The 57,671-nt window shown below is 61.1% G+C and carries 47 protein-coding genes (1 of these 47 running past the window's edge); 14 read left to right on the top strand and 33 right to left on the bottom strand.

Annotated elements, in window-relative coordinates:
- Positions 1-425 precede the first annotated feature (425 nt).
- From SFU85_05480 to SFU85_05525, 10 genes are all read right to left on the bottom strand, one after another.
- Entirely contained in the window at positions 426-1,097 is a 672-nt protein-coding gene (locus SFU85_05480; GenBank protein ID MDX6766221.1) for an HAD-IB family phosphatase, read from the bottom strand.
- Between the two features lie 66 nt (positions 1,098-1,163).
- The gene (locus SFU85_05485; protein ID MDX6766222.1) at positions 1,164-2,081 is read right to left on the bottom strand and encodes a HAMP domain-containing sensor histidine kinase; all 918 of its coding nucleotides are present in this window, start codon (positions 2,079-2,081) and stop codon (positions 1,164-1,166) included.
- An 83-nt stretch (positions 2,082-2,164) separates the two neighbouring features.
- Positions 2,165-2,884 (bottom strand): haloacid dehalogenase-like hydrolase, encoded by a 720-nt coding sequence (locus tag SFU85_05490; protein MDX6766223.1) that lies wholly within the window; start codon positions 2,882-2,884, stop codon positions 2,165-2,167.
- Between the two features lie 64 nt (positions 2,885-2,948).
- On the bottom strand, positions 2,949-4,436 hold the full coding sequence (locus SFU85_05495; GenBank protein MDX6766224.1) for a carboxypeptidase M32: 1,488 nt from the start codon (positions 4,434-4,436) through the stop codon (positions 2,949-2,951).
- A gap of 48 nt (positions 4,437-4,484) precedes the next feature.
- A complete protein-coding gene (locus SFU85_05500) occupies positions 4,485-5,792 on the bottom strand; it encodes an MFS transporter (protein MDX6766225.1) in 1,308 nt (435 codons plus the stop codon).
- Positions 5,793-5,796: 4 nt separating this feature from the next.
- Positions 5,797-6,186, bottom strand: a complete 390-nt coding sequence (locus tag SFU85_05505) for a four helix bundle protein (protein ID MDX6766226.1) — start codon at positions 6,184-6,186, stop codon at positions 5,797-5,799.
- A gap of 71 nt (positions 6,187-6,257) precedes the next feature.
- Positions 6,258-7,235, bottom strand: coding sequence for an OmpA family protein (locus SFU85_05510; protein MDX6766227.1), 978 nt, complete (start codon positions 7,233-7,235; stop codon positions 6,258-6,260).
- Positions 7,236-7,305: 70 nt separating this feature from the next.
- The gene (locus SFU85_05515; GenBank protein MDX6766228.1) at positions 7,306-7,962 is read right to left on the bottom strand and encodes a TonB family protein; all 657 of its coding nucleotides are present in this window, start codon (positions 7,960-7,962) and stop codon (positions 7,306-7,308) included.
- Between the two features lie 5 nt (positions 7,963-7,967).
- Positions 7,968-8,384, bottom strand: a complete 417-nt coding sequence (locus tag SFU85_05520) for a biopolymer transporter ExbD (protein ID MDX6766229.1) — start codon at positions 8,382-8,384, stop codon at positions 7,968-7,970.
- A gap of 81 nt (positions 8,385-8,465) precedes the next feature.
- Positions 8,466-9,044, bottom strand: a complete 579-nt coding sequence (locus SFU85_05525; GenBank protein ID MDX6766230.1) for a MotA/TolQ/ExbB proton channel family protein — start codon at positions 9,042-9,044, stop codon at positions 8,466-8,468.
- Between the two features lie 106 nt (positions 9,045-9,150).
- Here SFU85_05525 and SFU85_05530 point away from each other — a divergent pair, with 106 nt between their 5' ends.
- Complete coding sequence (locus SFU85_05530) at positions 9,151-11,376, top strand: TonB-dependent receptor (protein ID MDX6766231.1); 2,226 nt, start codon at positions 9,151-9,153, stop codon at positions 11,374-11,376.
- A gap of 346 nt (positions 11,377-11,722) precedes the next feature.
- On the opposite strand, the gene SFU85_05535 is transcribed toward SFU85_05530, so the two are convergent.
- A complete protein-coding gene (locus tag SFU85_05535) occupies positions 11,723-14,131 on the bottom strand; it encodes a tetratricopeptide repeat protein (GenBank protein MDX6766232.1) in 2,409 nt (802 codons plus the stop codon).
- A 193-nt stretch (positions 14,132-14,324) separates the two neighbouring features.
- Between SFU85_05535 and SFU85_05540 the strand changes: the two genes are divergently transcribed.
- The 6 genes from SFU85_05540 (at position 14,325) to SFU85_05565 (ending at position 25,080) form a co-directional block, all read left to right on the top strand.
- Positions 14,325-15,065, top strand: coding sequence for a type II secretion system protein (locus SFU85_05540; GenBank protein MDX6766233.1), 741 nt, complete (start codon positions 14,325-14,327; stop codon positions 15,063-15,065).
- On the top strand, positions 15,062-15,730 hold the full coding sequence (locus tag SFU85_05545; protein ID MDX6766234.1) for a type II secretion system protein: 669 nt from the start codon (positions 15,062-15,064) through the stop codon (positions 15,728-15,730). Before SFU85_05540 ends, SFU85_05545 begins: the two co-directional genes overlap by 4 nt.
- A 23-nt stretch (positions 15,731-15,753) precedes the next feature.
- Positions 15,754-16,626, top strand: a complete 873-nt coding sequence (locus SFU85_05550; protein ID MDX6766235.1) for a prepilin-type N-terminal cleavage/methylation domain-containing protein — start codon at positions 15,754-15,756, stop codon at positions 16,624-16,626.
- Positions 16,623-19,583: a hypothetical protein gene (locus SFU85_05555; protein MDX6766236.1), complete on the top strand. Its 2,961-nt coding sequence runs from the start codon at positions 16,623-16,625 to the stop codon at positions 19,581-19,583. The genes SFU85_05550 and SFU85_05555 overlap by 4 nt, the downstream gene beginning before the upstream one ends.
- A 31-nt stretch (positions 19,584-19,614) precedes the next feature.
- Positions 19,615-20,430: a hypothetical protein gene (locus tag SFU85_05560; GenBank protein MDX6766237.1), complete on the top strand. Its 816-nt coding sequence runs from the start codon at positions 19,615-19,617 to the stop codon at positions 20,428-20,430.
- A 282-nt stretch (positions 20,431-20,712) separates the two neighbouring features.
- A complete protein-coding gene (locus SFU85_05565; GenBank protein ID MDX6766238.1) occupies positions 20,713-25,080 on the top strand; it encodes a choice-of-anchor D domain-containing protein in 4,368 nt (1,455 codons plus the stop codon).
- A gap of 710 nt (positions 25,081-25,790) precedes the next feature.
- Here SFU85_05565 and SFU85_05570 read toward each other — a convergent pair.
- The 5 genes from SFU85_05570 to SFU85_05590 form a co-directional block, all read right to left on the bottom strand.
- On the bottom strand, positions 25,791-26,048 hold the full coding sequence (locus SFU85_05570) for a hypothetical protein (GenBank protein ID MDX6766239.1): 258 nt from the start codon (positions 26,046-26,048) through the stop codon (positions 25,791-25,793).
- A 115-nt stretch (positions 26,049-26,163) separates the two neighbouring features.
- Positions 26,164-27,669, bottom strand: coding sequence for a hypothetical protein (locus SFU85_05575; GenBank protein ID MDX6766240.1), 1,506 nt, complete (start codon positions 27,667-27,669; stop codon positions 26,164-26,166).
- A complete protein-coding gene (locus SFU85_05580) occupies positions 27,669-28,277 on the bottom strand; it encodes a hypothetical protein (GenBank protein MDX6766241.1) in 609 nt (202 codons plus the stop codon). The genes SFU85_05575 and SFU85_05580 overlap by 1 nt, the downstream gene beginning before the upstream one ends.
- Positions 28,274-29,056 (bottom strand): sulfite exporter TauE/SafE family protein, encoded by a 783-nt coding sequence (locus tag SFU85_05585; protein MDX6766242.1) that lies wholly within the window; start codon positions 29,054-29,056, stop codon positions 28,274-28,276. The genes SFU85_05580 and SFU85_05585 overlap by 4 nt, the downstream gene beginning before the upstream one ends.
- 115 nt (positions 29,057-29,171) lie before the next feature.
- On the bottom strand, positions 29,172-29,960 hold the full coding sequence (locus SFU85_05590) for an OmpA family protein (protein ID MDX6766243.1): 789 nt from the start codon (positions 29,958-29,960) through the stop codon (positions 29,172-29,174).
- Positions 29,961-30,077: 117 nt separating this feature from the next.
- On the opposite strand from SFU85_05590, the gene SFU85_05595 reads away from it, so the two are divergent.
- Entirely contained in the window at positions 30,078-31,394 is a 1,317-nt protein-coding gene (locus tag SFU85_05595; GenBank protein MDX6766244.1) for a hypothetical protein, read from the top strand.
- 13 nt (positions 31,395-31,407) lie between these two features.
- Here SFU85_05595 and purL read toward each other — a convergent pair whose 3' ends face one another.
- The 5 genes from purL to lpxK all read right to left on the bottom strand — a co-directional run bounded on the left by purL (position 31,408) and on the right by lpxK (position 37,138).
- Positions 31,408-33,675 carry a phosphoribosylformylglycinamidine synthase subunit PurL gene (gene purL, locus SFU85_05600; GenBank protein MDX6766245.1) on the bottom strand — a complete coding sequence of 756 codons (2,268 nt, stop codon included), beginning with the start codon at positions 33,673-33,675 and terminating at the stop codon, positions 31,408-31,410.
- A 126-nt stretch (positions 33,676-33,801) separates the two neighbouring features.
- The gene (gene purQ / locus SFU85_05605; protein MDX6766246.1) at positions 33,802-34,458 is read right to left on the bottom strand and encodes a phosphoribosylformylglycinamidine synthase subunit PurQ; all 657 of its coding nucleotides are present in this window, start codon (positions 34,456-34,458) and stop codon (positions 33,802-33,804) included.
- A 124-nt stretch (positions 34,459-34,582) separates the two neighbouring features.
- A complete protein-coding gene (gene purS, locus SFU85_05610) occupies positions 34,583-34,822 on the bottom strand; it encodes a phosphoribosylformylglycinamidine synthase subunit PurS (protein MDX6766247.1) in 240 nt (79 codons plus the stop codon).
- Between the two features lie 62 nt (positions 34,823-34,884).
- The gene (locus SFU85_05615; protein MDX6766248.1) at positions 34,885-35,937 is read right to left on the bottom strand and encodes a hypothetical protein; all 1,053 of its coding nucleotides are present in this window, start codon (positions 35,935-35,937) and stop codon (positions 34,885-34,887) included.
- Positions 35,938-35,974: 37 nt separating this feature from the next.
- Positions 35,975-37,138, bottom strand: a complete 1,164-nt coding sequence (lpxK, locus tag SFU85_05620) for a tetraacyldisaccharide 4'-kinase (GenBank protein MDX6766249.1) — start codon at positions 37,136-37,138, stop codon at positions 35,975-35,977.
- A 282-nt stretch (positions 37,139-37,420) separates the two neighbouring features.
- Here lpxK and SFU85_05625 point away from each other — a divergent pair, with 282 nt between their 5' ends.
- From SFU85_05625 to SFU85_05635, 3 genes are all read left to right on the top strand, one after another.
- The gene (locus SFU85_05625; protein MDX6766250.1) at positions 37,421-37,873 is read left to right on the top strand and encodes a hypothetical protein; all 453 of its coding nucleotides are present in this window, start codon (positions 37,421-37,423) and stop codon (positions 37,871-37,873) included.
- A gap of 80 nt (positions 37,874-37,953) precedes the next feature.
- Positions 37,954-38,598, top strand: coding sequence for an adenylate/guanylate cyclase domain-containing protein (locus SFU85_05630; GenBank protein MDX6766251.1), 645 nt, complete (start codon positions 37,954-37,956; stop codon positions 38,596-38,598).
- 90 nt (positions 38,599-38,688) lie between these two features.
- Positions 38,689-39,072, top strand: a complete 384-nt coding sequence (locus SFU85_05635; protein ID MDX6766252.1) for a metallopeptidase family protein — start codon at positions 38,689-38,691, stop codon at positions 39,070-39,072.
- Between the two features lie 11 nt (positions 39,073-39,083).
- Here the strand turns inward: SFU85_05635 and SFU85_05640 are convergent, their stop codons facing one another.
- From SFU85_05640 to SFU85_05650, 3 genes are all read right to left on the bottom strand, one after another.
- A complete protein-coding gene (locus tag SFU85_05640; protein ID MDX6766253.1) occupies positions 39,084-39,842 on the bottom strand; it encodes a Nif3-like dinuclear metal center hexameric protein in 759 nt (252 codons plus the stop codon).
- 17 nt (positions 39,843-39,859) lie between these two features.
- Positions 39,860-41,419, bottom strand: coding sequence for an exosortase/archaeosortase family protein (locus SFU85_05645; protein ID MDX6766254.1), 1,560 nt, complete (start codon positions 41,417-41,419; stop codon positions 39,860-39,862).
- 61 nt (positions 41,420-41,480) lie between these two features.
- On the bottom strand, positions 41,481-42,734 hold the full coding sequence (locus SFU85_05650) for a hypothetical protein (GenBank protein ID MDX6766255.1): 1,254 nt from the start codon (positions 42,732-42,734) through the stop codon (positions 41,481-41,483).
- Positions 42,735-43,143: 409 nt separating this feature from the next.
- On the opposite strand from SFU85_05650, the gene SFU85_05655 reads away from it, so the two are divergent.
- From SFU85_05655 to SFU85_05665, 3 genes are all read left to right on the top strand, one after another.
- Positions 43,144-44,418 carry a hypothetical protein gene (locus SFU85_05655; protein ID MDX6766256.1) on the top strand — a complete coding sequence of 425 codons (1,275 nt, stop codon included), beginning with the start codon at positions 43,144-43,146 and terminating at the stop codon, positions 44,416-44,418.
- A 73-nt stretch (positions 44,419-44,491) separates the two neighbouring features.
- Positions 44,492-45,220: an SLBB domain-containing protein gene (locus SFU85_05660; GenBank protein MDX6766257.1), complete on the top strand. Its 729-nt coding sequence runs from the start codon at positions 44,492-44,494 to the stop codon at positions 45,218-45,220.
- A 10-nt stretch (positions 45,221-45,230) separates the two neighbouring features.
- Positions 45,231-47,357, top strand: a complete 2,127-nt coding sequence (locus SFU85_05665) for a polysaccharide biosynthesis tyrosine autokinase (protein ID MDX6766258.1) — start codon at positions 45,231-45,233, stop codon at positions 47,355-47,357.
- Positions 47,358-47,363: 6 nt separating this feature from the next.
- Here the strand turns inward: SFU85_05665 and SFU85_05670 are convergent, their stop codons facing one another.
- The 9 genes from SFU85_05670 to SFU85_05710 all read right to left on the bottom strand — a co-directional run.
- Positions 47,364-48,119, bottom strand: coding sequence for a glycosyltransferase family 2 protein (locus tag SFU85_05670; protein ID MDX6766259.1), 756 nt, complete (start codon positions 48,117-48,119; stop codon positions 47,364-47,366).
- A complete protein-coding gene (locus SFU85_05675) occupies positions 48,106-49,233 on the bottom strand; it encodes a glycosyltransferase family 4 protein (GenBank protein MDX6766260.1) in 1,128 nt (375 codons plus the stop codon). The genes SFU85_05670 and SFU85_05675 overlap by 14 nt, the downstream gene beginning before the upstream one ends.
- Positions 49,234-49,313: 80 nt before the next feature.
- Positions 49,314-50,522 (bottom strand): glycosyltransferase, encoded by a 1,209-nt coding sequence (locus SFU85_05680; GenBank protein ID MDX6766261.1) that lies wholly within the window; start codon positions 50,520-50,522, stop codon positions 49,314-49,316.
- Positions 50,519-52,300, bottom strand: coding sequence for an asparagine synthase (glutamine-hydrolyzing) (gene asnB, locus SFU85_05685; protein ID MDX6766262.1), 1,782 nt, complete (start codon positions 52,298-52,300; stop codon positions 50,519-50,521). The genes SFU85_05680 and asnB overlap by 4 nt, the downstream gene beginning before the upstream one ends.
- Positions 52,288-53,385, bottom strand: coding sequence for a glycosyltransferase family 4 protein (locus SFU85_05690; GenBank protein ID MDX6766263.1), 1,098 nt, complete (start codon positions 53,383-53,385; stop codon positions 52,288-52,290). The genes asnB and SFU85_05690 overlap by 13 nt, the downstream gene beginning before the upstream one ends.
- On the bottom strand, positions 53,382-54,542 hold the full coding sequence (locus SFU85_05695; protein ID MDX6766264.1) for a glycosyltransferase family 4 protein: 1,161 nt from the start codon (positions 54,540-54,542) through the stop codon (positions 53,382-53,384). Before SFU85_05695 ends, SFU85_05690 begins: the two co-directional genes overlap by 4 nt.
- Positions 54,539-56,077 (bottom strand): hypothetical protein, encoded by a 1,539-nt coding sequence (locus SFU85_05700; GenBank protein ID MDX6766265.1) that lies wholly within the window; start codon positions 56,075-56,077, stop codon positions 54,539-54,541. Before SFU85_05700 ends, SFU85_05695 begins: the two co-directional genes overlap by 4 nt.
- Positions 56,074-57,396, bottom strand: a complete 1,323-nt coding sequence (locus SFU85_05705; GenBank protein MDX6766266.1) for a hypothetical protein — start codon at positions 57,394-57,396, stop codon at positions 56,074-56,076. Before SFU85_05705 ends, SFU85_05700 begins: the two co-directional genes overlap by 4 nt.
- Positions 57,393-57,671: the end of a class I SAM-dependent methyltransferase gene (locus tag SFU85_05710; protein ID MDX6766267.1), read on the bottom strand. Its footprint extends 342 nt past the window's final position; only the last 279 of its 621 coding nucleotides appear in the window; the start codon falls outside the window, past its right edge; it ends in the stop codon at positions 57,393-57,395. Before SFU85_05710 ends, SFU85_05705 begins: the two co-directional genes overlap by 4 nt.

A 57,671-nucleotide genomic window follows, 5' to 3' on the forward strand; every position in this document is an offset into this window, starting at 1 on the left:
CGACGATACGGTGGCCTTTTTTACGCGCTGCAATGATCCGCTTCCTTAAATCTGCACTCAATGGGTTCATCCCCAGTTTGGTACGGCATCGGACAGGGATTGTACAGTCTATTGTGCCTATCTAATCCGGAATTGCTCTAATCCAAATGTCATGCCGTAGGATTACTTCATCATGTATTCCCAATCATGGGTTTCTGCTTCGCGTTCTTCGCCGCGTGAGGTCCCGTTCGGCGTGACCAACGCGGTCACGGGACGTCCTTCGTGGTGAACTGAATGGTTCCGGCTCGGCCCCGAACGCTTACGGGGGAGCCGGGAGCCTCGCCCTCCCGGTGATTTTGTCGTTCTCTCGGGGGAATGGAGAGAACGTGCGCGAGTGGGCGTAAGAGAAACGAATGGAGGCCAGTGCCAATTAAAGGCAAAGTGCTCTACAAGCGGGCGAGGAGTTGGGGGAGTCCGGCCAACTCCATGAGGAACGCCCCGGCGCCGGCCCGCACGGCCGGACGGTCGGCGTAGCGACCGAACCCAACGAAGAGGTCCACCACCGGTTTGGTCTCGAGATCGCTGGCCCCGTCCCCGACCATCACCACCTTGCCGGCTCCGAGCCTGGCCCGGAGTTGCTGGATGACCAGCGGCTTGCCGCCACTGCGGGCGGCGGGGAATTCGGCGTCGAAGCCCAGATAGTTTCCTGCCTCATCGAAGTAAAGGGGGACGGCATGCACTTCGGTGATGCCCAAGTGTGCGGCCAGGGGTTGAACGGCCGGGGCCAGGCCCCCGCTGAGGATGGCCGGGGTCCAGCCCGCGCCGCGCAGCTCGGCCAGGACGCGCCCGGCATCGGGCTCGATGGTCTGGAGATACTTTTGCGCGATCGCGGCACAGGCAGCGGCCCCCGGGCGGATCAGTTCGAGGCGGCGACGGAAGACATCCTCCAGCGGGATGGCGCCTTCCATGGCGAGGCGGGTCATGGATTCCACCTCGCGGAAAATCTCCGGTCCGGCGTCGCGGGCCAATTCGTCTATTCCCTCGATGGAAGAAAGGGTGCTGTCGCAGTCAAAGACAACCACCTTGACCGGGGTGTGGATGGGATCGGTGACGGGCATGGGGCAATCTACGTGCGCGTTTCCCGGGGGGAAATGCAAAAGCCACGCCCCGGGCCGGCCGGAACGTCAGACGGTGGGCGTGGCCAGAGGCAATTGGATACGGAACCCGGCTCCGCCGAGTTCCGACTTTTTCTGGCTGATCCGGCCGTGGTGGAGGACGACGGCGGCCCGGACCGAGGTCAGGCCGAGTCCGGTGCCGTTGGACTTGGTGGTGTAGAATGGTTCGAAGACCCGGGCCGCGACCTTCTCGGGGATGCCGGGACCGTTGTCTTCCACCATCAGGAGGGCGTGGCCGTTCTCCCTGGAAAGGCGGACGCGGATGGCGACGTCATCCCCGGTCTCCGCGGCATTGAGCAGGAGATTGACCACCAATTGTTGCAGCAGGGTTTTCTCACAGGGTCCGGTCAACCCGGAAGTCAGATCGGTTTCGATGCGGGCCTTTTTGAGTGCGGGGTGTTTGCGGGTGATCGTGACCGCTTCCTGCACCACCTCGGCCAGGTCCTGCTGCACCAACTGCACCGCGAGCTGGTCCTTGCCAAAATCCCGCAGACCGCGGACGAGTCGGGCGATCTCCTGCAGGCTTTTCTTGATGTTTCCCGCCGCCTCCGGGCGGGCCATGCCGCCCTCGAGCATCTCCGCCTCCAACAGGGCGGAGGTGAGCATGTTGTTGATGTCGTGGGCCACGGAGGAAGCCATCACGCCGGCCAGGGATCGCCGGTCGGTCGAAAGCAGCAACTGCTGGTGTCGTGTCCTCCGGTAGTGGCCGATCCCCTCGACCAACCCGACACAGAGCGACGCGACCGCCATGAATCCCAGTCCCTTGACCGTTTGGTAAAACGCCGCCTCTTCCTGGGAGCGGGCCAGCGTTTCCACCAAGCGGTCACCCAGGATGATGTAGCCCGCTGTGATGATGAAAAAAATCAGGCCGTAGATCAAACCCCGCCGGGCCGAATGCCACCAAGTGATGCGCGCCAGCGAGAACACCTTTGGATCTTATAGCGAAAACAAACGCTAGGAAAGCAGAAAGAGGCAGGGATTTATTGCAACTTAATGGATTCAACCAACCCTCACAAACGGTCGATCAAATGGAAAAACGCCTCCGGATGGGAGAAGTCCTCGAAGACCGCGGAAGGCCCACAATCCCGGAGTTCATCGGCGGTGAATCCACCCGTGGCGACGGCAATCGTTTTGGCGCCAATGACCTTGCCGCAGGCCACATCGTGCGGGGTGTCGCCGATGACAAAGACGCGCCCGGGCGTGATGTCGAGCTTCTGTTCTTCCAGGGCGCGTTGCAGGGCGACCGGCCCGAGTTGGTTGCGGTCGTGGGAGTCGTCGGCAAAGGCCCCGAATTCGAAGTAATGCCAGACGTTGTAGTGGGCGAGCTTGAGTTCGGCACCGCGTCGCATGTTGCCGGTGAGGAGGGCGTTGACCAGGTCGGGGCGGCGGTGGGCTTCCTCCAGGATGTCGAGGACGCCCCGGTAGACCCAGCCGGTTTTTTCCGGCAAGAGACGGGCCAGGTGCTTGAGGTAGCATTCGACAAAATCGTGGAGGGACTCATCCGTGAGGGAAATGTGGTGCTTTTCCATCAACATCATGCCGATGCGGCGGTCGGTGCGGCCCTTGTAATCGACGTCCTGGAGGCTGGTCTCGATGCCGTGCAGTTCCTTCATGGCGGCCAGGAGGGCGTCTTCCCCGGCCCGGCCCGACCAGATGAGGGTGCCGTCGATGTCCCAGAGCAGGAGCTTGGTGGCCGTGGCAGTGTTGGGGCTGGAGTTGGGAGGTGTCATCTGCGGAGAACGATGGGACTTGGAGGCTGCCAGTCGCAGGAGCGGGGTGTCACGCGGGAAATGTTCAAGCACTGACTTTGGCCGCCAGATGGGCCAGATGGGCTTCGGGGGTGACTTCCTGTCCGGTGGCGGCGCGCATCAGTTCCAACGGACGCAAGTGCATGCCCGGCTGGTGGATCTTTTCCCGCAACCAACCGAGCAGGCTGCCATACTGGCCGGCGGCCAGTTCCGCCGGCAACCGGGGAAGGTCGCGCGTGGCGGCGTTCATGAGCAGGGCGGCATTGAGATTGCCGAGCGTGTAGGTGGGAAAGTAGCCGAAGCCGCCCATGCTCCAGTGGATGTCCTGCAGGCAGCCCCGGCGGTCGTCGGGCACCGTCAATCCAAAGAGCTGATGGAAGGATTCGTTCCAGAACGCGGGCACGTCCGCTGCCTCCAGATCCCCCTCGATCAATCGCCTTTCGATGCGGAAACGCAGGATGATGTGGAGGTCGTAGGTGACCTCGTCGGCCTCGACGCGGATGAACGACCGCTCGATGCGGTTGACGTGTCGCCAGAGCGCTTCGGGGGAAGAGGCCTTCAACTGGGGGAAGTGGTGGACAGCGCGCGCGAACCAGTGCTCCCAGAACGCCCGGCTGCGGCCGATGTGGTTTTCCCACAGGCGGGACTGGGATTCGTGGATGCCGAGCGAGACCGCCGTCCCGCAGGGGGTGCCGTAATGTTCCCCGGGCAGGCCCTGGTCGTAAAGGCCGTGGCCGGTCTCGTGCATGATGCCGTAGAGGGACGAGGTGAAATCATCGGTATCATAGCGGGTGGTGAGGCGGCAGTCGTTCGGCCCCAGCTCGGTGCAGAAGGGGTGGGCGGTGGTGTCGATCCGGCCGGCCTCAAAGTCGAAACCGAGCGCGGCGGCCACTTCCCGGTTGAGGGCCTGTTGGGCTTCCACCGGATAGGTTCCGGCGGGAAGTGGGGGAGCCGGGCGCGCATCCTGGGCGGCGGCGCCCTCCGCGACGAGCCGGCTCAGCCTCGGGGCCAGGCCTTCGAAAAGGGATTCAATGGTCGAGGCCGTGGTTCCGGGTTCGTAGGCGTCCAGCAGGGCGTCGTAGCGGGACTCGGTATAGCCCCAGAGGTCGGCCTTGCGACGGGCCAGTTCGACGAGTTGGGTCAGAAGGGGCTGGAAGGCGGGGAAGTCATTCCGGGCGCGGGCTCCGACCCAAGCCTGGTGGGCCAGGGCCTCGGTCTTGGAGCATTCTTCGACCAGGGCGGAGGGCAATTGGGTGGCGCGGTCGTAGGAACGGCGCCACTCGCGCACATTGACCGCGGCATCGGAACCGGCGGACAGGCCGGACGCTTCGCAATCGGCGATCCATCCGCCCACTTCATCGGCGGTCCAGAGGCGGTGGGAAAGACCGGCGAAGTGGGCCAATTGTTCGGCACGCCAGGCATTGGCTTTTTCCGGCATGTAGGTTTCCTGGTCCCAGTGGAGGAGGGAAGAGGTGGAGCCGAGCAGGGCCAGTTCACGAGTGCGCTTGAGGAGGGATGCGTAGGCGGGGGACATGGAAGAAGTTTGAAGTGGATTGCCGGAGTGACAATGGAAATACCGGGATCAAACAGGACGGTCCCGCTTTTTTTGTTGGGCCCAACACGCCAGCGCCAGAACGGCCATCAGCGCGGCAAAGGCCCAGGGCAGCCAGCGCAGGGAATCCACGAAATCCGCCTGGGCGCCCTGGGACTGGTGGGCCGCGCCATAAGCCAGACCAATCAGGCCGTAGCCGAGGTTGAAACTGAGGCCCTTGAAGCTCAGGACCGTGGCGCGTTGGGCCGAGTCCACCCGGGCGTTGATGGCCTGGGATAGGAAATAGGCCACCAGACCGAAGGTGGTTTGGAGCAGCAGGACAAACCCCAAGCTCCAGCGGTTGGTCAACCACACCATCCCGGCCAAACCCATCGTGGTGAGGAAGGTGGTGAGGGCAAACTTCCAGACCAGGCCCGGACGGCGGTCCATCAGGGAGGCCAGCGGAGAAACCGCCAGACCGAGGGCGCCGGAGGCCGCGGCGATGATCCCGAGCCAGGCCACCGGCCAGCCGGTGACCCGGAGGTATTCGCTCTCCAGGGTCAGGATCAAACGGATGAAGCTGTCGTGCAGCAGGCCGGCGAGCAGGACGGCGACGATGAGGGGCTGGCCGAGAATCCAGCGTCCGGCGGCGAGGATCTGCAACCAGACCGCGCGCACCGAAGGGGCCTGGGCCGGGGCTCCGGGCGGCTCGATCATGCGTGCCGTGACCAGGCAGGCCACAAGGGCTGATCCCAGGGTCAATGCCACAGGCAGGCGCAGGGTGTGGGCCTTGGTCCAACCCGGATCCAGTCCGAACCATCCGGCCGCACGGTTGCCAAGATCCGGATCGTAAACGGCCGCCCCCAACAACATGGCGAAGACAAAAGCCACGGACTGCCAGCGCATCAGGTTTCTCAGAACCGCCGGCCATTCGGCCTCGCGCCCCTCCGCTTTGAGGGAATCGTAGGCCAGCGCCTCGTCGGCCCCACTGGCGCAGGCCTCGGCCGCCCCGCTGAGGATGCGGTTGAGGGCGAAGGCGGCGAAGACGATCCAGGGATTGCCGAGCGGGACAAAGACCAACACACCCATCTCCAGAACCATCAGCCAACTGGCCAGGCAGACCATGCGCTTGCGGCCCCACCGGTCGGCCAGGGCGCCGGAGGGCACTTCAAAAGCAACAATGGCCGCCGCCCAAAGGGTGTTCAGGATGGCGAACTGTTCGAGGGTCAGGCCGTAGTCGAGGAAGAGAATGGCCAGGACGGGGTAGTAGAAGCGCGCGCTGAAGAGAAGGCGGAACATCACGAAGAGCGTGATGTTCCGATCAGTGGACGGTGGACGGAAGTCGGTGAACGGTGGCACTGTGTCAGGCCTTGATGGTATGGCAAAAAAGTGCCGACTGGGCCATCATGGCGCCCAGCTGGCGTCCAATTCCTTCCAGCACGATCACCAGCTTGCGACACTCCAATGTGGGAACATACTCACAGGCTTCAGCTGAGAGTAGCCAATGCAAACTTTCTTGGAGTTCACCGTCGGCATCGGTCAGCTTGCTTATGAAATGGGCTTCGTATCTTCGCTTTGCCCAGGCTTCGGCAATGTTCGCTCCAATGGCACGGGAGGAACGACGGATTTGGCCGGTCAACGAATACGTTTCCTCTTTCGGCCATTTATTTGAAATTCGAAAAACGTCCTGCTGGAAAGCAAACGCCTGTTTATATACCTCAAGGTCTCGGAATGATTGAATGGGTTTTTTCATAAACCGCCCGCCGTCTACTGACCACTGTCTACTGTCTTCTGCCCACTGCCCACCGCCCACCGCCCGGCGGGCTAACGTTCCGCTTCAATGCGGATTTCCACGCGGCGGTTGAGCTTTTCCTTCTCGGCATCGCCGCTCTGCGGGACGATGGGCCGGGATTTGCCAAACCCCTTCGTGGCCAGCCCGGCGGCGGGAACCCCCCGGGCGATGAGGGCGTCGGCCACGGAACGGGCCCGCTGTTCGCTCAACTTCAAATTGTAGGCCTCGTCCCCGATCGAGTCGGTGTGTCCCTCGACGGTGATTTTCATTTTGACCGCCCCGCGCAGGGCGTCGGCCAACCGCTGCACGGTCCCGGAGGCCGAGGGCAGGAGCACGGCGGAGTCGAAGGAGAACAACACGTCGTTGGAGAGACGGATCAGGATGGGCTGGATGCCCGGGCGGGCGACCGCCCCCGGGGGACGGAGGTTGACCAGTTCGGAGATATCGGCCGCGGAGGGCAGCCGGGCGCCGGAATTGGCGGCATCGGGGCCGCCTGACAAGCCGGAAGTGGACAAGACTTTGGTTGTTTCCGCCAGCGCGGCCGTGGTGGCGTCCTCGACCAGGGCCTGCGAGACACTGGGGATTTTCCCCTCGGGGGCGGCGGGCAGGGCGGTGAGGGCGTCGACGGGCGTGACGGCGAGGCCCGCGCTCAGGGGCATGGACGGTTCTCCGGTGAGCGAGGGTAGCGGGATGCGGGGGGCCTGCAGGGGGCCGCTGAAGGCCTCGATCTCGCCCGGGGCGAGGCTGGCCGGGCCGGACGGGCGCTGGGTGGTGAGTGCGGTCGGCTGGGGGATCTCCGGCTCGAGTCGGCGGGGGTCGATGGTGGCGCGTTCGAGGTTGAAGCGGGCCGGCTCAATCGGGTCGACCAAGGGAGGGCCGAAGTCCAGCAGGAGGCCGCGCGACCAGAGGACGATGCCGAGATGAAAAACAAGCGAGGCCAGAAGGGCCAGGAGCAACCACGACAGCGCGGGGTTGCGCGATTGGGGGGCGCGGGCCGTGGCGGCGGACATAGGACCAGTTAAGCCGCAAACAGCCCCGGCAACAAGGCCGCTTTCCTTGCCTGAATGAATGCGGGTGCGGTCAGTTCGCTTGTCGCAGGTCGAAACGGATGGGTTGGAGGGTGGTGGAAGGAACGGGAAGCCCGCCCAGTGTGGCCGGTTGGAAGCGGTAACGTTGGGCGGCCTTCATCGCCGCCCGGTCGAGCAGGGGATGGCCGGAGCTGCGCTGGACGCTGACCTCTTGGACGCTTCCGTCCGCGGTGATGGAAAGGCGCAGCAGGACCACGCCTTCCTGCCGCTGGCGCCGGGCTTGTTCGGGATAGGGTGGGGGCGTGTTGAGGTGGAACTGCGGACGGGGGACGGTGCGGACCCCTCCCGCGCCGCGGGTGGCCTCTTCCCCCGTGGCTGGGGTGGACTGGGCCGGGCGCTTTTCTGGTCTGGGTGTGGCCACAGGGGGCGGTTCCGGATCCGGCACGATGACGGTGTTTTCTTCTTCGGGAACCACCGAACGGGAAACGGTGTCGGGCGGGGCGGGGGATTCCAACCAAACTTCCGCGCTCAAGGGAACCGGCCGGGCCGGACCGGCGGCGCCGCCGCTGCCCGGGTTCAGGGACAGCACCGGAGCTTGGATCAGCAGGGGCGATGCACCAAAAAAAAGAGCCAGATGGAGCAGGATCGAACCAGCTGCCGCGCACCAGGGCCGGGCTTGAAGCCCCTGCAGGCATTCCCGCATCGACATCGCCCTCAGTCTGCTTTCTCCGTCCGGATGATCAATTTGACCAGGCCAAGACGGCGTGCTTCATCGAAGACCTCGACCACCCGACCGAACTCACACCCGTAGTCCGCCTCGACGATGAGGGTGGAATCGGGGGCGGTCTCCTTGAGTCCGGCCAAGCGCGCACTCAGGACGGTGCGGTCGACGGGCTCCCGGTTCCAGTGAAGGACCCCACGGGCATCGACCGAAACGGTCACCGTCACCGGTTGGTCCGGCAGGGCGGCCGCCGAGCGGGCCTTCGGCAGGAGCAATTCGATGCCTTCCCCTTTCACCATGCTGAGCGATACCATCATGAAGGTGGCCAGGAGGAAAAACATGATGTCGATGAAAGGAATGATTTCCAGGCGGGGCCGACGGCCGTGGCGGGGGGATGGAATGGCGGGCATCGGGATGGCGGAGTTTTTGGGGGTTGATTTCGGAGCCTATGAAGAAGAAACAAGAAACAAGAAAAACAAAAAGGCCCGGGCCTAGCCACCGCTGCGCGCTTTGACCACGAGCAATTCCAGATGGTTGGTGGCATCCTCCAGCCGGCGGCGGATGGTTTCCATGCGTGCGGTGAGGATATTGAGGGGGATGATGGCCACGATGGCCACACCCAGGCCGAAGGTCACCGCGATCAGGGATTCGGCGATGCCGCCCGTGATGGCGGACGTTTTCCCGGCCAGATCGGCGCCGCCGACGATGCCAAAGGCCCGGATCATGCCGATGACCGTGCCCAATAGGCCCAAGAGGGGGCCGAGGGTGACCGCCGTGTCGAGGACGACCAGACCACGATTGTACCGGTCGAGCTCGCGGCCGGCCGCTTGGAGGAGGGCATTGGATAAAGAGACATCACGGTGTTCCAAGCCGTAGGCCAGCACCCTCGCCAAGGGGTCGGAGGTGGTTTGGGCCTGGGTCGCAGCCTCGTCGAGGCGGCCTTTTTCGACCAAACCGAGGAGGGCCTCCACCGTCCCGGGTTGGCGCCGGCTGTGCTCCAAAAGAAGAAAAGCCAGCCGTTCCAGGACCACCGCCCCGGTGACCAGAGAGAGCAGCAGAATGGGCCACATGATCGGCCCGCCTTTTAAAAACAATTCCATAGTCATGATGTTTAAATGAGATTCTATCTCAAATAGTACTTGATTTATCGTTCTTGAGACGCAATCTCGCAAACGTATGAAGATCCTTCCCCATTTCTTGATATGCGTCAAGGGCACTTTCGCCGTTTTTCTGATCACTGTTTTCTCCCTCGATGTGGGACGGATTTCCGCCGAGGTGACCGCCGCCGAAGGAAATTCGGGCCAGGCAGCCCTCCGCGAGCCTGTTTTGTTGGAGGGGGCGCAGATGCAGGAGGAAATCATCGTTCAGGCAGAATCGGAATACGACGCCCGGGTGCAGGATCGTTTTCTGCCTCCGGTGCAGGGGACCAAGATCTACTCTGGCAAGAAAGCGTCGGTCTTGGATCTGGATGCCCTGCCCCAAGTGGTGGCCAACGATTACCGCCAGGCCTTGTCGTCGACCCCCGGCCTGCTCTACAGCGAGGAAAGCACCCCCCTGGTGAGTATCGGCTACCGGGGCATCGGCGACCCCCACCGGACCCAGTTCATGCAGGTTCTGAAAGACGGCGTGCCCATCCATGCCGACCCCTACGGCTATCCGGAAGCGTATTACACACCGCCCCTGGATGTGGTTGACCGTTTGGAATTCGTGCGTGGCGGCGGCGGACTGATGTATGGCCCGCAGCCGGGGGGAGCCTTGAATTACGTCACCGCCATGCCGCGCACCGACCGGCCGTTTTCCGCCCGTAGCAGCCAGATCTTCGGCTCCGACGGATTGTACTCCACGTACAATTCGGTCGACGGCACCGTGGGACGGGTGGGTTACCTGGCCTACTACAACCACCGGGAAAGTGAGGGGTTCCGCTCGGCCAACAGCGACTATGTCCTGGATGGAGCGGCGGTGAAGTTCGTCATCGACGGGCAAACCGACACCCGATGGATATTCAACATGGACGCCTACGAGGAAGCACACGGCGAACCCGGAGGGCTGACCCTGGCGACCGGCCCGGGAACGGTGAACTACAATGCCGACCGTAACCAGGCCAGCCGTGAGTTCGACCGCTTCCACCTGCGCCGCTATGTGCCATCCCTGGCCTTCGAGAAAGATTTCAGCGAAGAAACCCGCCTGGAAGTGCGGACCTGGGGCGGCTATTACGAACGCGGCAGCCGCCGCCAACGTGGCGGAGGATTCGGCACGGTCCCCACCGGTGCCGCGGCGCTGACCAACGACATCGAACTGCAGGAATTCTTCACCTGGGGCTTGGATGGAAGGGTGGCCCACGACTGGCAGGCCTGGGGCGGGAATCACACATTCTCCGGGGGCTTCACCACCTACTTTTCCCATTCACCCCGCACCGACCGCCGGGGCGGCAGTCCGGATGCCACCGAAGGCTTCCTCCGCCGCGATGCCCACCGGGGGACGGCCAGTGGCGCCGTCTTTGTGGAAAACCGTTTTGTCTTCGGTTCGCTGTCCCTGACACCCGGCATCCGGGTCGAGCAATTGCACCAGCGCGTGCTCTCCCGGCAGGTTGTGGCCCCCGTGTCCTCCCGCGAGGAACACCAGGACGAGACCGTTCCCCTGCTGGCCCTGGGCCTGGCCTATGACACCGGTAGAGACACAGAAGTTTACGCCAACGTTTCCCAAAGCTACCGTCCGGTGATCTTCACCGAGGCCCTGAGTCCCGATCCGACCACCGTGGTGGCGGGCGACATCGAGTCGGGGAACAGCTGGACCTACGAGGTCGGTTGGCGGGGCACACCGGTGTCCTGGGCGCAGTGGGACACCAGCCTTTTCCTGATCGACCTCGACAACAAATACGGCACGGTCACCGTGGGTGGCGTGAACACGATCACCAGTGTGGGCCGGGCGATCAATTACGGTTGGGATGCCGCGGTGGAAATCGATCTGATCGGGCTCTACGACCAATGGCAACAGGATGATCTGGGTGCGCGGGCCGGCAAAATCAGCCTCTATGCCAACAGCACGCTCATGAGTTCGGAAATCCACGGGGGGGTTTCCGACGGGAAAGACCCGCAATACGCCCCGGACGCTTCCTTGCGCGGCGGGGTCATCTATCGGTGGCAGGACCGGGCCAAGGTGGCCTTCCTCGGAACCTGGGTCGGTGAACACTTTGCCAACGATTCGGAAACCGCCAACCGGCACATTCCCGCCTACATGGTCTGGGATCTGACCGCGGAAGTGAATGTCTACCGGGACCACGTCTCACTCCTTGGAGGCGTCAAAAATCTGCTGGACGAGGACTACTACGCGCGCATCCGTGGCGACGGGATCGACCCGGCCTATGGGCGCAATTTCTACGTCGGCTTGAAGCTGCAATACTGAGGAAGGGAAAGGCCTTTTTCACCACAAAGGCGCGAAGAGCACGAAGAGAAGGCTGCTTTATTGTAGACGGGGATTCCCATCCCCGTGGCTCGTTCAGATCTCGTTGCTCTTACTCGATCTCGTGCTCGTTCTCTCCAATTCAGAGAGCACGAGAATGAGAACGAGTGCGAGAACAGTGGCAGATTAAATGCAAAATTCTCTAACAACCACGGCCTACGGCATGACAGTTGGATTCAGCATCACCGAATAGTGAACAAAAGAAATAGCCGCCCAACCCCTTTCTTTCTCCGTGTCCTCTGTGCCCTCTGTGGTTAGCCAACTGCATACTCACGGCTAAAAGCGGTCCTCACTCGCGATAATCCGGGAAGCGCTTCCGCAATTCGAGCAACTTGGCATCGGCCTCGGTGGTCATGCCGGCCAGACGCTGGGCTTTCTCCGCCCGCCAGAGGGCGCGTGGCGTCAGAAGCGGGTCATCCATCAGCAGGGCCAGCGTGGCGTAGTATTTCGCCGCGTCCACGTAGTTCCGCCGGCCCATGGCGATGTCGCCCAGGAGCAGGCGACCGCGGGCGTTGAATTCGCCCTCGGGATTCTGGCGCAGGATTTGTTCGGCCAGGGTCTGGGCGTCATCGAAGCGGGCCGCCCCGATCAGGGCCTGGGCCAGGGGTTCGAGGACGGTGCTGCGGTTGGCTTCCTCGGGGAAGTCGAGCCGGAACTGGTTCCATTCCTTGATGGCGGCACCATGGTTCTGGATTTTGGACATGAGCAGGGCCAGTCCGAGTTGCGAACGCTTGCGCTGGGCCGGATCCTTGCTGGCGGCCAGGACGATGCGGTAATAAACAGCCCCCGAACCCGGGTCATCGCCCTTGGCCAGTTCCTGGCCCAACCATTCGTAAACCGACAAAGCCACCGCCGGTGCCTTGGGGTTTTTCTGTCGCCAGGCATCGTAGGCCTCCACTTCCGTGCGCAGGCCGGGCAGGTCGGCCCGCAGCAAGGCCAGCCGGATCAACTGTTGGGTGGCCGGCCCGAAGTAACGCGCCGCATCCAGTTTGCGTGCCGCCTCCCAATTCGGCCGCGAAGCCTGGTCATCACCCAGTTGCTGGATGGCCCCGGCCAGCAGGTAATGGGCCTCCGGGGTGTTGGCGCTGTTGGGGAATTCCTTCAAATGGGCCTGGAGCAGGGAACGCATGGGGGCGAGCTTGCCCAGGCTTCCGGCCAGCAGGGCCGTCTGCCAGAGCGTGTTTTCGCGGTCTGCATCCTTGGGGAAATCCTGCACTCGGGCCGTCCAGGATGTGAAGGCGGCCTCGGGGTCCTTGTCACGCAGGGCGGCCTGTCCCTGCATCCAGAGCGCACTGCTGCGCAGGGAGGTCTTGGGAAAATCAGCCAGAAGCCGGTCGAAGGCCTTGCGGGCCTGGGGCCAGTCGCCCAGTCCGAGTGCGGCACGCCCCCACCGGAAGAGAACACCCTCGCGAACGACGGATTGCAGGGCGGCAAAGGCCTCCGTTTGCCCGGCCAGGTCGGCCAACATCGGGGTGCAGGTTTTGAAGTCGCCACGGTCGAAAAAGGCCTCGGCCCGCAAAAGCTGGACGGTGGGCCGCCGGGTGGAATTGGGGAAGCCGCCGAGAAAGCGCGCGGTTTCCGGGACCAGGTCGGGGTTGTTTTGCCCGCGCAGGATGAGGATGCGGGCCCAGACCGCCGATTCCGCCATTGGATCGTTGGGAAATTCCTTGAGGAAGAAGTCGTATGCCTCCAACGCGGCCTGATCCTGTTTGGTGAGACGGGTGGACTCCGCCACCAGGAACAGGACCTGCGCGCGGGAAGCCTCGGGAAAGGCCGGTCGCACTTCGCGGTAGATTTCCAGCAGGCGGGCATGGTCGCCGGCGGCGAAGGCCGACTGGAGCAGGCCCAGGTGCGCCAGTTGTCTCCAGAAGTCGGGGGCGTTGGTTTTGCGGACGACTTCAAAGTTGGCCGCGGCCTCGCGCCAGGCGCCCGAGGCGTAGGCCAGATTGCCCGCACGGACGCCGGCCTCGGCCCGGAGGGCCGGGTCGCCGGTCCGGGCCAGGACCTCCTTGAAGGCCTGGCTGGCGATGGAGCTTTTCCCTTCGCTGGCCGCGAGCGTCCCCTGCTTCAAGCGTGCGTAATCGGCGTAGGGGTGTTCTTTCTTCTCCCGCACCAGGGCCTCGATGTTGGGACGGGCGAGGGCCAGGTCCTTGAGATTGTCGGCGGCCAGGACGGCCAGATAATGCGCGCGGAGTTGGAGTTCGCGCTCCGAGGCCGTCGCTCCGTCCTGCAGGGCGGGCAGCGCTTCCTTCCAACGGGCCTCGGCGGCCAGCATTTCGCCTTCAAGCAGGCGGGAAGGCGGTCGCCAGGGGGAGCCGGAGGCGGGGTATTGCTTCTGGCGCAGGGCCAGGGTGTTTCGGGCCTCCTCGAAGCGGCCCAGTTGGCGGTAACAGGAGGCGATTCGGAACAGGGCCTCCTCGGCACGATCACCCTGGCCGTGATAGCGCAGGACGTCTTCGTAGAGGAGGAGGGCGCGGCCCGGGTCCTTGGACTTCTCGAAGGAAAGCCCCTGCCCGATCAACTGGTCGGCGGCGGGCTGGAGATCCTCCAGGTTCAGAATCTGGGGGGTGGGCTCTGGGGCTGGGCGGGCTGCCTGGGCGTAGGTGGAAGGGGGGCAAAGGCAGATGGAAACGGGCGGTGAAAGGACCCCGACGAGAACCAAGGCCGAAGCTGCCGATCGCTTCTGGGTGCCGCGCATGGGGGTCAGACTACCATAGACACCCGGCCCGGGTCATATGAAAAGCCATGCATCAATCAACCTAATGGCCTTGCCCGCCCTGTTCGATTGAATTACGCTCCCCCCATAGCTCCGCAAGAATGTCACACAAATGCAACATTCGGGCTTTAATGCATCGCAAAATTGACTTTGTGCATACACGGTTCAACCGCTTATGAAGAGCGAACGTGGAATAGCGAATAGCGGAAGTTCAGGCATAACGTCCGGCCCTCGGTGCCCTTGCCGGACGTCCTTTCCGCCATCTGCCATCCGCCGTCCGTCATCTGCCTTCACTCTGATCGAGTTGTTGGTGGTGGTCGGGATCATCGCCATCCTGCTGGCCCTCACCATCCCCTCGATCACCGGACTGGCGGGATCGGCGGGCCGTAAGGGGGCGGTCAACGTTTTGCTGAACACCTTCGAACAGGCCCGGGCCTATGCCCTGGAGGGCAGCGTCAACACCTACGTCGGATTTGCCGACAAGAACTTTCCCGAGGAAGCCATGCGCTACCGGGCGTTCATCGTGTTTCGGGAGAAGACGGATGACGACCCGGCCGGCACGGGCGAGTATGTGCCTTTGACGAAATGGGAAACGCTTCCCAAAACCATCAGCTTCAAGAGCGAGAACCAGTCCCTGCTGGCGGACTATTATCTGGCTTTGACCGACACATCCGTTCCTCGCCTGTCCTCGGGTGCGCAACTCCCCGTTCTGGCCTTCAATCCCAGCGGGGCCATCCAATCATTGCACACCACTGCGAGGCTGCGGGTGTTTCTTTACGAGGGCTATTTTCTCAACAATCAGGACAACTTCGTCCGGCAAGCGGCTTTCCAGCGCTCCTCGAGCGGCTTGTTTGAATGCATCACCTTTTCCCGGTTCACCGGCCGCGCCCAAGTGGATGTGACGACGACACAATGACTACAAGTTTTCCGTTTTCAGTTCCCGGTTTTCAGTTCGCCGGAACAGGGCGTCGCGTCGTTTTCCAAAACGGGAAACAAAGCAGTCGCGCCGCCTTCACACTGATCGAAATCGCCGTTTCGATGGCCATCATGTCCTTTGCCTTGGTGGGCATACTGGGCTTGTTTCCCGTGGCCTTGGATACCGCACGGGACAGCAAGGCGGAGACACAGATCGGATTATTGGCCCGCAGGATTGAGTCCGACCTTCGCACAAGCCAGCACTGGCAGATCAGTTCCGGGAACGGCAGCCAGACCCTCGATTGGTCAGGTGAAGTATTCAACTCCCCCAATCTGGATGACGTGGACGATCCACAAAAATACACGCGCATCACGTTCAGTTGCAGTTTGAATGGCACCGCATCACAAAAAGCTCCCGATGCTTATCTGGCCTACAGTCTGAATGACGATCTGGATTTGCAACCAAAAGGCACCCCGGTCAGCGCAACTGATTACTCAAACGGCCAGGCCGGGGCCGGTTATCTGGCCCGAGTCCGCACCGAGTACAATCCCGCAGCCTTCCCGGGCATGGTCTGTGTCCTGGTCGACTTGTCCGTGCCTGGTTCGGTCAAGGAATCGGATCGGCGAACCTACACCTTTTTCACCCTCCTTGGACGACGCCAATGATACCCATTCAAAGCAGAACAAGGATGTCGATCCAGCGGGGATTCTCCCTGGTGGAAATGCTGGTTGCCGTCACCGTGCTCAGCTTGCTCATGGTCATGTTGTTTGGATTTTTCGACCAAGCCACCAAAGCGTGGCAAAACAGCGAAAAAAAAATCGATGCCTTTCGTGAAGTGCGCGCGGCCCTGTTTTTTATACAACGCGACATTCAGCAAATCTTTGTCAGCACTAAAGTGCCTTGGTATCTGTACGGAGATCCCCGGTCGGGTGAAGCAGTCAATTTGGTCACGGACACCGGCAATTCCCCTCCCGCATCCTATGGGGACGTGATTTTCTTTTTTTCGAGCCAGTCGCCCGAATATCAAGAGGTGGGTAAAAACAAAAGCAATCTCTGCGCCGTGGGCTACTACCTCTCCTACCGCCCCGACTTGGGATCGGGTGGTCGGCGTTCCTACAAGCTTTACCGCTACTTCAAAAGCAGTGACGATGCTTGGAGTAGTGCCGGCCGCGGCCTCCTGCCCTTCCTGACTTCCGGCAGTTCCCTCTTTGTTTCCGCTACCACCAATGACGAAGTCATCGCCCGCAATGTCATCGGGCTGGAAATCCGTCCCCTCGTTTACACCCGTGACAGTGCCGGGCAGTTGGCCATTGACGGTCCGGGCACCGGCACAGACTGGAATGATTACAGCTACACGGAACCCGTCTCGGGGCGCGCACGCGGCGGACGGAACGACCTGCCAGACCTCATGGAAATCAGTCTCAATGCCTTCAATTATGACACCGCAGCGAAGCTGTCCGATCAGGATGCGTGGCACCGTGAAAGCAATCCGGATACGTGGTCGCCCCTTGGATCGCAGAATATTCAGACCTTCCGCACCCGGGTATCTCTAGCAAGATGAAAATCGTAGTTTTCCAACGCATGGTGAACAGGGAACGGAACCACGGTGCTGCCATCATCAGCGTTCTCTTGGTTCTGACGGTTCTCACCGTCATGGTGGTGGCCTTTTTACAATCCATGCGGATCGACCGTTTGACCGCGCGTTCCTATTTGAATAAAACCCGGGCGGAGATGGTGGCGCGGGCTGGAACCCAACAAGCCATTCAAAGGCTGCGCGAGGCCGTGGCAGCGCGGGCCAATTTTGCCGTGGGCTATGAAGAACTGTCCGGTGGCCGTTTCGTGCCCATCGTTCGTTCCCATTCCAGCTACAACATCCCCACCAACCCCACATTTGAAAAGGTTTACCTGCTCTCGACTTCAACCAACAGCACGGCTCCGCCGGCTCCTCCTTCCTCTACTCTGGTGGACATCAACAAAAGCAGCCCGGCCGAGCCCGGTGGCTGGATCGGCTCTCCCGTCAGCAACGGCACCCTTTCCTACCGCACTCACCATGCCCCGTGGGTTTACATCCTCCAGGATCCCAATCTGACCCACCAACCCGACCCGGCACAGGCTGGCTACAACCCCTACATCGCCCGGTATGCCTACTGGATCGAGGATGAAAGCAGCCGGATTGACCTTGGAATCGTCGGCAACAAGGATGGCTCGGTCGGCGAGTTCGAGCGCAGTGCGAATTCCCGCCTGCCACAGGACATCGACTTCGGGGCGTTGCCGTTGAGCAACGGAAGTCCGTTGGCTACGGGGAACTCCGCCGCCAATAGCAACCAAGAAATTTATAATTTCTTCCGGGGTGCCGGGGCGGGCGTTCCGGACCTCTCACTGATCAATCGCGCTTCCACCGTCCTGGGATCAAACCTCTACGAAACCATGAAATTCTATGGCACCATGCGTTCGCTTTCCAACGAACTTAGCAGCTTCGGAACGCGTCGCACCAATCTGAACGCCGTGGTCACCAATGTTGGGCCGGGGGACGCACTGGCCGCTCGTAAAATCACTGCGGATCTCGATGACATCATTTTTGCCATCACAGGTGCCCACAGCTTTGCCGGTGTGGCGCCGACGGACAGCGCTATCTTCGCCACTACGGGCAACCAAACATCCAGCAACGCGCCCTTACCTAATTTTGGCACACGCTTCTACTCAGGTGTTGTCACCTCGGCGCGTCGCGCGATCTACCTGCGCAAACTGGCCGCCAACATCCGGGACTATATTGACACCGATAGCCAGCCGACATTCGTCAATGCGGGAGGGGTTGTCTCCTACGGAACCAAACCGACCTTGAGTTGGAAATCGGGAACGGAACCGCAAGCCCTGGGCAAGGAGGCCATTCCTTACCTGCAGGAGCACATGTGGCGCGGCAAAGAAACAGCTTGGAGCCGGGTCAGTGCCAGCACCATCCAATACACGCTCGAATTTAGCCATTACTTCGAATTCTTCAACTGCAGCACCAAGGACTGGACCGCACCGACAGGCACGTTCCTGCGGATCTACAACCAGCCTACCTGGATTGCGGGCACTTTCGCGTCGATCCGACCTGCGGACATCGAATTGGACTTGGGCGGCGAAGTTTTCCCCGCGGGAAAAGTAACCGTGGTGACCACTGATCCCTCCCCGCCGCCGGGTATGATCAGTTCGGTGGGCAAGACTATCATCAAAACTCCTCCCGCTTCCGCTTACCGTTTCTCCGGCCGTTCCGATCAGTCCGCCATAATCAATGGGGCCAACGTCAGGGGTGTGGTGCGCTTGGACGGGCGCAATTCGCCATACACCGATTACCAGAGCGAAATGGTCTTCGGTGTGCCTACGGGTTACTTGGATGCCTTTGCCTATCTGACCATATCCGCGAGTACGCAAGTGTGGGCCCACTCGGGCATTTATCCCAATTCGAATACATCGATTTTTTTTAGCTCTTCTATGCAGGGAAATAGCGCGGCTGACAGATCTGGGGACGCACGCACGCTTAGCGAGCATCTCGCGATGCGCGGAGGTTCAAGCTCTTTGGATAGCTCCAGTGGCACACAGACTCGATTTTATGGGGGAGTTGAAAGGGATCTTGTTCCTGCAGACCATAGTTTCGGCCTCGCTGCAATCGGATGGACAAAGCCGCCTGGTGGAAATGACCCTTTGGGTCGGGCTACCATTCCTTGGCCAGATTATAACATACTATTTGATGACACACCGAATTCTTCTATTGCGGTCGTTCGCGACGCACCAATGCAATCTATTGGTGAACTTGGAAACATATTTGATCCCATGCGAGTCGCTTCAACTCTGGGTGTTGACTACTCGCGGGGTGGTGGCCGCACGCTCCGCGTCGGGCAGTATGATGACGTCGGAGGTTCCGCCCGATATTCCACTGCCTGGAACAACGGGGCCTGGCGCCTTTGCGATCTCTTTTCCGCCGATGCCGATACCACCAAGTCTTTGTCGGACGCCACCGTGGCCGGAAAAATCAACATCAATGGGGTGCTCCGCGATAACGGACTCGCCCTCCGGGCCGCTTTGCGCAATTTGAAATTCAATGCCAGTCCGAACAGTGACCCCGGCACCAACGGGCAGTCTTTGACTAACTCCGAGATCGATCTCATCATCGACTCCATCAAATCCTACCTGACCAGCAACGGGCTGATGATGGAGCGGGGCGAACTCGGGCTTATTTCTTATTTCAACCCTTCAAGCGCCTCCCAGCCCAAATTTGCCGGTAAGAACATTGCGCAACTCAATGACCGGGCCCGCGAAGAGGTGTTCCGGCGGATGATCGAATTGATCACCACCCGCAGCGCGTCCTTCAGTGTCTATGTTTTGGCGGATGCGGTGCGCGAAAGCGCCACCGGCGTCATCACCCGCACCGCCCGTCACCGCATCCGCACCGGCGTGGAAGTAAAGCCCGTCATCGGCAGCAACCCGCTCGACAAAGCCACGGGATATGAAACGGAAGTCACTTATGAAAGTCCTTAAACAACTACAGCAACCACTCAAACCTCAAGCGGTGATTGTTTTGTTCAGTCTCGTTTTCGGAGGGTTTTTGGGTGCCTACACGGAAGACCAGGCGGAAAACGACATGCGGGACAAGGAATTTGAAAGCGGTCGTGCCGCGGTCAAAGAAGAAGAATCCAAGACACGGGACGGCTTTGGTTATGTGCGCCTGTGGAATTTCTCCGCCTGGGATGCCGCACCAGTGGCGGTTTGTGCCAGGGTCAAAGGCGCGGATGCCGAGCAACCCCCCACGCCGCTGACCTTCGAAATGGCGGCGGGCGAGACCAAGCGCTACCGGCGACTACCGGCTGGAACGTATGAGATCACGCTCCATCCCGCAGTGCGCCCGGATCTTTCCTCCCCCGATAGCGCGGGCAAGCCCCCGGATTGGAAGGCAATGAAAAAGCTGGCGGTGATTGATACGGTGAAAATCGAGAAAGACCAGTGCATCACCCTTCTAGTCCAAGGCACAGGAAAGCCCCAAATCGAAGTCCTGGAAGAACCGCCCTCAGAACAAGCCGGGATTCACATCCGCCAGATGATCCCCGGGATCGAAGTGGGCTTCGGCTATTCCCAGGGAGGGACGGATAAAATCCTCGCGGACAAAATGGGGCAGGGAACCCGGTTTCTGCCCTGGCCCGGACCGGCGGAACGACGTCCCTTCTTTGTCAGCTTCCCGACGGAATTCGACACCATCGGACGGAATGACTTCGAGTTGGATTTGCGTTTCTGTCCCGTGCACACGGTCATCATCCACAAAGACCGTTACGGACGCGTCAGCGCAACGGCCACGGAAGATGGCCTCAAGGCGGCGCTGGCCTCCCAGTAAATAATTCCTTTTTTGTCTGATCTGTCTGGCCTGCCAGACACGACTTCGCGCACGGTGGGTGGTGCCCAATTGGATTCGCCTCCCTTTTCGGGCAGGCAACTATCGCCCCCACACTTGCATTTTGCACGGTGGCGAATGTCAACCAATTGTAACCCGCCCGTCGTTGCGAAAAGGATTTCTACTCTTAAATTTTCCGGGGCTTATGAGAACGGTTCCTGCTCTCATTTCTGCCCGTCTTCCTTTTATAGAAAAACGCACCCTTGACCTAACCAACATACGATAATGAAAAACTGGCTCCATTCACTCCCACTCGCACTTCTGGCCCTCGGCTTCGGTTTTGGAACCGCCCAAGCCCAGACTTCATTCACCCCGGGTAACCTGATCGTCAACCGGGTCGGTAATGGAACGGCGCTTACTTCAAGTGCCACACCGGTTGCCCTTCTGGAGTACACACCCTCGGGCACGCTCCAGCAGACAGTGACCATTCCCTCTACTGGGAGCAATCAACAGACTGAAGCCGGAACTTCCACCGCCAACGGGTACCTAAACACCAACGGAACGCTCCTTGCCGTCCCCGGTTACAATCAAACTGAGGGAACGACAGCCATTCCCAACACCAACACGAAGGTTGTTCAGATCTTCGGCAGCAATGCCAGCGTGGCATCCCGAGTGGTGTTTCCCACTTCAGGCACGATTCCGTTTTCAGGCGCAGCGATCCGCAGTGCGGTCCCGGTGACTAGCAACACGTTTTACGCTACAGGTGGCGGCTCCGGGGTTTGGTACTACGATGGCACCAATTTCGTCAATACCAGTACCACAGCTACCAATCTCCGTGTTGTGAAAATTTTTAACGGAAATTTGTATTTTTCCACAGGGGCCGGAACACGCGGCATTTATAAGGTCGGAAGCGGACTCCCCACTGGATCCGGTGTCACTTCGGCTACCGTTTTTGAAACGGGTGCTACTTCTAGCCCCTACGGCTTTTCAGTGAGTGCCGATGGAAATACGATCTACGTCGCCGACGACTCTACCATAGCTAGCGGGGGAGGAATTCAAAAATGGACTTTTAACGGCTCCGTTTGGTCGAAAACCTACACCCTAGGAACTGGAACGGGCAGCACGGTCGGTGTCCGCGGCTTAACAGTCGACTACTCCGGCGCCAATCCCATCATCTACGCAACCACCACGGACACCGCCAGTCGCCTTATCAAAATCACCGATACCGGGGCGTCGTCCACCGCCACCACCCTGGCCACTGCCCCCACCAACTACGCCTTCCGTGGCGTCGATTTCGCCCCCACCTCCACCCCGGAAATCGTCGTCGAATCCCCGGTCAACACCGCCATCGCCTCCGGCGGCACACGCGCCCTTGGCAATAACACTGTCGGCGTGACGGTCAACGCCACCTTCACCGTCCGCAACACCGGAACGGCCGACCTCGTTCTCTCCAACATCGCCGTCTCCGGAGATGCCGACTTCACCCTGGCCAGCTCCAACAACGCTACCATCGGCTCAGGCAGCAGCCAAAACGTCACCGTCAACTTCACCCCCGCCTCCGGAAGTCGCGCCGCGATTCTGACCCTGACCAATAACGATGCGGACGAAAATCCCTACACTATCAACCTAATAGGAACCGGCGTCGTCGGAGCCGTGGCCCCCACCGTGACCACGCTAGCCGTCTCCTCGGTTGGCACCGGAAACGCCACCTTGAACGGCTCCATCTCCGCCGACGGCGGTGCCGCCCTGACCGACCGCGGCTTTGTCTTCAGTGACACCGTCACCACACCCACGATCGGCAACGGCACCCAAGTCCAGGCCAATCCGGCCACGCTGGGTAACTTCTCCGTCACCCAATCTGCGGGGCTGGTGGCCAACACGCTCTACTACCAACAGGCCTACGCCACGAACAACGCCTCCCTCACCGGCTATGGTGGGGTCCTGACCTTCACCACCCTCCCGAACGCCCCTACCATCGCCGCTGCCACCAGCGTCTCGACCACCTCCTTCACCGCCAACTGGTCCGCCCCAACTGGTGGGAACGCCTCCTACACCTACACCCTCGAATTTGATGACAACAACGACTTCTCTTCGACCGTGGTCTCAGTCAACCTCGCGTCCAATACCACCAGTTACCAAGTCACCGGGCTGACCGGCCTGACCACCTATTACTACCGGATCAAAGCCGTCAACGTCACCGGTTCCTCGGACTGGTCCGGCACCGCATCGGCGACGACGACTGACAACGTGGTCAGCCTGACCGCCCTCGATGGAAACTACACGGAAAGCTTCGACACCCTTTCCAACAATGGCACCTCCAGCGTAACGCCCACGGGTTGGTTCTTCTCGGAAAATGGAACAGGCAGTCCCAACAACACCTACGGCGCTGGTAATGGTTCGAGCAATACGGCCAACACCTACAGCCTCGGAGCCGACGGATCGACCGAGCGGGCCTTCGGCGGTCTCCAATCCGGCAGCCTCAACCCGACCGTCGGCACCAAGCTGACCAACAACACCGGGGTGAGCGTCAACGCCTTGGAAGTCGCCTACAGCGCGGAAACCTGGCGCGTGGGCAACAATACCCGCAGCGATGGTTTCATCTTCCAATACACCACCGGCAGCCCGACCTCTCTGATCGATGGTAATGTCACCTGGACCACCGTTCCGGAATTAAACTACACCAACAACAGTTCCACTGCGGGATCTGCGCCTTTGTCCGGAAGCAGCGCTCCGATCCAGACCGGGAACGTCACAGCCACCATCACCAACCTCAGCCTTGCCAACGGGGCCTCGATCTGGTTCCGCTGGCTGGACACCAATGCCGCCGACGCAGATGACGCCATCGGTATCGACGACTTCCGCGTCACGCCGAGGAACCTGGCCGCAGCCCCGGAAATTGTCCTGTCCGATGGGGTTAATACCATTCCCAATGGGGGCACGGATCCCGTTGGCAGCGTGAATGTCGGCAGCACCGCCACGGTGCCCTACGACATATTCAACACGGGAACCCTCGCCCTCAATTTGGGCAATGCCACCATCACATCGACCAGCAACGCCACCGCTACGGTGAACACGCAGCCCGAATCGGTCGTGGACGCGGAGATCGGCATCACGTCGCTCTCGATTGATGTCACCCCGACTGCCGCCGGTCCGTGGTCCGTCACCGTCAGTCTCCCCAACGACGACCCCGATGAAAGCACGACCAGCTGGACCATCACCGGTAACGGGCGCAGTGTTGCTTCGGTCAGCCTCAACGCCACCAACACGCCCTATAGCGAGAACTTCAACACCCTTGCCAATACGGCCAACACCACGTCCTCGACTCTTCCGTCTGGTTGGTATTTTGAGGAAAGCGGCTCCTCGGCCAACCTCCTCTACACCGTTGGCAACGGCTCCAGCGGAACCGGCGACACCTATAGCCTAGGCATCAATGGGGACAGTGATCGCGCCCTGGGCAGCCTACAATCCGGGTCCTTGATCCCGACCATCGGGGCCAAGTTCCAGAACAATACCGGCACCCCCATCACCTCTCTGGCCATTGCCTATACCGGCGAAACCTGGCGTTTTGGCTCTGGGAACAGTTCTGTCAGCGACCAGTTGAGCTTCCAAATCAGCACCGATGCCACTTACATCGGTGACATCGCTGCCACTTGGAGCGACGTCTCATCCTTAGATTACAACAATGGGGGCAGTGCCGCGGCTACGAGTGGATCCCTCCAGCACTCCGGAAACGTCACCCATACCATCACCGGCCTGAACATCCCCGGTAACGCCACCTTCTTCATTCGATGGGTCGACGTCAACGCCGGTTCTACTTCCGTCACCGACGACGCCATGGGCATCGATGACTTCAGTATCACGGCCAACCCGAGCGCTTCCAGCACCCCGGAGATCACCCTCTCACGCAACGGCACCATCACCAATGGGGGCACGGACAACGTCGGCACCCTCAGCTACGGGGTGGCCAGTGAGGTCACCACCACCCTGACCAACGACGGAGATGCCGACCTCGTCTTCTCCGGCAACGTCACCGTGACGGGCAGCACCAATGCCAACGCCACCGTCACCCTCCAGCCCGCAGCCACCGTCACTGCTGGCAACAGCACCACCACCACGGTCAGCATCACGCCCACAGCCGCTGGGGCATGGTCGGTCACGCTCAGCCTCCCCAACAACGACTCGGATGAAAATCCCGCCACCTGGACCATCACCGGCAACGCGCAAAGCCCCTTCCAAACCTGGAAGGATGGATACAGCTTCGGCGGCGGCAACAGCACCGCAGGTGGTGATCCGAACAACGATGGCCTGACCAACCTCGAGTCCTACGCCCTCGGGATTGATCCCGTGGCCGCATCACCCACCGGCGCCCGGTCCCGGTTGGCCGCCACCGTTGACACCGTCACCGCGGGCGGCCCGTGGTTTGCCATCACCCATCGCCGCCTCAAATCGGCCGCCGGCGTGACCATCAACGTCCGGTCGTTCACCACCCCGGGAGGATCCCCCACCACCCTGGTCCATGACGGCGTCAATGTGGTCAAGGAAGTGGCCAACAGCGATGTGGATGGTGACGGCCTGGTCGAATTGGTCCGCTACCGCGTCCTGCTCAACGCAGCCACCCGGCGCTTCTTCGACGTGAACGTGGTTGCCGAATAAGCGAAGGCTATCCAGAAAAACCCGCAGGGATTTCTCCCTGCGGGTTTTTTGTTTTCACAAACAAGCCGCACGATCAAGGGGGTTCAAACCAAACCACATGGACTGGGCGACGGCTTCTTCGGGAGGGCGATCCGCCTGAGGCGGAAGGACACAGTGCCAAAGGCCCGCTGTGGCGGGAACACAGAGGTGGCTTGCGTTCCATTTGCAGTCACCCGAAGGTGAGCAGCCTTTCCGGTCATACCCAACTCATTCTTTCTCTGAGACCGCTGTGCTCTCTGTGGTGCAGCTGCATTTTTCCGGCTGAGGCTCCCGCCCGGCCGGTTTCGGGTCAACATGCCAGTTGCGGCTCAGCCCCGCACGCCTGCGGGGGAACCAGGGGCTTCGCCCTCCCAAGGGGTGCTTGCGCGCTTATACCAAATCATGTTGATTGAGCCTGTTTCCATCGGAGGGTCGCCGCGTGAAACGCGGTCGCAAGACAGGCCCCGTTTGCTTGCATCACGGGGCGACCAGGCCGCACAGCGTGCGGCCCTCCGGGGCGCTTTCGCGCCTAATCAGTAGGATTCGGTATGATACCCAAATGATTGGGTAGAGCATTTTCCGTGAAATGAGCCACTCGTTCTTTCGGGGGTGGAGAGAACGAGAACGAGATCGAGATCGAGCAGGAGAATCGAGTGGGAACTGCTGCCAATCTCCTGAATCCTCGTGATCCATCATCGGTGCCGTTGTGCCTGGATGGTGGCCACGACCTGGGTCGCTTGGGTGCTGTCCATGCCCGTTGATGCCGCGAGTATTTCCGCAGCACGCTCTGGATTACCCTGTTCCAGAGCCGCAAGCATGGCCTTGCCTTCGGCGTCCGGAATGGCGTGATTGGCAACCCGAACCTCGGTGCGTGCGTTCGTCCAGGCTCCCGAATCAACAGGGCCCTGCAAGCGTGATTCGTGCCGACTGTGGAGCCCGATTCGAGCCATGGCACAGAGAATGATGCCCAGTATCAACCCCGCCCAAAACGGGTCGATGCCATGGCTGTTAAAGAAGGTGTTTAATGAATCCACTCAGGCAGAGGTTAACTGAAAACGACTCAGCCTACAAGCCCGTGTGCGCCGGTTCGGCAACGGGAAGTTCCAATTCAGGAACAGGATCCAGTGCGTTAGGGATTTCATGTGGCAAATCCGGGCCTGGATCCGTTGGCATTTCCCCGCTGGTCGCCGGAGGCGGCCCTGGCGCCTCAGAGGAACTGGTTGCGGCGGATGATTCTTGTCCGGGGCCCACAAAGGACCGTTGGTAGTGGGCGATGACGCCCTGGGCGACGTATTCCGCGTATTCCCGGTGGATGCTCCGTTGCATCTTCCCGTCGAAATCTTTCTCCCCTTCGTAGTCCCCGGCCAGCATGCGTTTGAACATGGCGCGGTCGTTCATGTAGGGGCCCTCCACGAAAACCACCGGTCCGTCGAAGAGCCGGTTGGCCAGGAGGTTGCGGGCCCAGACGTAGGGATTGTCACCCGCCTTGGTGGCGACGTTCCAGGAATCGTAGTTTTCCGGTGGAAATCCCCAACCACGGGCCAGTGCTACTGCGATGTCATTGGCCACGGAAAGTTCCTCGTCGGCCGATCCCTCGAGCAACTTCCGGAAAAGATGGAAGCGCTGGGCCTCGTCGGCCAGCTCGCCCTTGGTGTAGGCGCCATGGACGAAGATGACGAGTTTGTTGGCATTGAAGAGCCGGGGCCGGCTGAAGCGGCCCCAGGGGGCGGCGTTGTAGTGCAGGCAGAGGGTGAGGTCTGGTTTCAACGCCCGCACCCGCTCGGCCCGGGCCCCGATCTCGGCCGGGCGGTAGAAAAGGAGGTTGGTCCGGAGTTCATGGGTGCGGAGGAATTTGGCCTGGGTCAGGCGGGCCAGGGTGCGGTCATCCAGTGTGGCCATGGATTGCATGGCTTCCTCGACCAGATCAGCGGGCCGGAGAGGGGTCACCGGTTCGAGGGAATCGCGGATCCAGGCGATCCTGGCCCCGGCTTCTTCGAGGAGGGGAGCAAGGTGTTGGGCCACGATCAGCGCCATGTCGCCTTCCTTGATCGGGGGATTGCCGCGGATCTTGAGGTTGCGTTCCTCGATGTCGGCCCAGGCGCCGCCGATGTGACCGGGGTCGAGGCCGATGGTCAGGCCGGCGAGCGGCTTTTCCGCCGAGGCCCCGGTCCATTCGGCCAGGGTGGTGCGGGCGAAGCGGAAGGCCGGTGCATGATCGCGGCGGCGGTCGCCGGGCTGGGCCCATTTCAAGGTCCAGAGAGGGCGTGTTTTCTCCGGTGTTTCATGAACGGTCACGCCATCCGGGTCCATGACCAGGTAGTCATGGATCGAGCCATCGGGGGAATAGAGCGGCAGCCGTTCCTCGAAAGCCGCCCGGGTGAGGGTGTGTTGGTGGCGGTCGAGCACCGGCCAAACGACGGTCTGACTGGTGCTGGCGAACTGGGCCGGGGCGGCTGAAATGGATAAAAGGAGGACGGAAGTAAAAAGCAATGCGTGCAGGACCGGGGCGGACAAAGCTCTGGCCCCGGCGGCGGGGGTGGGTTCCGCAGTCGGGGTGAAAGCAGGAACCATCACTTCTGGATTTTCTTGAGGTCGAGCTTCAGCTCAACAATCTGCCCCGATTGCGCATTGATGCGGGCGGTGCCGATATCGATTTCCTTGTCACTTCCCGCAGCCTGGGCCCAGATGCGGGTGCGCCAGATGGCCGGGGCGGCCGGGCCTTTGCCCTCCTTGTGCAGCCAGAGTTCGATGCTGCTGACCTTGACCTTGGACAACTCGGAGGATCGGTTGAGGATGTCGAGGACGTCGGAGGAATCCTTGCGCAACTTGGCGGGCTCGATGACTTCTTCCAGCTTGTAGGCGGCGAGGCGTAGCTTGTCCACCTGGGTGTAGCCCTGTTCGATGCGGGTGATGGTGTTGCCGGCCACGGTGACTTTGGTGCCATTCTGGTCGGCGTAGGGATCATAGAAGAGGATCTGCCACTCGATGGGCATCACGCCGATGGAGCTTTTCTTGCCGCTGATCTGGACCAGAGATTTCTTGGCCTCGTCGTTGACCTCGCGGGCGGCCAGCTTCTGGGCGGCGAAGGCGGAAAGTCCCGCTGCTCTGGCCGAAGGAGCCAGGGCGAAGACAGGGACGAGAACCAGGGCGGCCAGAAGGGGGAAAGTGGGTGTTTTCATAGTGAACCAGTAGCAAAGGCAAGGGCTGCGCGCAACAGGCTTTTCCCCCAGGCCAGTTCGAGTCCGGTGAGGAAGAGGATGACGTAGATGATCCGGGTGAAGACGGCGGGCGGACAATGGCGGTTGAGCCACTCGCCAATCAGGGTGCCCAGGATGACAAAAAGCGCCAGGCGGAGCGAGTAGCCGGCGGTGGTGCGGTTGATGACACCCAGGGCGAGGTAGCCCGGGACCTTGAAGAGATTGACCAGGGTGAAGGCGAGGACGGTGGTGGCGAGGAAGGCGCGCTGGGGGAGCTTGAGCGGGAGGAGATACATGGCGAAGACCGGCCCGGCGGCATGGGCCAGGGTGGAAGTGAGGCCGGTGGCGAATCCGAAAGCGGACCCGCTGGTCCAACCGGGATGCACGGCGGCCGCGCCACGTTGGAGGGAGGCCTTGGTCCACTGCACCAGGCAGAAGAGGAGACAGATGGCGCCGAGCAGGCGTTGGAGAAGCTGGGCATCGATCTTGCCGAGCAGGAAGGTGCCGGCCCCGATGCCGAGCAGGCAGCCGGGCAGGCAGTAGAGGAGGGGTTTCCAGGACCAAGCCCCCCGGTAGAGCCAACAAGACACCCAGTCGGCCGTGATGAGGAGCGGGAGAAGGACGCCGAGGGCGAGCTGGGGCGGAAGGGCCAGGGCCATGAGGGGGGTGGCGAGGATGCCGGTTCCCCCGCCGAAGCCGGCCTTGGAGATGCCCACCAGAACAGCCGCCAGGGCGGCGAGGGAAAACTCAGTCCAAGTCATGGGGGGAACGGTTCGGGCGGTGCCGGGGAGAGTTCGCGCGCGGAGGCGCAGGGGCGCGGAGAGGGGTCGGGAAAATGCCCGGGATTGCGCTCATCCTGAGTGGGGGTCTATTAAGTTAGGGAGACTCTGGCGGTGTGGTTTGGTTGAGATCGATGCGGATGTCGATGCGGCGGTTGAGGGCCTGGTTCGCGGGGGTGTCGTTGGGGGCGATGGGGCGGGTGTCGGCCCGTCCGACCACGCAGAGCCGGAGGGGATCGACCTTGCCCTCATTCTGAAGGAAGAGCGCGGCCGCCCCGGCGCGGGCGGCGGACAGGTCCCAGTTGCTGGCGAAGCGCTTCTTGATCGAGTCACTGACCGGGACGTTGTCGGTGTGGCCCTCGATGAAAACCTCGAGACCGGCGAGTTCGTTGTTGAGCAGCGCGGCCACGGTGGTCAGGACGGAGCGGGATTCGTCGAGCAATTGGGCCTCGCCGGAACGGAAGAGGATCTGGTTGGCCAGGCGGATGGTGATGCGGCCGCGGTCGACGAAGACCGAGCCTTCCCCGGCCTTGAGGACGGAAGCGAGTTTTTCCTGCATGGCCCGGGCGGATTCCTCCTGCTGTTTGTCCTTGAGCAGGCGGGCGGCGCGTTCTTTTTCGAGGGTGAGGCGGGCTTCCTCCGTGCGGGCGAGTTGTTCCTCCTTGGTTTGGAGCTGGGTCTCGCGTTCATCGAATTGTTTGCGGAGCTGGCCGACCTGGCCCTGGAGGAGGCGCTCGCCATCGCGGAGGTTGCGGGCCTCATCTTTGAGCAGGGCGAGGCGGTCGCGCTCCTGGCGGCTCTGCAGAAGGGCGTAGCTGGAGAGGCCCAGACAGAGCAGGCCGAAGAAAGAGAGACCGAAAAAAACGCGCAGCGGGGCACGGGACATGCGGGTAGGATGCGGAAAAGCGGGCACCACGAAAAGGGGAAATGAGAAGGGTGGGCGGCCAAATCAAAGAGGCGATCCGCGTTGCCTGGGATGGAGAGTGCCGCATAACTTGGGCGGGTGATCAAGACTTGGGGATTGACGCTGGTTCTGGTGCTGTCCGGGCTGTTTTGGGCGCTTTTTTTATTCAGGTTTCCTTTGGAGGAGCTGGCCCAGAAGCCTCCCCGGAGCGCCATCCAGGGTTGGGACAGCAGCTTCTATTACTATTGGCTCCGCTCGGCCTATTTTGAACGTCCGTTCGACTTCCGTCATTCCGCCACCATCACGCGAACCATGGCTGAGCCGGAGCGCGTGGCTTATCTGGCCCGGCCGGTGACCGCGACCGGGCGCCTGCCCAACAAGCTCGGGGTGGGGTGGGCGGTTTCCAGCTGGCCCTTTTTTGTCTTGGCGGACGGGATCGTGGTGGGATTGCAGAAGACCGGGTGGGCGCATCCGGCCCGGGATGGTTACAGTGCGATTTATCAGATCCTGTTGCTGGGCGGGCAGTTGATCTATGCGGCGGCCGGATTGTGTCTGGCTTGGCGAATTGTGTCCCGTTGGGTGGCAGGACCACAGGCCGCGGAAGGGGTGTTGTTGTGCTGGCTGGGTTCGTTTTTGTTCACCTATCAAACATGGCTGCTTTCCATGTCGCACAGCCTGGCTTTTTCCGCCTTGTGCTGGGCGTTCTGGTGCGGGCTGCGGATTGTGGAAAAGCGGGCCGGGCCCGGGATCTGGTTGCAGATGGGGTTGGCCAGTGGATTGTTGGTGGTCACACGTTACCAATGCGCGGTTTACTTGCTTTTCCCGGCGGTGGCTGCCGTGATGGCATTGCGGGCGGGAAATCGCGGTGCGCGATTGGGTGCGGGGCTGGCCTGCCTGGGGGGAGGTGCGCTGTTGTTCCTGCAGATGCTGGCCTGGAAAATCGTTTACGGGCAATGGCTGTTGTATTCGTATGAAGGTGAGATTTTCCACTGGACCCGTCCACACGTCTGGGACGTCTTGTTTTCCCCGTTCCACGGTCTGTTCTACTGGTCGCCCTCCCTGCTGGTGGGGCTGGCGGGTTACCTGATGTGGGTAAGGCGGCATCCCTTTCCCGGCTGGGTCTGGACGGTTTCTATGCTGGCCACCCTCTGGGTCAATGCCGCCTGGGAAGAATGGTGGTTCGGGGCCAGTTATGGTTCCCGGGCGTTTGAGGGATGTGTGCTGTTTTTCATGCTCGGCACGGCCTGGTTGCTCCAGGTCCTGCAGAGCCGTTGGATCTGGCGCGCGGTGTTGGTGGGGGTGCTTGGCCTCCTCTCCCTGGCCAATGGACTGTTGTCCTATCGTGCGCTCAGAGGCAAGATGACCCTCGCACAGCCGGTGACTTATGCCGAGATGTGGAAGGCTATCTGGAAGTAGGCGGGCATCCCATTCAGGATGCTTCCATCAGGTGCGGGATGGCTTGTTCGTAGGTGTCGCGGAGGGTGGCCACGTCGTAGGTCAGTTTTTCCGTTCCCACATTCAGGGCCAGGGTAGTGCCTTGGACGGTGCCGAGGCGGGTGGCTTCGATGCCAGCCTTTTGGAAATGGGACAACGTGGCTTCGACGTCTCCGGCGGCCACGGTGAGGATGGCACGGGCGCTGGATTCGTTGAACAAAACTACGTCTGCTCTTGGCGGTTGGCTGTTGGCTGTTGGCGAAGGCAGGCAGATTTCGGCACCCAAGCCTTTGTCGAAGGTGCACTCGGCCAGGGCGACGGCGAGGCCACCGTCGGAGCAGTCGTGGGCGCTCTTGACTTTGCCCGCATGAATCAGGCTGCGGACGGCATCGAGGAATTTCTTTTCATGATTTAGGTCGACGCGCGGGGGCAGGCCCTGCTTCTTGCCATGGATTTCAAACAGGTAGGACGAGCCTCCCAATTCGCTGCCGACGCCGCCGACCAGGAGGATGGCGTCGCCGGCGTTCTGGAACGACGACGGGGTGATGTAGGCGGGGTCGTCGATCAGGCCGACGACGGCCATGGTGGGGGTGGGGTCGATGGCGCCCTTGGGGCTCTGGTTGTAGAGGGAAACGTTCCCGCCGGTGACGGGGACTTCGAGGGTGCGGCAGCCTTCGGCCAGGCCTTCGACGCATTCCCGGAGTTGCCAGAAGAGTTCCGGGTTGTGGGGATTGCCGAAGTTGAGGTTGTCGGTGGAGGCCAGCGGGGTGGCCCCGGACATGGTGACGTTGCGGCAGGCCTCGGCCACGGCGGCCTTGGCGCCTTCACGGGGATCGAGGTAGCAATAACGGCCGTTGCAGTCGACCGACATGGCTATGTACTTTGCCCCCTTGGGTGTTTCAATCCGGATGACGGAGGCGTCGGAGCCGGGGACGGTGACGGTGTTCTTCTGCACCTGGTGGTCGTATTGGCGGTAGACCCAACGTTTGGAGGCGATGCTGGGAGCGGCAAGGAGTTTGGGGAGGATGCCCGCGAGCTCTGCTCCCTTCGGCTCGGGTAGGTCCTTTTCCACGTCGAATTTCTGCACGTGGTCGAGGTAGGCCGGGCGTTTGGCCTCGCGATGATAAACCGGGGCATCGGCGGCCAGGGGGTGGGCCGGGATGTCGACGACGACCGTGCCGTGATTTTTGACGACCATGCGCTTGGTGTCGGTGACAAAACCGATCTCGGCGGCGTCAAGATCCCACTTGGCAAAGATATCCCTGACCACCTGCTCCTGACCCTTGCGGACGATGATGAGCATGCGTTCCTGGGATTCGGAGAGCATGGTTTCGTAAGGGGTCATGCCGGTTTCGCGCTGGGGCACCTTGGCGAGGTCGATCTCGATGCCGGAGTCGCCACGGCTGGCGGTTTCGCAGGTGGAGCAGGTCAATCCGGCCGCGCCCATGTCCTGCACGCCGACGACGGCTTCGGGGTGTTGGAAGAGTTCGAGACAGGCTTCCAAGAGGAGTTTCTCCATGAAAGGGTCGCCGACCTGGACGGCGGGGCGGTCTTCCTTGGATTCTTCGGTCAGGTCGCGGGAGGCGAAGGCGGCACCGGCGAGTCCGTCGCGTCCGGTTTTGGCGCCGACATAGAAGACGGGGTTGCCCACGCCGGTGGCCGCGCCCTTGCGGATCTGGTCGTGGCGGAGGATGCCCAAGGAGAAGGCATTGACGAGAGGGTTGCCGTTGTAGGAGGGGTCGAAATAGACCTCCCCGCCCGTGGTGGGGACACCGATGCAGTTGCCGTAGTGGGCGATACCGGCCACGACACCGGCGAAGAGGCGGCGGTTGGTGCGGGCTTCTTCCGAATCACCGGTGATGGGACCGAAACGGAGGGAGTTGAGATTGGCGACCGGGCGGGCGCCCATGGTGAAGATATCGCGGAGGATGCCGCCGACGCCCGTGGCCGCGCCCTGGAATGGCTCGACGGCGCTGGGGTGGTTGTGCGATTCGATCTTGAAACAGACGGCCATGCCATCGCCGATGTCGAGCACGCCGGCGTTCTCTTCGCCCGCTTTGACCAGGACGCGGGGGCCAGTGGTGGGGAATTTTTTCAGTTCGGGACGGGAGTTTTTGTAGGAGCAGTGCTCCGACCACATGACGGAGAAAATACCGAGTTCGGTGAAATTGGGATCGCGTCCGAGGATCTGTTGGATCTTGGCGTATTCGTCCGGCGTGAGGCCGTGCTGGGCGATGAGTTCGGGGGTAATCTGGGGGTCCATGGGGAAGTTTTACCGTGAAGGGCGCGAAGCTCGCGAAGGTTTGGGTGTTATGGGTAAGAGGGAGGGTTCAGAATCGTGTTTAATGTAAAAAAACTTAGCGGCCTTCGCGTTCTTCGCGGTGAATATTCATTTCAGCAGACTTTGAAAGATTTTCAGGCCGTCGGCGCTGCCCAGCAGGGGCTCGCAGGCGCGTTCGGGGTGGGGCATCATGCCGAGGACGTTCCCTTCCTTGTTGCAAACCCCGGCAATGTCGCCGAGCGATCCATTGGGGGCGCCGCCCGCATAGCGGAAGACGATCTGGCCGTGGTCTTCCATGGCCTTGAGCGTATCGGCATCCACACGATAGTTCCCTTCGCCATGGGCGATGGGGATGCGGAGGGTGTCGCCGTCCCGGGTTTGTTGGGTGAAGCGGGTCCGGCTGTTGGCCACGGAGAGGGTCACGGTTTCACAGATAAAATGGAGGCCGGTGTTGCGGACGAGGGCACCGGGCAGGAGCCCGGCCTCGCAGAGGATCTGGAACCCATTGCAGATGCCGAGGACGGTCTGGCCGCGGGCGGCGGCTTCCTTGACCGCAGCCATGATGGGCGAGAAGCGGGCGATGGCCCCGCAGCGGAGGTAGTCGCCGTAGGAGAATCCGCCGGGGACGATGACGGCTTCATCGGCATCGATGCGGGTGTCTTTGTGCCAGGCGTAGCGGACGGGCTGCTTCAGGACGTCGCGAACGGCGTGGAAGGCATCCTGGTCGCAATTGGATCCGGGGAATTGAAGAACGGCAAATTTCATGGGAGGTTCACCGCGAAGAACGCCAAGGGCGCGAAGCTCAATGCCTCAAAAGCTTTTAAAAACATGGTGGATATAAAAAGAAAAAATCCTTCGCGTTCTTCGCGAACTTCGCGGTGAATAAGTTTTATTGGATTTCGATTTTGTAATCTTCGATGACGGGGTTGGACAGCAGGTCCTTGGCCGCCTGCTCCAGTTTTTCCCTGGTTTTCTCCACGTTGGTGCCGGAGATTTCCAGTTCGATGTGCTTTCCGACGCGCACCGATTCCACGCACTCCATGCCGAGATGGTGGATGGCTTTGCGGACGGCGTCGCCCTGGGGATCGAGGATGGATTTTTTGGGAGTGACGGTGACGATGGCTTTCATGGGCAAAGGGTGAATGTAACAGGGGCGTGGCGCGGGAGACGAGGAATTTTCGGGGGAAAAGATTATTTCAGTTTTCGGATTTGGGAATCGCCGCCGCTTTGCTCGACACTGCGGAGGATGGCGGGGTGGGGGCGGGATTCAACGCTGTTGAGATAGAGGCGGACATGTCTTTCCTGCAAAAGGTCGCCCAATTGGGCCATCCGTGGCGCGGCCACCGGGTCTTGGAAATCGGAGAACCAATAAATGGCATCCACGTCGAGGCGGCCGATGATGTATTCGAGGCCCTGGCCGGCGTCGGCGTCAGGACCGAGGAAAGGGGATTGCGGCAGCTTGCGCAGGATTCCGATGAGCGCGGGGGGGAAGTAAAACAGACCCTGACCGCCTTCGAAATCCATCCGGTCGAAGGTTGCCGGAAAGGGGCGGGATTCGACCGAGCATCCGGGCACAAGGACCAGCACGTAGTCTTGGAATTGGCGGCCGATTTGCTCGATGACCTCCGGCAGGATGCCCTGCATGCTGCCGGAGACATCGAGGAGAACGCCGAGACGGTTGGCGTGGACGGAGAGGCCGAGGATATTGCCTGAGCCCGTGCGCCCCGCACCCCGGCCGTTGCCTGTGCCTCCGGTGCCGGTGCTCCCCCCGTGGGACAGGCGCGTGCCGGGGGAGGGTTGGCGCACGGGAAGAGAAAACGCCGAAGACGCCGGACTGGCCACGATATCGAGAGCCATGCCCTGCTGGATGACTTTCATTCCGTCGGAAACGTCAGGTGAAGCGCCGGGGTCATCGTCATGTCCCAAACCAGTGGTGGGCAGCGGGGAGGTTTCCCCGGCTGTCGGGGGATCGACGGCTTCGACGATCATGGGGGCGTGTTCGGAGGGCGGACCCGTCTGGAAGAGGGCCGAGGGAGGATGGGCCTGGATGACGACCCAGCCGCCAATGGCCAGGAGAAAGAGCGCGTGCAGGCCCAAGGAAAGCCAGAGACTGGGCTGGGTCAGGAGGTTGAGCGGTTTGGGCCTGGAGGCGCCCGTGACAGGACTGTACTTCCTGCGGATGGTGCGGCGCAGCAACCGCCCATAGACGGAGAAGGGGGGGATGAACCGGGACCGCTTGCTCATGATGCCGGGGTGGGGTGGCAACGCTTCTGGCGGCTCTTCAAATGCCCGCCAGCTCGCGCACGATGCGGTCGAAGGATTGGTTGGGGTCGAGGAGGCGGATTTCCACCCTGAGGAAGTAGACCGGGAGATTGCGGCGTTCCACGCGCGGAAACCGCACCGAGTCCTTCTCCGTGGTAAGCAGGGCCGTGCCGCCGCGGGCGATGGTCCGGTTGATGGCGTTCACCACCTCGTCCTCCGAGAAACGGTGGTGGTCGGCGTAATGGCGTCCGTAAATGAGTTTGGCCCCCAGTTTTTTCAAGCCTTCCTCGAAACTTTCCGGGACGGCGATGCCGGAGATGGCCCCGACGTTCCGGTCCTTCAGGTAATCGAGGGGCATGCGCTCGCCGGTATAGAGATCCTGGAGGTGGATCGGGACGTGCGCGCACTCGTAGAACGGTGCGTGTTTGTTGTACATCCGGATTTCCTGCTTCAATTCCGTCAGGTCGGACCCGTCGCATTTGGTCAGAAAAATGACATCTCCGCGGCTGAGATGGTCCTTGGGTTCGCGCAGTGTGCCCCGGGGCAGGATATGACGGTTGCCGAAGGGGGCCTGCCGGTCGATCAGGAGAACGTTCAGCCGTTCCTTGAAAGGAAGGTATTGATAACCGTCGTCGAGCAGGAGCGTGTCGGTGCCGAACCGTTCGATCGCGTATAGCGCGCTTTTGACGCGGTTCTTATCAACGAGGACGGCGACGTCATGGAGGTTGCAGGCCAGCATGAAGGGTTCGTCGCCGGATTTATCCGAGTCCATGAGCAGAGCCTTGCCATCGCTGACCAAGCGGGGCGGGGCGGGGGGCTGCCGGAGGATCCAGCGGTTCCAAATTTTTTTCCAGAATGGAACCGAGCTGCTTTTGTAGCCCCGGCTGAGTATGGCCACCTTGCGTCCGGACCGGGTCAGGCTGCGGGCGAATTGCTCCACGATGGGGGTCTTGCCGGTGCCTCCGACGGTGAGGTTGCCGATGCTGATGATCAGGCATCCGGTGGAGTGCCAGCGGAAAAGGCGCTGACAATAAAGCCACCAGCGCAGCCGCATCAGCCCTTCGTAGACCCGTGAAAGACCGAGGAGAAAGAAACGGAGCAGGGCGGCGCGCTTGCCGTAGCGGCGCTCGAGGATGACATCGATGGCGAATTGTTCCAGTCGCTCCAGGGGTTTATCTGCCATAAGTTTTCACGCTTGGGAGGGCGCTTCCCAGCATAGGGTGCGGAGGACAATCAACAAGCCTTGGTATGGCTTATTTACCCTCCGGGAAGCGGTGAAGTTAAGGTGGGCTAATCGCGGCTTTAAGAAGGCTGTCGGGCCCGCCCCTGTCAGAAAAGATGACACATTGGCAAAGAACCTTTATCTAGCATCTGGAGCTAATTATCTTGTCTCCACGGCGCGTTGGTTGTAAGGTCTAACCAGATTCCAAAAACAACAACCCGCACACGCGGAGAAAGGTTCAAGATGAAAACGGCGATGGTTACAGGATGGGTTCTGATGGTGATGGCGGCCGGTCTGACGGCCTCACCGGTGGTCCAGGCCACCCATGGAGTATACCAAACTAACTACAAGGCCGGTCTGAACGAAATCGTGGTCAGCCGGACCCCGGCCGATCATATTCCGGTGCGGGCCGGGACGCAGCATTCGTGGATCATCCAGGTGGTCCCGGCTTCCTACCCCCGCAGCATCCGGGAAGTATACACCCTGCCCGCCCCCGGACGCTGGGGTAATGTCGAAGGGGAACAGGTTTCAGCGGACCGCAAGCAGTGCGTGGTGGAGGGGACCATCCAACCCGGACAAACCTACGCCTTCAACACCTGGGGCATGGATGCGGATGACCCGGTGGGGAACTACCGGATCAGCATCTACATCGATGACGTCCTGGTGAAGACTTTCAGCTTCGAGGCGGTTCGGTAACCGGAAGCTGTCGGAAGCCCGGCGGAGACCGGGTTCCCAAGAGGCGGTCCATGTGCTACGGTCATGGACCGTTTTTTTATATGACCACACCACGTCTCCGCCGGTTGGGTTCGCTGAAGGAGTTGGATGGGCTGCTTGACCGTCGCAACCGGGAGTCCGGGCCGACCGAAACCATCGACCGGCTGATCCGGAATCGATTCCTTTTCCAAGTCGCCGTCCTGGTGCTGGACATGGCGGATTTCTCGGTTTCGGTGCGTCGGAACGGAATCATTGCCCACTTGGCCCTGATCCGGCGGATGAATGTGCTGGCCGGCAAGGAAATCGTCCGCACTGGAGGCAGGGTGGTGAAATTTGAGGCGGACAATGCCTTCGCCGTATTCCCTACCATGGAGAAGGCGCTGGAGGCTTCGGTGGCCATCCAGGGCGTGGTGGCGGAAGCGGGCGGGTTGATGCGGGTTTCGATCGGATTGGGGCATGGTCCGATCCTTTTGACGCGAGATGATTTCTTCGGGGATGCGGTCAATATGGCGTCCAAACTCGGTGAGGATTTGGCGGGCCCGGGGGAGATTTTGCTGACCCGCGAAGCCAGAAAGCTGTTGAAAGGCCCCCGGGGGCATTTTGAAAAGTTGGATTTCCATGTCTCCGGCCTGCGGTTGCCCTGCTTCAAATGGATCGGACCGGTCCGGCCAACGAGCAGGAAGGTGAAGTCATCCACGGGACGTTGATAGAATGGCGGAAAAATGGACGCGAAAGGACGGGGGCGGATTTTCGTAGCACTTTCGTGGCTTGCGGCCAAACTGTCCTGAGTCATCCCCATGAAAAACCCAACCGCCTACCGGGAATTGGAAGCCACGGCGGAGCTCATCATCGAGGAGACCCTGGCCGAACTGCCGGCCGAAGTGGCGGTGCATGCGCGGCAGGTGCCGGTGTTGCTGCGGCCGGAGGCCGAGGAAGACTACGACACGGGGATACCCCGTGAAGAATTGATGGGTTTGTTTTCCGGACTTCCCCACGCGGAGGGTCCGTCCTCCGACCCCGAGGACCAGCCCCGGATCACACTTTTCCTGCGGACCATCTGGGATGAGGCGGGAGCCAATCGTGAGGACTATGCCGAGGAGGTGCGCCTGACCCTGTTGCATGAACTGGGCCATTACCTCGGCTGGGACGAAGAGGAAATCGAGGAACGCGGGCTGGGTTGACCGGTCTTGTCCTATAAACCACTCGGGACATCGATAAAGAGCCAGGGGAGGTGGAAGCGTTTCGAGAGGTGGGAGGCCAGGGCTTTGACTCCAGCGGTTTCGGTGAGGTAATGGCCGCCGTAGATAACATTCAATCCCAGTTCATGCGCGACACCAAAGGTCCAGTGGGCCCCCTCGCCGGTGATGAAGGTATCGATGCCTGCCGCGGCAACTTTCACCAGCTCATTGCCGGCGCCGCCGGTGACTATGCCAATGCGGCGGACACGTTCCGGTCCTCCGGGGAGAACGACTGGACGGACGCCGAGGATCCCGCCCAAACGGGCGGCCAGGCCGGTGCGGGTGCCCGACCAGGAACCCTGACGGCCAATGAGCGTTCCCTTTTCCTCGAAGAAGGGGCGCGTGCGCAGCAAACCGAGGGACCGGGCCAAGAGGATGTTGTTGCCGAGGCGGGGATGGGCATCGAGCGGCAGGTGGGAGCTGTAAATGGCTAGGTTGCCCGCAAGCGCGGAGGCCAGCCACCGTCGCCGGTTGCCTGTGACCGGGCAGAGGGGGGACCAGCCGATGCCGTGGTGCACCAGGAGGAGGTCCGCGCCGGCGACGAGGGCTTTTTCGACTGTTAGGATATTGGCGTCGACGGCGGCGGCGATTTTTTTGACCGAGCCGTTGTTCTCCAGTTGCAGGCCGTTCAAGGCCCCGGGGAAATCCGCGATATCCCGGTGCCGCAAAAGGCGGTCGGTGTAGTCAACGAGGTTTGAAAGCGGGGTGGGCATGGGGTCAGGCTGCGGCGTCAGGGGGTTTTTGGCAATGCGGGCAAAGCGGGCTGCAGGTGTTTGTCCAGGAAGCCGAGGAAGGCTTGACGGGCCACGGCTGCGGAATCAAAACCCAGCAGAGTGGCATGAATGACACGCTGGCCGCGGTTGCGGCGGCCCTGGAGAGCGGAACGGATGCGTTCCCTGGGATCGTAATAGTCCACCCGGGGTCCGTTTGGGGCGCCAGGTTCCCCGTTGATGAGGAAGAACACATGGATGGGACGGTCCGACACGGTAAAGGTGTAGCAACGCAGCAGCAAGGGAAGTCCGTGGACGGCAATTTGTTCATCCCCGCCAGCTTCTACGAGCGTCGCACCTGCAGCCGGGAGGCAGATTTCCGGGGTGTGGCTGCGGGCCAGAGAGGCGCCCGACTTGCCGACGCCCCAAACCAATTCATAGACAAGCCACAGCTTCCCGTCTGGCTCATTCCAGCGCAAGGCCCGGCCTTCATCGTAGCGGAGGATGGTGCGCACGCGGTCGGGGATGGGGAGCGTGCGCGGCTCCGTGCCTCCGGACCAGCCCAGCTGCCAATTCACATCCGGCGGAAGGCCCCTTTCGCATGAACGGTACCAAAGTTCGGAGGCCAGGGGGGAAAGCACAAGCCAGACAGTGGCGAGAATAAAAGCGATGGAGACGGACTTGTTCAGCTCCGGCCAGGGGGGGATTGTCTGGGTGGTGGGAGGCAAGGCTTTCGCCCGCAAGCCCCGGGCCAGCAGCAACAAAAGCACGAAGGAAACACCGAGGATGGTGTAGCCCGCCGGGTCATGCCACAATTCGACCGCCTGCAACCCGCCATGGTGGGCGCTCCAGGCCAGGAACAATCCACGACAGAGATTCAGCACAAAGCCGAGGCCGAGGGCGGACAGCAAGAGCAGGAAACGGCGCAAGGTGGAAAGGCGGAATAACTCGCCGACCACCAAGGCGGCCATGAGATTGGATTGGAAGGAGCGGATGCCGCTACAGGCCTCATCGACGCCGAGCGTGCCCCGGGCCAGGGCGATGGTGTTGCCACGTTGTTCGGCGAAGATGCCGCACCAGGTCAGGGCTTCGACGGTGGTGGCGGTGACCGCGCGGGTCATGGCTTGGACGACGCTGTTTTCGAGTCCACTGGGCCAGGGCACGGCCAGGAGGAGGAGCAAAATAGGGACGGCAAAATGACGGGCCCATCGACCTCCACCTGCCAGTAGGAGCGACAGAAGCATGCCTCCGGCGCTCAATAGGCCACCCGCCCAGGCCAGCATGCGCCAATCGGGATTGGCCTCACGGAATATCCAGAGGGCGGGCCAGGGCAGGAAAAGGAAAAGGAAAAAGAAAAGAGGGGAGACCGTTCGGGCGGCTTGGGGTTGGGGTTGGTCCAACCAGCGGAGATGGAAGAGGTAGAGAGCCAAGGGCGGGATGAGCCACCCGTAGGAGTATTCCGGAAGAAATTCCCAATTCTGCCAAAGGTAGCATCCGTGGGTGAATAGGAGCGCCAGCAGGGCGATGCCCAGAGCCCAACCACTTCGGGAATGATCCTGCCGGGCTGGGGGGCGACTCATGCCGACAAATTAGCCGTAGAAACGCCAGAGATCCAGCCGGAGTCCTGTGGCCAGAAGCCGATCAGGGGCTGACGGGAGGGACTACGACAACCTTCACGAGGGAAGGGTCTTCAGGGGTGATCCCACGCGGGTGGGGTTGGATCTGGGGGTCGTAGATACCAAAGACATGGAACTGGTTGATCCGGAGGTTGCTGACCGGTGCCAGTTGATTCGTGGGGTTGTCGGGGATGAAGCGCATGATGAGGAAGCGGGCGGGCACGTCATCAAAGTTGTAGGCGATTCGGCCCGCACCCGTGCGCTCGAAACGGGCGATGTGGAAGGGGGGGTAGCGATCAAAGAAGGCCCGGTCGACTGAACGGACATCCGGGTGTTCGGCGTTGCGGTCGCCCTCGACTTTGAATTCCTCCAAAAGCTGGTTGCTGACATAGAACTCGAAGGTGCCCGGAGTGCCCTCAAAAAGGGTGCTGAGGCGGCGGATGGCCCGGACGTCGCCCAGATCCACCATCATGATGGGGGTGGCGTTGTTCGGGTTGAAGGCGTAGTAGGTCTCGCAGTTGTCATCAATGATCATCTCGGCATCCAGGGTGGCCTTCTTGGACTGCTGGTCCTGCTGGCCCTCGATTTCATTGATGTAGGTGATTTTGGCGCCGTAATAGATGCTGGAGAGGTTGTTGAGGATGATGCGGTAGGGGGGGAGTTCGGTGCGGGGGACGCGGAATTTGGTGACTTGGTCGACCCGCCCGGGAGTGACGTTGCCGAACAGGCCCAGAGCCCCCACACGACCCAAGCGGGTGGTCTTGAAGTCGATGCGGAAATAACGGGAATTGACCGGCGAAAACAAAGCGCGGTGGACGCCATCGCCGGCAAAGGCCTGGGAGGGGGATACCACTTTCCAATCGGATGAACCATCGGATTTTGGCCGACTGGCAGACGAAGAAACCGTGAAGCTGCCCTCGGAGTCAAAATTGAAAAAGTTGAACACGCTGACTTCGGTCGTGTGGGGCAGTTCGAAGACGAAAGAGATGTCGTTTTTCTTGAGCGGGTAACTGATGCTGTGGTCGTCGGAAATGAGGGCATGTTCCGAGGTGTTGGGATCGGTGAGCCCGTTGGCAATATCGATCGAATAAATCGGCGTGGGCTCCGTGCCAAATACGCGGATGTTGGTGCCGATGCGGCCCCGCGCCATATTATACGGGAACTTGGTGGCATCGATATCAAAGGTGGACCGCTCGGTCGGGTCCGGGGTGAGAACCTGGTAGACCGCGTGCAATGGAGTGGACTCGAGCAAACAGCCGAGCATGGCTGCGCCCAACATCCACGAAGGCTTATAAGCGTGTAAACGCACGAAAGCATCCTCCCACACATCCATTCCGACTGCAAACTTTTTTGTCGCCCGGGAAAAGGAAGGCGGCCCGGCGATGATCTTGGCTCGATTTATGCATCGGGCCGACTGGCACAAGAGCAGTCAAGTATCACGTCGACAGCCCGGCATGCAATAAGCAAAAAATCTTGGAGCATTAACAGAATTAATATTTAAATCCTGGCCAGATGAGGTTGGAAAATAAGTAAAAAACCTGTAAAGACTATTTACATCTACCCTTCGAAGGGTTATTTTTCTTCTGTTATTCAGGCTGTGGGATTTAATGATCCTAGGAACGGCAGCGACCCAAACCATGAGAATCGGAAACAAAAGGCTATTGCCGGTATGCGGCCTCCTATGCGGGGTGTCCATCGTTGTTTCCGTACTTCCGGATACCACCCAAGCAGTGGAAGGTGCCGCAGACGTGCCGGCCGAATTGACGACCACAGCCCCCTCCACTTCTGAGTTGGACCGGGTGGAAACCGTTTCTGACGGTTCCGATAAAAAGGATTCTCTCAAAGGCAATGCCCGGGTGGGAACGTCCACCGTTCGTCTCGTCGGGGGTTTATCCACCCAATTCAACGACAACATCAATTACTCCGAGAACAACCGCCTTTCGGACTTCATCATCACTCCCGTGGTGGAACTCAACCTTCTCTGGCCGGTCACTGACCTCAACACCCTGACATTCGACATCGGGGCCTCCTACGACAAATACATCCAGCACCCCGAAGCCGACACCAAGGGCATCAACATCGCTCCCGACTCCAACATCAACTTCCGGGCCCAAGTCGGTGAGTATGTGGTTCTGAATTTTTTCGACCGATTCAGCTTCCAGCAGACTCCCTTGGACGAGCCGACGATCAGCAACACGCTGGATTACTCCCGCTTTGAAAACACGGCCGGCGTCGAGCTCATCTGGAACATCAACAAGGCGCTGGAATACATCAGTCGGTACACCTACGGAACCTGGATCGCCTTCGATGATGCCTTCACCTTCCTGGACCGCGACACCCACACGATTTCCAACAGCATCAAATTCGAGCTCAACCCCGCCCTCTACACCGGGTTGAACACGAATGTGATCATCACCGATTACAAGGAGTCTTTCCAGAACGACAACATCATGCTCAAGGCCGGCCCCTTCGTCCGCGCCAAGGTGACCGAGAACACCGAGCTCGGTGGCGAGCTGAATTACGTCGTCGGCTGGTTTGATCGAGGCGATTCCGGAACAAGCAACAACCAGGATCGGGAAAACATCAACAACATCAATTTTGTCGGTGACATCACCAACCGGTTCAACGCCCGTGGCACCCAGAGGCTAACGGCTGGTTACGAATCGATTCTGGGCACGACCAGCAATTTCTACGATCTGGCCTATGCCCGCTACGATGTGGCCTGGCAGCTGTTCCCCCTTCTCTCCACGGACCTGCAGTTGTTTTACGAATACGGGGATGAATCCGGCAGCCGGCTGTCCGAGGCCTTCCAGCGGTACGGCGGGCAGATCAAGTTCTCCTACCGCGTGACGAAAAGCATCGTTTCCAGCATCGGCTACCGTTACACCGAGCGTGATTCCGACAGTTCCGGCCAGGATTACTACCAGAACGTGTTCATGTTTGACATGGACTACCGCTTCTGAGGTCTGCTCTTCTGGCGGACCGACACCCGAAAAAGATTTCATCCAAGCGTGAAGAGGCGCTAGAATGGCTTCAATGGCACGTTTGCGTTTGATCGCCGCTTTGTGGATTGGTGGGGTCCCGTTCCTCCTGGCCGACCCGTCATCGCCATTGTCCTCGACTCCCCCGGGCCCCGAGCCTGTTGCGCCTGCCCTGTCCGTGCCTGCACCTGCGTCTGCGTCCACGACGCCGGATGCGATCGTCCCTGGAACGGATCTTCAAGTGCTGGACGACAAGAAGCCGCTCCAGGTCGGGGAACAATTCCTCTTTCGTGTGGTGGAGGACCGCGACCCTTCCGTAAGCCTGTCGGTCATGGAGTCGGGGGATGCCCTTTTCCCCTACATCGGGAGAGTCAAGGTGGCGGGCAAAACCTGCAAGGAAATTGCGGCCCTCTTGAAGCCCCTCCTGGAAAAAGACTACTACTACCGGGCCACCGTTTTCATCGCCCTGAATGAGACCAGTCTCGGGGCCCGGGGTTCCGTCTTCGTCTCCGGCGAAGTCAACAAGCCCGGCACGATCCAGATTCCCAAAGAACGCAGGCTGTTGGCCAGCGAGGCCATCATCGCCGCCGGGGGGTTCCAGCAATTCGCCGATGAGCGGAAGGTCCGAGTCATCCGCAAAAAAATAGGCGCCACCAATGGCAAGGCGACCGAAGAGCTCATCGTCGACGTGAAGGCCGTGCTCGACGAGGGCAAGGTGGCCAAGGACCTCGAATTACAGGCCGAGGACCGCGTGGTGGTCCGGGCCAAGTTGGTTAATTTTTAAGGTTTGATACATGGATCCATCCTTCAACGCCCCCGCACCCCAGGTGATGTCGAGCTGGTCGGCCAGTTTTTTCACCCGCATGCACCGCTACAAGAGCCTGCTGCGCCGCCGTTGGTGGATCTTGGCGTTGGCGGTTGGCCTGGCCCTGGTTTGGCAGGCCTACCAGATCGCATCGGCCCCGGTCCGTTATGTTTCCCAGTCCCAAATGATGGTCAGCCCCCGGATCAGCCTGCCGGAGAAAGCGGCCTACCTCGAGGAATCGGCCCAGTTTTTTGGCACCCAGATGCGCCTGATGAATTCGCCGGAGATTGCCGCCCGTGCCACCAACCGCACCCGCACTCTCCAGCCCGACCTGCCCGAATCCTTCGCAGTCCTGCGCGTCGACCAGGTGCCGAAAACTTCCATCTTCCAATTGACCGCCACCGGTTCCGACCCCCGCTGGGCCCAGGCTTGGCTCAATTCGATCATGGAAGAATTTGTCCGCTACAAGGACGAAATGCGCCAGACCACATCCGACAAAACCCTGGCCTCGATCACCGAACAGCTCATCCGATTGGAAAAAGAGTTGGAGGCCCACGAGCGCTCGCTTTTTGACTACCAAAAAAACAACGACGTCGTGGTTATCCAGGAACAGGGCAACGCCGCGGCCCAGTATCTTTTGAACCTCGAACGGGAACAGGCCGACCTGAACAAGGCCCTCCAGCTTTTGGAGATGCTCACACTCGACCAGCGCCTTTCCGGGACCGATTCCACCGGCAAGGCCCGCACGGATACTAGCCAGGAACAAGACGGCAAGGCCGCAGAAAGGGCAAGCGACGCCGCCAACATGATTGCCGACAACTCGGCAGAGCAGGAGTACAAGAAGATCCGGCAGGATCTGCAACTGAAGAAAAACGAACTGGCCGAGTTGACCAAATACCTGCGCCCACGACACCCCAAGCTCATCAACCTCCAGGAAGAGGTCTCCCGGCAGGAATCCCTCCTCAGTCTTTACCGTGAACAGAGCATGCAGCAGATCAAAACCCACAAAGAGGCGCTGCAGATCAAGTTGGCCAACACCGCCAAATCTATCGAGGAATGGAGCGCCAAGGCCATCAAGGCAAACGAATCCATCGCCGAGTACAAACGCCTGCAGGCCGATGTCGAACGCACCAAATCTACCTACGAACGGATGGCCGATATGGCTCAGAACCTCGACATGTCGACGAACATGGACCAGTCCACCATCCAGATTCTGGAACGGGCCACCAAGGCCGGTGCCGTCCGTCCGAATGTGGCCAAGGGCTTGGGCAGTGGGGTCGTGGTCGGTCTGCTTTTGGGGGCGGGCATCCTCTTCCTGCTCGACCGTATCGATGACCGCGTCAATTCATTCACCGAACTGAAGGACCATTTCGAAGAACAGGTTCTCGGTCAAATACCCGAGGAACAGGCCTCGGATGGAAGACGTCTCGCGATCCTCTCGGCAGATGACGAGCGGCAGGTCTACTCCGAGGCCTTCCGCAACATCCGCTCCTCGCTCCTCTACATGGCGATCGAGGGGGAGAGGCCCCGTGTTCTCGCCGTCACCAGCGCCATCCCGGGCGAGGGGAAATCCACCATCAGTCTTAATCTGGCCACCACCATGGCTTTTGCCGGCTCGAAAGTGGTCCTGGTGGATGCCGACATGCGCAAAGGAGTCTTGCACGAGGACCTGGAAATGGAAAGCGGACCGGGCTTGTCCCAGGTTTTGGGCCAGAAAGCGGGTTGGAGGGACGTGATCCGCCCCTCGGGCATTCCCGGTCTGGATTTCATTCCCCGTGGGAAAACCAGTACCCAGGTCGGGGAAATGCTGATCAACCCCGTGACCACGCTCATGATCCGCGAACTCAAGGAGACCTACGATTACGTGGTCATCGACACCCCGCCGGTGCTGGCCGCGGACGACACCCCCAGTCTATCGCCCAAGGTCGACGGGGTCATCATGGTCATGCGGGCTTCTTACACCTCCTCCCGCCTGACCCGCAGCTCACTCGACATCCTCTACCACCGCCAGGTGCATGTGCTGGGCCTGGTCTTCAACTTCATCGACACCAACCTTCCGGACTACTACCACTACCAGTATTACCGCTCCTATTACAACACGCCGGGCAAAGCCTGACCCGGGTCACTTGCGTAATCGTGCTGATAGGAGCAGGCACTCGGCCAGAAAACGCTGGCCTGTGTAGAGCCAGCCGGCGGGAAAATCCAACCACAGGCCTTTAATGAGAAGGCAGTAAGCCGCCACCGCCAGGGGTGCCAAGGGAGTGGCCTTGCGCAGCCGGTCCTGGGGGGAAAGTTCATGCCATGGCGACTCCCGGAGTTTGTCTGCCTCCAAGGCGGCATACTTCAACTGGTTCGACCACCAGCGCGAAAAAGGCTTCCGGTCATCGTGCAGGATCGGCGCGGTCATGGTTCCGCAGGGACCGTCCAGTTGAAGATCCTGGGTGTGTCCGTCCTGCCGGTATCGGGCCCGTCCGGTGCGGAAAAGGCAGATGCGCGGTGGCAGAAGGGACGCACGCAGGGGATGGCCTCCCTGGCAAAACAAAAGCGGAACCCGGTAGCCATCGATACCCGCATCGGGGTCCAATCGCTCCATCTCCCCGGGGAACTCCGGGCCGAGGCGGTAGTCGGCATCCAGGGCAAGAACCCAAGGAGTGCGGACCAGGGACAGGCCGGCGTTCCACTGGTCCGCGTGGCGGTCGAACTTGCGCACATGGAAATCCACCCGCGGATTGGAGCGGCAGATCGCCTCGGTTTCGTCCGTGCTTCCGCTGTCCAGGATGACGATGCGTTCGGCCCAATGCAGGGCTTCCAGAGTGCGGGCGATGTTCGCCTCTTCATTCCAAGTTAGGATGACCGGGGTGACTTCAGCGGGTTTCATCGAGCAGGCTTTCAAAAACATCCATAAATTCATTCGCCACCTGGCGGCCTTTGAAGCGTTCAGCCGTCCGGATTGCTGACAGGCTCATTTCTTCCAGTCGTTTTTCGTCGACCAGGCAGTCATGGAGCCTGCCGGCCAGGGCCTCCGCCGGCTTGGGGCCGTGGTGGTTGAAGGACCAGCCGTTGGCGCCGGAACGGAGCCAGTCGGAAAAAACCGGGTTGCTGCTGACGACCGGAACACAGCCGCAGGCCATCGCTTCCAACGGGGCGATGCCCATGGCTTCGCCGGTGTCGGCCAGGCTGGGATAACAAAAAACGCCATGGGACTGATAGAGCTGGGCAAGGCGGCCGCCTTCGTGCACAGCCCCCGGGAGAACCACGGGCAGTCCCTGGGCCATGCTCTGCAGACGATTCAGGAACCGCTCCCCTCCCCCGCCTTCGGCTATGGCATGGGGCCCGGCGATTGTGAGCTGGAGGCCCGGAACATTCCCGTGCAAGAGCCGGAAAGCCTCCAGTAGAAGCTCCAGTCCTTTCTCCGGATGCAGCCGCCCGACGTAGAGAATATGCCGGGGTTGGCGAACGACGGAGGTGTCCGGGTGGAACAAGGTTTCGTCAAAAGGATTGGGGATACAGCAAGTGCGGGGCACCCACAGCGGTTGTTGCTTCTCCACCGCGTGTGCGATGGATCGGGTGGGAACTATGAGAAGATCCGCCCGGCGATACAGGCTCAATTGGTGCTTGGGATACCGGTTGACAGAAACCACCACCCGTCCGGCAGCGGAGCGGAACAGAGGGGCGATAACCGGGAGCCAAAAGTCATTGGTCACCAAGATGTCCGCATCGGGAAGCCGTGGAGTGGCTCGCACCGCATAGACCAAGTCGTAGAGCAGGCTGGCCCCCACCCAGCGTGGCTGGTCATAGCCACCCCAACGCACGATTTGAAATCCGCCGGTTGATTCGACTGCCGTCTGCCCTGGAAAAGCCCTGGAAAACAACGTGACCCCATGTCCGTCAGCGGCAAAAAAAGCAGCCAAGGACATCCAAGTCCGGATCATGCCTCCCCCACGAACCGGGGGTGCCGGGAAACAGGGGCCGGTGGCGATGGTGATGCGCATGGTCTATGTGGAACAGAAGGTAACAAAGTCAACGAGGCAAGACAGCTGTAGAAACGGGGGTTAACGCCAGCCTGAATGGATCAATCCACGCTGACAAAATCGGGCCTGGGTCCTTGGTAAAGCACCCAACGGTAGAAATCCGCCATCTTGCTGGCAATGGCGTTCCAGTCGAGCTCCCGGGTGACATACTGCCGTCCTCGTTCCCCCCGCTGCCGGAGGTCTTCCGGAGAACAGGTCATGGCATCTGCAAGGGCCTGTCCGAGTGCCTCGGCATGTCCGGGAATCCACCAACCGCAGCGGTGTGTGACCAGCGGTTCCCATGGGGCGGCATGTGTCGTGATGACCGCTGTGCCAGAGGCCAGCGCTTCGGCCACGACGATGCCGAAATTCTCCTCCTTGGTCGGCAGCACCAAAAATTCTGCATGGTGCAGGAGGGCTTGCTTCATCTCCCCTTCCACATTGCCGGTCAAAGTAATGGAGTCGGGATCGGGATCTAGTTGCCGGATTTTCTCCAAAGCAGGAAGGCATCCTGTCAAATCAGGACCTGCCACGATCAAATGCCATGACCGCCGGAGGGCGAAGGGCAGCCGCGCCCAGGCTTGTAGAAGATCATCCACCCCCTTCTTGGGATGCAACCTGCTGAGAAACAGGGCGAATCGCCGGCCTTGCAGCGGCGGCAGTTGGTCGTCCAACCAGGTGCGCAGCGGGATCTTTTCCCCGGGAAGCGGGACACCGTTGGGAAGAATGGCAATCGGTTGGCGGAAACCAGCCCGCCGGATGTCCATGGCTTCGGTATCCGAGGTGGCGTGAAAAGCCCCCGCCGTGGCCAGATCGCGCTGCTCCCGCAGCCGGTAAAGCCAGCGTTTGGCCAGCCGGTTGCGTTGCAGGGCCCAAGTGCCCAGCATGCCCCGGGGCGAAACGAGATAGGGTCGTGCATGGGTGCGGGCGGCAGTCGCGGCATCATGGTTGGGAAACATCCACAAACCATGATTGTGGACCAGGTTTGCCTGCTGGGCCTGTTGAAGGGCGGCCCGTGCATAAGCGGGCGACCATCCCCGCAGGGGACGGGAGAGCGCGTTGGGGTCAATCGCATGCAGGACACCCGCAGGCAGAACCGGGAGAGGGCCGTGTTCGGCGTAATCCAGGGTCAACAGCCGGACCGTCATGCCGCCTTTGGCCAAGGCTCGGGTGAGATGGGGCACCGACTGTGCCGGCCCACCGGTGTAGGGATTGACCGAGGCCACTGTTTGCAGCACAACCAGGGGCGAAACGCAGGTGGCGTTGCTCACAGGGATATCCGGTGGTGTTTGAGCCAATGGAAGAGGGAGATCAAGGCCACGCGTTGATACCACGTTTGCGCCAGTGGCCTGAACTCAAGCGGGATATAGTCGCGGAAATCGGCCAGAGGCCCGGCCAACCATGCATCGTAGGGCAGTGAAAAGCCCAGCTTGGAACGCTCGAACAACTCCCGGGGTAGCTCCGGCAGGCACTCGCGCAAGACCACTTTTCCTGGGTCATAGCGGCGGGCCACCGGCAGTGAAACCGCCGTCCGCCACAGAACCTCGTCCAGAAAGGGATGACGGAGTTCCACCCCGAGGGCCATGCTGCATCCATCCCCGTCGACCAGGAGTTGGTGCTGGAGGTATTGTTTGAATTCAAGACAGGCGACCCGATTGCGCGGGTCCATTTGTTCAGGCCAGGGAAGTGTCTCCAGATGTGGCGGAACAGGTGGTTGACCGGTCATATGTTGGACGATGTCCTCAACCGTGGAAGAAGGGAAGATCCCGCGGTAACTTCGGTAAGCCCGCGGCCAGGTCGGTGCTCCAGAGATCCACTCGGCCAACCTTGCGGACCGGCCACTGCCGAGATGGGGCAACATCGGGCCCAGTATAGGCCCGGCCCAGCGGGAAATCCGTGAAGCGCGGAGCAAGCGCACCATCAGGGGTATTCGGCGGAAACTGGGGTAGCCCCCGAAAAGCTCATCCCCTCCCAAGCCGGTAAGAACCACTTTGAGGTTCTGTTGTCTGGCGGCATGGGTGATGCAATACACATTGAAGCCGTCCATGGAAGGGCGGTCTTGGGCGCGAAGATGCTCCTGGAACAGGACGGGCAATTCCGCTGCACCCAAAGAGATGACACGGTGAGTGGCACCAAAATGTGAGGCTATGGCAGACGCTTGGCGTGATTCCCCCGGCCCCACCCCGGCAAAGTCCAGGGTCAGGGTCTGGCTGGGTAAACGTCCGCCTGCCACCGCCGCCGCCAGAACGGCCGCCGAATCGATCCCCCCACTGAGGAAAAGTCCGACCGGGACATCACCAGCAAAGTGAAGGGCGACCGATTCCAGCCACGTTGACCGGAAATCCTCCAGCCGGGTGTTGCTTTCCCGGGAAAACGGCTGGATCTGTGAAAACAATCTTCGCTCGATCCGTCCGTCCTTCCAAGTCCAGGATTCACCGGGGGGCAGGGATTCTACCCCGTCGATCAGGCCGGTCGTTCCCTCACAACCCCAAGTGAGAAAATCCGCCAGTCCCCGGTGGTTCAATCTGACTCCGCCGGGCAGAAGATGTCGCAGGGCCCGGAGTTCCGAGGCAAAGGCCAGTTCGCCGCCCGTACAGGCCACATGGAGAGGCTTCATCCCGAAGGCGTCCCGGGCCAGGAGGAGGCTTTGTTCGCGTTCATCCCACAAGGCCAGGGCAAACATACCCCTCAGGAGGGCCAGGGCGGGCCACCCGCGCCTGCTGAGCAAACGGAGCACGACCTCGGTGTCGGAGCGCGAGACGAAAACTTCCCCCTCTTTTTCCAATTCCTCCCGCAGGGCCGGGTGGTTGTAGATCTCGCCGTTGAACACCAGATAACGGACCCCATCGACGGACATCGGTTGGGCGCCGGCGGGGGAGAGATCGACGATGGAGAGCCGGGTGTGGGCCAGCAGGGCCCGGCCGGAGGGGGCAAGGTAGGTGCCTTCCGCATCGGGGCCGCGGTGGCGCAGGGCGGCACACAAGGCAGGGGCGGCCTCACTGAGCCACCCTGCCGGATCACGGCCCAAATAACCCGCTATCCCACACATCGTGTTTTTTCCTTGGTGAATCCTTCCAAGAGACGGTCCACCCGCTCTTGGAGTTTGTGGCGACCGAAATGGGAACGGACATACTCTTGCAAAAGCCGGGGCTGCCAGCGTGGAGGAGTGGCGCTGATCCCGGACAGCAGTTCGGATAGTCCAGCGGCCACAGCCGCGGGATCACGGGGATTGACCAAGACCCCGCATGCGGGTGCATCCACCGCGTCCCGAGATCCGTCAATGCCTCCCGCGAGTACGGGTTTCCCGTGCGCCATGGCTTCCAGGAAGACGATGCCGAAGCCCTCTCCGGTGCTGGGCATGACAAAGCCATCACAGGCGTCGTAGGCCAGGGCCCGTTGGCGCTCATCGATGCTGCCCAAAAAATGAACCCGGTCGGCCAGGCCGCGCAGGCGCGTCTCTTCTTGAAGGGATTCGCGATCTTCGCCATCGCCGGCAATCACGTAATGTACGTTCTGCCGGGCCGGACCGAGGGCGGCCAACGCGGTCAGGATCTCCCGGTGTCCTTTGTAGCGGTCGTGACGCAGGCGGGAGATGGTCAACAGAAGGATGGATTGGGAAGGAAGGCCCAACTGCCGGCGTGCTTCCTCCTGCGGTGTATGGAAATCGGGGAACTGCTCGACATGGTTGGGGAAAACTTCCAAGCGTCCGTCAAGTTCCGGAAGGTCGGCCAGAAGTCGGTCCCGGGTGTGGCGACTGACCGCGAGGACGCGCGCGGCCCGTTGCAGGGAGCGGCGTTCACCTCCCCTCCGGATATTCCAGCATTCGATGCCGTGGGCGAAGATCCAGCAGGGCACACCGTGTAGTTCCAGAATGGGCACGGTCCGCGCCAGCCCGACATGGGTGAAGAGGCAAAGATCCCAGCGCCGGAGCATGGCAGCTACCAATCGAAATGCGTAGGCAGCTTTGTGCAAGGGAGACGATGTCCCGGGGTAGGAGAGGATATGCACGCGGGCGGTGGAGGGAGAAGCGTGGAGGGCCGATGCGAGCAGGCGGCTGAATTGCTGGATGCCGCCGTGTTCCCGTGAGAAGTCTGGACAACAAAGCAGAATGTCGAGTGGTCTTTGATTGTTCATGCGCGCGTGGCGGTGACCGCTTCTGCCAGGCCCCTGGCCGCCTGCTCATGGTTGTAGCGTTCCAGCGCAGAACGGCAAAAAGGAATCCACGAGGCAAGGATTCCGGGTTCCAAGGCTCGGGTCAGGGCACGGGCCAAAGACGCCACATCGCCTGCGGGAAAGACCAGGCCGTTGCGATCCAGTTGAATCAGATCCCGGGCACAGCCGGTGTGACTGCTGGCAATCACGGGCAATCCGCAGGCTAGCGCTTCCTGGATCGCCAATCCCCACGTCTCAGACGGACCGTAGCTGGGAAGCACCAGGAGATCGGTGGCGGCGTACACCACGGGCATCTGGCTCTGGTTCTGGAAAGGAAACACCCTCACCTTCGGGTCCGTGCCGATCTCGTCCCGGAGCCGGGTCTCCAGCGGGCCGGATCCCACATAAACCAGGTGGGCGTTCTTGACGCCAGACATGCGAAAGGCCTGCAATAGGTCGAGCGGGCGTTTTTTTTCCTCGAATTTGCCGGCAAAAAGCACGACCCGGGTATCGGGGGGCAGACCCCATTCCAGGCGCAGGGAGGCGGCACCTTCCAAGACCGCCGGGGTTCGCTGGAAGCGCCCGTCATCGATGGTGTGTGGGCAGAAAAAGATGCGGTCCCTCCGGACGCCCCGGTTGAGAAAATACTCGGTATTAGCCTGGCCACAGGCCAGAAAGGCATCGAGGTGGCGGAAGATCCAGCCCGCCGCCAGCCGTGCGGCTGCCGTCCGCAATCCGCGGGGCCGGGCCAGGTCGTGGGAGTCGCCGCGCAGGAGCAGGGGCGTCCGGTGTCGCTTCCGCGAAAGGATGAATTCACGCATGCTTTTCCAAGAATAACCCATCAACAAGACCGCCCCGGGATTCCAGGCGGCGACCCTTTCCTGTAATTCCGGGTTGTCAAGTCCGCCGGGATGGTGGGTGCCCGGATCGGTGGCGACGTTGGGCACGAATTCGTGTTCATATCCATCCAGCAGGGGAATATCCCATTGGAAAGACCGGGCGAAGCCGGGGTCATGGGTTTCCTTGACTCCGAAGTCCCAGAGGTAAAAGACCCGCAGGTCGGTGCCGTGCCCGGCCAGATAGCGGAACCAGGGGGCGTAGTATTGCACGGGATGCGAGGTGATGATGGCGATCTTCATACGGCCAGGTTCCGCTTCTTGGCTTCGCCCGTCTTTTTGGCCCGGGCGGTGACAAAAAGGATCCATTCCCTGGTGGGGAGATCCTTCATGAAAACCAGGCCGAAGGCCAGCAGGCCGACGTAGGATTGGAAGAGGGAGGTGACCAGCACGGCCATGGTGTGCTCGGTTTGGAATGAGGAACTGACCACGAGGATGGTGGTCAGGCTGCGCAGGGAAAGGAAGGGATAGCCCTGGCTATAGTAAGTGATGGCCCCGGCTGCTGCCCCGGCCAGGAAACCCAATACGACGACACCCCAGAAACCGAAATTGGCAAAGCCCTCGTTGAAAAGTCCCCACCCGATGGTGGTGACCATGGTTTCCTCACGGGTTTGAATGCCGAAGTGGATGTTCAAGCGGCTGGTGCCTTCCAGGCTCCAGGGTTTGTCCGGGTGGATGAAGCGCGGGATCAGGAGTTCCGGGATGATGACGTAGGTGGACCCTAACATGAGATCCAGGCCGTTGTTGATCATGCTCTTTTCGTAAAGAAAGAGGTGCATCAGGCTGGCTCTTTGGAAGGCGGAGACTTTTTCTTCCTGTTCATCGGAACCCCCACCCTCCTGCATCGCCTCCACGGAAGAATCGAACCAGAACCGGTACATTTCAAAGGTTTCATCGACCGAGGTGATGAGAGACTCGCGGTTGGGGCCCCAATAATTGGCGCGGACCGGAGCCTTGCCCTGGTGGAGAAAAGCGATCAATGCAATGAAGAGACCGATCGCCAGCCAGGGGGGGCGCCGGGAACCCAGGGTGAACCCTCCGATGGCGATACAGGCCACACTGATCGCACTGATGAGAAGGAGGGTGGTGACTTGGATAAAGAAATTGAGGATCACCGCGAACAGAAAAACCCATTTGAGGTTGTTCTTGAGTTCGCCCGAGCCCCAATGCTTGCTGATGACAAAGAGGGCCAGAGTCGAGACGCCGCCAAGGATGCCGCGGAGGATGGAAAAAATTCCAGAGGGGATGTCGATCCAATCATAAATGTTGTTCGCGTCCAGCAGGGCATCGAGAAAAATGGAGGCAATGAGGATGCGCTCGCCGCCCGTCTCATTCAGTTGGCGGCAGGAGGCCACCTTGGGTCGGAGGCGGTTCCCGGCCAGCAGCCAGCCGGCGGTGCCGCTGAGGAGCGCGGCGGCGACGATGGCTCCGGCGTCGAGGTGGTCCTGGGGTGAATGGACGGTGATGCCTGGATGCTGGCTGAGGAGGGGCATGCCAAAGGCCATGAACTGAAAAAAAACAAAGGCCGGGAAAACCGGAATCCCCGGGACCATGCCGCGGCTCCAGAGCAGGAGGGGGAGAAGGGCCCCGAAGGCGGTCAAACCGTAACCGAGTTGGGTTTCGATGGCATAAGACTCGTGAACATTGAACCAATTGATAACCACCAAAACCGCGGCCAGCCAGAAAAGGGCGTGTACCTGCCGGTTGCTGAGCAGGACGGATTCGGTGACGCCCGCAACAACCGTTTCCGTGGGGTGGGACTTGGAAATGGTTCTCACGCCGGTTTCTGTGTGGCGGTCAGCGATTGATCGAAGATCTGGCACTGCCGGACCGTCAGTGATTCGGCCAAAAAATCCCTCCGGAAAGCGGTCTCATTGCGACTGCCTGTCTCAAGAGCGGTCGGATTCCGTGCGGTGAGGGCCAGGGCCGAGGCCACGGATTCGGCACTCTCCTCCGGTGGAGCATTGGGACGGAGCGCGACACGGGTGCCGCAGCGGAGATGTAGCAGGAGGTCTTCCAATACGCTCCCTTGGAATGCTAGGGAAAGCATGGGCTTTCCGGAGAGGAAGTAGGGGTAAATCTTCGAGGGCGAGTAGGCCAGGTCCTTGGAACCGAGGAGCAGGAGGACGTCCGCCCCGGCCTGCATGCGGAGGCTGTCGAGATGGCCTATGCGCTCCGGTTCTTCGGATACAAAATCCGCCAGTCCTTCTTCCCGGGCCACCGGCAGGACGGAGCATTGGGCCAATCCTGCCGGCGCATACGAAGTGCCGAGAAACTCGAAGCGCAAGCGTGCCGCCGCCTCCGGGTCTTGTTGCCGAAGCAGGCGCAACCCGGCAAAGAGGCATCGCAGCGCGTCGGGCATGATGGGCCCGGCGGCGCCGGTATAGACCACCCGGACCAAACCGGGGCGGGCGGGGCTGGGACCGGGCTGTGGTGCTGTCTTCTTTGCCGCCTGCAGGTCTGTTTCGCTGACGCCGAAAGCGATGGTGTCACGCGGCTTGTCTCGCATCCAAGGATAGGAAATCTCCAGGTCTGTGAGGTAGCGTTTGGAGACGGAAATGAAACCGGCTGCGCGGCGGTAGATGGGTTCCTGGGCCAGTTGGGCCTGGAGATAACTGAAGTGGAACTTCCAGCCGCCGGGCGCCTTTCTAGCACCCGGTTGATAGTAATAATCGGTCAGCCAGGGATCCTGGATGTCGATGACATAAGGAGTTCCGGTCAGGGCTTGCCACAGCGGGCCCATCGGATAGACGGCGAATTGGGTGGTGGAGAAGAAGACCAGATCAAAGCGTCTTTTTTTCAAAAGCGCCAAGCCCTGCAGGAACAGTGGCGCCCAGGCCCGCAGGGCCACATTGTGGATGCCGAAAGGGTGCGCCAGCGCCTGGGGCAGTGCTCCGCAGTAGACGACTTCGATGTCCTCCGGGACCGTCCGGCACAACTCCGGCTCAGGGAGAGCGTGCTGGCGTCTGGGGTGGACCGTCAGCACCACGGGGTTCCAGCCATGTGCGCGGTAGTAGGGCAGGCTCATGCGCACCCGTTGCATGTCGGGTGCGTTGACCGGGGGGAAATGCGGGCTGATGATGAGAAGCTGCCTCATGGACCGGGGGCTTGGAGTTCCCGGATGTCCCAGATCTGACCTTGGGGGTTGGCCACTTCCCGGGAGACGGGAAAAGTGAAGCTCTGTCCGAGGCGTTTCCAGAAAGCCGCATGGTTGCCCCAGCGGAAATGAGAGACCAGAAGGCGGCCACCCGGAGCCAAGTGGCGGTGGAAGCGCCTTGCGGTGGCCGCGGGGTCGACCGCGTAGCCCAGGCTTTCGTTGAAGACGATGAAGTTCCAGGCCCGCTCGGGGTTCCAGGATTCATAATTGGCGCG

This window comes from Candidatus Methylacidiphilales bacterium (assembly GCA_033875315.1).
Lineage (GTDB): Bacteria > Verrucomicrobiota > Verrucomicrobiia > Methylacidiphilales > CAZTYG01 > JANRJG01.

Bases quoted from the DNA above. Each gene is read 5' to 3' on its own strand.
- SFU85_05670 (MDX6766259.1), bottom strand. From the start codon at position 48,119: ATGAAACCCGCTGAAGTCACCCCGGTCATCCTAACTTGGAATGAAGAG.
- SFU85_05535 (MDX6766232.1), bottom strand. From the start codon at position 14,131: ATGCGCGGCACCCAGAAGCGATCGGCAGCTTCGGCCTTGGTTCTCGTC.
- purQ (MDX6766246.1), bottom strand. From the start codon at position 34,458: ATGAAATTTGCCGTTCTTCAATTCCCCGGATCCAATTGCGACCAGGAT.
- SFU85_05645 (MDX6766254.1), bottom strand. From the start codon at position 41,419: ATGAGTCGCCCCCCAGCCCGGCAGGATCATTCCCGAAGTGGTTGGGCT.
- SFU85_05520 (MDX6766229.1), bottom strand. From the start codon at position 8,384: ATGCCCGCCATTCCATCCCCCCGCCACGGCCGTCGGCCCCGCCTGGAA.
- SFU85_05530 (MDX6766231.1), top strand. From the start codon at position 9,151: ATGAAGATCCTTCCCCATTTCTTGATATGCGTCAAGGGCACTTTCGCC.
- asnB (MDX6766262.1), bottom strand. From the start codon at position 52,300: ATGTGTGGGATAGCGGGTTATTTGGGCCGTGATCCGGCAGGGTGGCTC.
- SFU85_05705 (MDX6766266.1), bottom strand. From the start codon at position 57,396: ATGAGGCAGCTTCTCATCATCAGCCCGCATTTCCCCCCGGTCAACGCA.
- SFU85_05545 (MDX6766234.1), top strand. From the start codon at position 15,062: ATGACTACAAGTTTTCCGTTTTCAGTTCCCGGTTTTCAGTTCGCCGGA.
- lpxK (MDX6766249.1), bottom strand. From the start codon at position 37,138: ATGGCAGATAAACCCCTGGAGCGACTGGAACAATTCGCCATCGATGTC.
- SFU85_05625 (MDX6766250.1), top strand. From the start codon at position 37,421: ATGAAAACGGCGATGGTTACAGGATGGGTTCTGATGGTGATGGCGGCC.
- SFU85_05650 (MDX6766255.1), bottom strand. From the start codon at position 42,734: ATGTTGGGCGCAGCCATGCTCGGCTGTTTGCTCGAGTCCACTCCATTG.
- SFU85_05615 (MDX6766248.1), bottom strand. From the start codon at position 35,937: ATGAGCAAGCGGTCCCGGTTCATCCCCCCCTTCTCCGTCTATGGGCGG.
- SFU85_05525 (MDX6766230.1), bottom strand. From the start codon at position 9,044: ATGTGGCCCATTCTGCTGCTCTCTCTGGTCACCGGGGCGGTGGTCCTG.
- SFU85_05515 (MDX6766228.1), bottom strand. From the start codon at position 7,962: ATGTCGATGCGGGAATGCCTGCAGGGGCTTCAAGCCCGGCCCTGGTGC.
- SFU85_05555 (MDX6766236.1), top strand. From the start codon at position 16,623: ATGAAAATCGTAGTTTTCCAACGCATGGTGAACAGGGAACGGAACCAC.
- SFU85_05480 (MDX6766221.1), bottom strand. From the start codon at position 1,097: ATGCCCGTCACCGATCCCATCCACACCCCGGTCAAGGTGGTTGTCTTT.
- SFU85_05490 (MDX6766223.1), bottom strand. From the start codon at position 2,884: ATGACACCTCCCAACTCCAGCCCCAACACTGCCACGGCCACCAAGCTC.
- SFU85_05580 (MDX6766241.1), bottom strand. From the start codon at position 28,277: ATGAAAACACCCACTTTCCCCCTTCTGGCCGCCCTGGTTCTCGTCCCT.
- SFU85_05565 (MDX6766238.1), top strand. From the start codon at position 20,713: ATGAAAAACTGGCTCCATTCACTCCCACTCGCACTTCTGGCCCTCGGC.
- SFU85_05505 (MDX6766226.1), bottom strand. From the start codon at position 6,186: ATGAAAAAACCCATTCAATCATTCCGAGACCTTGAGGTATATAAACAG.
- SFU85_05630 (MDX6766251.1), top strand. From the start codon at position 37,954: ATGACCACACCACGTCTCCGCCGGTTGGGTTCGCTGAAGGAGTTGGAT.
- SFU85_05695 (MDX6766264.1), bottom strand. From the start codon at position 54,542: ATGAAGATCGCCATCATCACCTCGCATCCCGTGCAATACTACGCCCCC.
- SFU85_05590 (MDX6766243.1), bottom strand. From the start codon at position 29,960: ATGTCCCGTGCCCCGCTGCGCGTTTTTTTCGGTCTCTCTTTCTTCGGC.
- SFU85_05660 (MDX6766257.1), top strand. From the start codon at position 44,492: ATGGCACGTTTGCGTTTGATCGCCGCTTTGTGGATTGGTGGGGTCCCG.
- SFU85_05665 (MDX6766258.1), top strand. From the start codon at position 45,231: ATGGATCCATCCTTCAACGCCCCCGCACCCCAGGTGATGTCGAGCTGG.
- SFU85_05575 (MDX6766240.1), bottom strand. From the start codon at position 27,669: ATGGTTCCTGCTTTCACCCCGACTGCGGAACCCACCCCCGCCGCCGGG.
- SFU85_05570 (MDX6766239.1), bottom strand. From the start codon at position 26,048: ATGGCTCGAATCGGGCTCCACAGTCGGCACGAATCACGCTTGCAGGGC.
- SFU85_05640 (MDX6766253.1), bottom strand. From the start codon at position 39,842: ATGCCCACCCCGCTTTCAAACCTCGTTGACTACACCGACCGCCTTTTG.
- SFU85_05635 (MDX6766252.1), top strand. From the start codon at position 38,689: ATGAAAAACCCAACCGCCTACCGGGAATTGGAAGCCACGGCGGAGCTC.
- SFU85_05675 (MDX6766260.1), bottom strand. From the start codon at position 49,233: ATGCGCATCACCATCGCCACCGGCCCCTGTTTCCCGGCACCCCCGGTT.
- purL (MDX6766245.1), bottom strand. From the start codon at position 33,675: ATGGACCCCCAGATTACCCCCGAACTCATCGCCCAGCACGGCCTCACG.
- purS (MDX6766247.1), bottom strand. From the start codon at position 34,822: ATGAAAGCCATCGTCACCGTCACTCCCAAAAAATCCATCCTCGATCCC.
- SFU85_05495 (MDX6766224.1), bottom strand. From the start codon at position 4,436: ATGTCCCCCGCCTACGCATCCCTCCTCAAGCGCACTCGTGAACTGGCC.
- SFU85_05585 (MDX6766242.1), bottom strand. From the start codon at position 29,056: ATGACTTGGACTGAGTTTTCCCTCGCCGCCCTGGCGGCTGTTCTGGTG.
- SFU85_05690 (MDX6766263.1), bottom strand. From the start codon at position 53,385: ATGAACAATCAAAGACCACTCGACATTCTGCTTTGTTGTCCAGACTTC.
- SFU85_05540 (MDX6766233.1), top strand. From the start codon at position 14,325: ATGAAGAGCGAACGTGGAATAGCGAATAGCGGAAGTTCAGGCATAACG.
- SFU85_05510 (MDX6766227.1), bottom strand. From the start codon at position 7,235: ATGTCCGCCGCCACGGCCCGCGCCCCCCAATCGCGCAACCCCGCGCTG.
- SFU85_05550 (MDX6766235.1), top strand. From the start codon at position 15,754: ATGTCGATCCAGCGGGGATTCTCCCTGGTGGAAATGCTGGTTGCCGTC.